The organism is Streptomyces rubellomurinus (assembly GCF_000961885.1).
Lineage (GTDB): Bacteria > Actinomycetota > Actinomycetes > Streptomycetales > Streptomycetaceae > Kitasatospora > Kitasatospora rubellomurina.
On record NZ_JZKH01000076.1, the window covers coordinates 1 to 41,995 of the forward strand.

Consider the following 41,995-nt stretch of genomic DNA (forward strand, 5'->3'; position numbering starts at 1 on the left):
GGGTGGGGGTGACGACCGGCGGGGGTGGGGCGGCGGCGGGCTTCTTGTCGTCCTGCGGCCACAGCAGCACGGTGGCCACCACCGCGAGCAGGGCGGCGAGGACGGCCGCGACGGTGAGGACCAGGCCCCGGGACGGGCGCGAGCCGGCGGGCGGCTGCGGCGGCTGCTGCTCGGTGGTCATGGCCACGAGGATGGCCCAACCGGGCCCCGCCCGGCAGGCGGTTGACGGAAATCGCCCCACCGCGGCCGCTCCCCGGACGCCCCGACGACGGCCGGGACCGGGCTGACACAATGGCGTCATGAGCACCACACCAGCCGTCCCCGGCAGCACCGCCCTGGACCCCGAGATCGCCGCCCGCCTCAAGCGCACCGAGGACGGCCTGCTCCCCGCCATCGCCCAGCAGTTCGACACCGGCGAGGTGCTGATGCTCGGCTGGATGGACGACGAGGCCCTGCACCGCACCCTCACCACCGGACGCTGCACCTACTGGAGCCGCAGCCGCCGCGAGTACTGGGTGAAGGGCGACACCTCCGGCCACGCCCAGGCGGTCAAGTCGGTGGCGCTGGACTGCGACGGCGACACCCTGCTGGTGAAGGTCGACCAGATCGGCGCGGCCTGCCACACCGGCGACCGCACCTGCTTCGACGCCGACGTGCTTCCGCTTTCCTGACAGCCAACAGTCAACAGCCCGACTCACAGAACTCCAGAAGGTGCCGCCCAGCATGGATCTCGAAGCCTTCCGCAAGCTCGCCGTCGACACCCGGGTCATCCCGGTCACCCGCAGGCTCCTCGCGGACGGCCTCACCCCGATCGGCCTCTACCGCAGTCTGGCCGCCGAGCGGCCCGGCACCTTCCTGCTGGAGTCCGCCGAGCAGGGCCGCAGCTGGTCCCGCTACTCCTTCGTCGGCGTCCGCAGCGCCGCGACGCTCACCGTCGACCCGGACGGCGGTGCCCGCTGGCTCGGCGCCCCGCCGGTCGGCATCCCCACCGAGGGCGACCCGCTGGAGGTGCTGCGCGCCGCCCTGGACGCCCTGCACACCCCGCGCCAGGTCGACGACGGCCTGCCCCCGCTCACCGGCGGCCTGGTCGGCTACCTCGGCTACGACGTCGTCCGCCGCCTGGAGAAGCTGCCCGACCTCAACCCGGACGACCTGCGGCTGCCCGAGCTGACCATGCTCCTCGCCACCGACCTGGCCGTCCTGGACCACGCGGACGGCACCGTCCTGCTGATCGCCAACGCCGTCAACCACAACGACCTGGCGACCGGCATCGAGGAGGCGCACGCCGACGCCGTCGCCCGCCTGGACGCCATGGAGGCCGACCTCTTCAAGCCGGTCGACCCGGGCCTGGCCACCTTCACCCCGGTCGGCCCCGGCGAGGTGCGCTCGCCGTTCGGCGGCGAGCCGTACCGCGCCGCCGTCGAGGAGATCAAGGAGCGGATCCGGGCCGGCGAGGCCTTCCAGGTCGTCCCCTCGCAGCGCTTCGAGGCGCCCTGCCCGGCCTCCGCGCTGGACGTCTACCGGGTGCTGCGCACCACCAACCCCAGCCCGTACATGTACCTGTTCCGCTTCCCCGGCCCGGACGGCGGCGCCGAGGGCGGCTTCGACGTGGTCGGCTCCAGCCCGGAGGCGCTGGTCAAGGTCACCGACGGCGAGGCGATGGTGCACCCGATCGCCGGCACCCGGCACCGCGGCGCCACCCCGCACGAGGACGCGGCGCTGGCCGCCGAGCTGCTCGCCGACCCCAAGGAGCGCGCCGAGCACCTGATGCTGGTCGACCTCGGCCGCAACGACCTGGGCCGGGTCTGCGAGCCGGGCAGCGTCGAGGTGGTCGACTTCATGCAGATCGAGCGCTACAGCCACGTGATGCACATCGTCTCGACGGTGACCGGCAAGGTCGCCCCCGGGCGGACGGCCTTCGACGTGCTCACCGCCTGCTTCCCGGCCGGCACCCTCTCCGGCGCGCCCAAGCCCCGGGCGATGCGGATCATCGAGGAGCTGGAGCCCACCCGCCGCGGCCTGTACGGCGGCTGCGTCGGCTACCTGGACTTCGCCGGGGACTCGGACACCGCGATCGCGATCCGCACCGCCGTGCTGCGCGACGGCACCGCGTACGTGCAGGCCGGCGCGGGCGTCGTCGCCGACTCCGACCCGCACGGCGAGGACACCGAGTGCCGCAACAAGGCGGCCGCCGTGCTGCGCGCCGTCGCCACCGCCAATACGCTGCGGACGCCGGAACTGTCCTAGTCGGAGCAGTCGGAGCAGTCGGAGCAGTCGGAGCAGTCGGAGCAGTCGGAGGAGGCGGCCGGGATGTCGCAGGTGCCGCACGACGAGCTGCGCTGGGCGTTCGTGCTCGGCGCGGCCGTCCAGATCAGGGACGAACTGGCGGGCCACGGCCTGGTGCTGTCCAGGGTGCTGATCGACTTCCCGGCCGAGCCCGGCCCGCTCGCCCCCGACCTGGCGGTGCTCGCCCCGGCGGCCGTCCGCGACGACCGGGGCCGCTACCGGGCCGGCGACGTCGAGGCGGCGCTGGAGCTGGCCCGGCCGGGCCTGGCCGAGGCCGGACGGGCGTACGCGCGCGCCGGCGTGCCGCTGTACGTGGTGGTCGACCCGGCGGCCGCCGCCTGCACCGTCCACACCGCGCCGGCCCCGACCGGGGTGTACCGGGAGGCCGAGCGGGTGCCGTACGGCAACGACCTGTTCCTGCCGCTCGGCGAGCGGACGCTGGTGCTGCGCAGCGACGACTTCCCGGTCGCGTCGCCCACCCCGGGTTCGGGCTGACGCGTGGGCCGGGGGATAGTGGACGGGTGACCGACCAGAGCCCCGCCCCCGCCGCCCCCGACCGCCGCACGCTCGGCGTGATGCTGCTGCTGACCGTGCTGAGCGCCGTCCTGGTGCTGACCGCGGTCGGCCGGGTCTGGGCCGAGGGCCGGGCCGGGAACCTCGAAGTGTCCGTGACCGGCAGCACCATCTCCGAACTGCCCGGCGGGCTGGCCCTGGTGGGCCTGGCCGCGGCCGTCGCCGTGTTCGCGGTGCGCGGCGCCGGACGGCTCGCGGTCGGCGCGCTCACCCTGCTGGCCGGCCTCGGCGCGGCCGCCGCCTCGGCCGCCGGCGCCGGCGACACCGCCGCCCTGGACACCGAGGCCGGCCGCAAGCTGGCCCTGGCCGGCTCCGCCGCCACCGAGGTCTCGCACAGCGCCTGGCCGTGGGTCGCGCTGGCCGGCGGGCTGCTGCTCGCCCTCGCCGGGCTGTTCACGCTGCGCTACGGCCGCGGCTGGCCGGCCATGGGCACCCGCTACGACGCGCCCACCCGCAAGGGCCCGGCGAAGGCCGACACGCCCACTGACCTGTGGAAGGCCCTCGACCGGGGCGAGGACCCGACCGCGGGCTGAGCCACCGCCGTGTGACGCGATAGACCCGCCACCCGCTTTGGGCCGCCGGTGTGTGGCCCGGCACAATGGATCCCGTCAACCCGCCGGCGGCCCCGCAGGCCCGGCCGGGCCCCGAGAGCCAAGGAGCACCACCGATGTCAGCAGCAGCACACGGCCACACCCCTGCCGCCTGGACCGGCGTCGTCATCGCCTTCATCGGCTTCGGCGTCGCGGGCGTCGCGATGATCCTCCCGTCGCCGCTGCTGGTCTGGGCCGGCATGGCGGTCGTCCTGGTCGGCGGCATCGTGGGCAAGGCCATGGCGATGGCCGGCATGGGCAAGCAGCCCAGCCCCCACGTGTACAAGTCGGTCGAGGAGCAGACCAAGGCCCGCGAGGCGGCCATCGCCGCTGCCTGACGGCCCGGCCGGTACGACGCCGTACCGCCGCACTTTCGCACTGCTGAACGGCGGGCGCGCCGCGCCCGCCGTTTCGTTCCGTCCGGACCCGGCGCGGGCACAATCGGGGCGTGAACGCCGCCCCCACCGCCTCCGTCCCGCCGCGCGTGCTGCGCCGGCTGGGCCCGCCGCTGGCCGCGCTGGCGGCGGTGGCCGGTCCCGCCGCGTACGTCGCGGCGGTGGACCCGAACGCCCCCGGGCACTATCCGGACTGCCCCTTCCTGGCCGCGACCGGCTGGTGGTGCCCCGGCTGCGGCGGCCTGCGCTGCGTGCACGCGCTGGCCCACGGGGACCTCACCTCCGCCCTGCACGACAACGCCGTGGCCGTCCTGCTGCTCGGCGTGCTGGCGGTGCTCTGGCTGCGCTGGGCCTGGGCGGCGCTGACCGGCGGCGCTCCGCCGGGGGTTTCGGTGGGGGCGCGGCGGTGGGCGCTGATCGGGTTGCTGGTGCTGGTGTTCGCGGTGGTGCGGAACCTGCCGGTGGGCGCCGGGCTGGCCCCGCCGCTGGTCTGATCACCCCCTGATCACCCCCTGATCCCACCCGCGATCCCAGCCCCGATCCCCGCCCTGATCGCACCCGATCCGGCCCCCGTTCGGCCCGGTCGCCTCGTCCGCTTGCTGCGAGTCCACTTGTTGCCAGCACGCCCCGATTCCGGTGGAAATTCGGTGAAGCCGCAGCTGGGGGCGGTCCGGACCGGCGTCCGTCCAGCGAGACGCGCGCCGGGTGGATGCCCCTCGCGCCCCCCGGTGCCGATACCATCGAAGAGCCGGCGGGCCCATGCCCGCGTCGGCTCCCGCTCGCGAACTGTGCAGAATATGGGGGCTCCCGAGTGAGTGTGCTCGACTCGATCATCGAAGGGGTCCGGGAGGACCTCGCCGAGCGGCAGTCCCGGGTCTCCCTGGACCAGCTCAAGGAGCTGGCCGCCAAGGCCCCGGACGCCAAGGACGGCGTCGCCGCGCTCAAGGGCGACGGTGTCCGGGTGATCTGCGAGGTGAAGCGGTCCAGCCCCTCCAAGGGCGCGCTCGCCGCGATCGCCGACCCGGCCTCCCTGGCCCGTGACTACGCGGCCGGCGGCGCCGCCGCGATCAGCGTGCTGACCGAGCAGCGCCGCTTCGGCGGTTCGCTCGCCGACCTGGACGCGGTGCGCGCCGCGGTCGACACCCCGGTGCTGCGCAAGGACTTCATCGTCACCGCCTACCAGCTGTGGGAGGCCCGCGCGCACGGCGCCGACCTCGCGCTGCTGATCGTCGCGGGCCTCGACCAGCCGGCCCTGGTGTCGCTGATCGAGCGCGCCGAGTCGATCGGCCTCACCCCGCTGGTGGAGGTGCACGACGAGGAGGAGATCAAGCGCGCGGTGGACGCCGGCGCGAGGATCATCGGCGTCAACGCCCGCAACCTCAAGACCCTCGAAGTGGACCGCAACACCTTCGGCAACGTCGTCGACGCCATCCCGGCCGGCATCGTCAAGGTCGCCGAGTCCGGCGTGCGCGGCCCGCTCGACGTGATCAACTACGCCAACCTGGGCGCCGACGCCGTCCTGGTCGGCGAGACCCTGGTGACCGGCAAGGACCCGCGCGCCGCGGTCGCCGACCTGGTCGCGGCCGGCGCCCACCCGGCCGTCCGGCACAAGGACTGACGCACACCGATGAAGATCGCCACCCGACTCGCCCCCGGCTGCCGCCCGCGCGGCTGCCGCGCGCCCGCACGCCGGGTGCTGGGGCGTCGGGTGCGGTACGTCATCGGCTGCGAGCCCGGGCAGGTGCCGGGGCGGCGATGGCGCGGGACGCACGGCTGATCCACCGGATCGGCCGATCAGACGTCACCGTCGTCCATCTCCCACCAAGGGGAACCACCATGTCCGAGAAGGACTACCTGCCCGGCGCCCAGGTGCCGGACGCCCGCGGCTACTTCGGCGCGTACGGCGGCCGCTTCATCCCGGAGGCGCTGGTCGCCGCCGTGGAACAGGTCGCCGAGGAGTACGAGAAGGCCAAGACCGACCCGGCCTTCCTCGCCGAGCTCGACGGGCTGCTCAAGGACTACACCGGCCGCCCGAGCCCGCTGACCGACGTCCACCGCTTCTCCGCCGAGGCGGGCGGCGCGCGCATCCTGCTCAAGCGCGAGGACCTCAACCACACCGGCTCGCACAAGATCAACAACGTGCTGGGCCAGGCGCTGCTCACCAAGCGGATGGGCAAGACCCGGATCATCGCCGAGACCGGCGCCGGCCAGCACGGCGTGGCCACCGCCACCGCCTGCGCCCTGTTCGGCTTCGACTGCACCATCTACATGGGCGAGGTCGACACCCAGCGCCAGGCGCTCAACGTCGCCCGGATGCGGATGCTCGGCGCCGAGGTGGTGGCCGTCAAGTCCGGCAGTCGGACCCTGAAGGACGCCATCAACGAGGCGTTCCGGGACTGGGTCGCCAACGTCGACTCCACCCACTACCTGTTCGGGACGGTCGCCGGGCCGCACCCCTTCCCGATGATGGTCCGCGACTTCCACCGGGTCATCGGCGTCGAGGCCCGCCAGCAGGTCCTCGACCGCACCGGCCGGCTGCCCGACGCGGTGGTCGCGTGCGTCGGCGGCGGGTCGAACGCGATGGGCATCTTCCACGAGTTCATCCCGGACGCCGGCGTGCGGCTGATCGGCTGCGAGGCCGCCGGCGAGGGCGCCGACACCCCCAAGCACGCCGCCACCCTCACCAAGGGCGACCCGGGCGTGCTGCACGGCTCCCGGACGTACGTCCTGCAGGACGAGGACGGGCAGACCATCGAGTCGCACTCCATCTCGGCCGGCCTGGACTACCCGGGCGTCGGGCCGGAGCACGCCTGGCTGAAGGACACCGGGCGGGCCGAGTACCGGCCGGTGACGGACGACGCCGCGATGCAGGCGCTGCGGCTGCTGTCCCGCACCGAGGGCATCATCCCGGCCATCGAGAGCGCCCACGCGCTCGCCGGGGCCCTGGAGCTGGGCCGCGAGCTCGGGCCGGAGGCCACCATCCTGGTGTCGCTGTCCGGGCGCGGCGACAAGGACATGCACACCGCGGCCGAGTACTTCGGCCTGTACGACGAGCCGGCCGGCGACGCGGCCGAGGGGGGTAAGTGACCATGGCTTCGAAGCTCACCGAGGCCCTGGCGGCCGCCAAGGCCGAGGACCGCGCCGCGCTCATCGGCTACCTGCCGGCCGGCTTCCCGACCGTCGACGGCGGCATCCGGGCGATCAACGCGCTGCTCGACGGCGGCTGCGACGTCGTCGAGGTCGGCCTGCCGCACTCCGACCCGGTCCTCGACGGCGCCGTCATCCAGACCGCCGACGACCTCGCGCTGCGCGGCGGCGTGCGGATCAAGGACGTGCTGCGCACCGTCCAGGAGGTCGCCGCGGCGCACCCCTCGGCGGCGGTGCTGGTGATGACGTACTGGAACCCGGTCGAACGCTACGGCGTGGCGCGCTTCGCCGCGGACCTGGCCGCGGCCGGCGGCGCCGGCTGCATCCTGCCGGACCTGCCGGTCGAGGAGTCCGGCGAGTGGCGCAAGGCGGCGGGCGAGCACGGGCTGGACACCGTGTTCGTGGTCGCCCCCAGCAGCAAGGACGCGCGGCTGGCCGAGGTCACCGCGGCCGGCAGCGGCTTCGTGTACGCGGCCGCGGTGATGGGGGTGACCGGTACGCGCTCGGCGGTCGGCTCGCTGGCCGAGGACCTGGTCGCCCGCACCCGGGCCACGACCGACCTGCCGGTCTGCGTCGGGCTCGGGGTCTCCAACGCCGAGCAGGCCGCGGAGGTCGCGCGGTTCGCGGACGGGGTGATCGTCGGCTCCGCGTTCGTGAAGCGGATCCTGGAGGCGGGCTCGGACGAGGAGGCGGCGCTGGCCGCGGTCCGCGAGCTCGCCGGTGACCTCGCCGCGGGGGTTCGCCGGGGCTGAGACGTTCCGCCTGACGGCCCGCCGCTCCTCGGGAGCGGCGGGCCGTCACCTTTTCCGGGGGCGGTCGTCAAGGCGGGAGCGGGCCCCGAACGGGTGAAGAGGGGTGGCGACACGCATCAGCTGGGGTTGACCGGCGTTGAGTGGAGGGACGAGTGCACGAACGACGTGCACGGGTCGGCCGAGCGAGCGAAGGGGTGAGCCGGTGCCTGGTCTCCATCGGGGTGTACTGCTGCGGGCGGCCGCTGCCGCGCTGGCGCTCGGCGCCGCGGTCGGGGCGCACACCGAGGTCGGGCACGCGTTGGCCAGGCGGGGGGCGGAACGGGCCGAGCGGGATGCCGTCGCGTGTGCGCACGCGGCGCGCTGGGACGCGGCGGAGCGGGCCGCGCACCCCGGGCGCGAGGGGCGGCCGGAGGTGGCGGATCCGGGGCGGGTACCGGGCTGCCGGTAGCGTACGGGCGTTCGGAGGATTCGGACGGATCGTCATGTAACGTCACTCGTCCGGCTTAATTCCGGAAAACGGAGGAACCGCCCTTCATCCCTTACGGTTCAGCAAGGAGTGAACGAGTTTCCCAAGGGGGGTTCCCTGATGGCCGGCCCGGCAGCGAAGCCCGGCGATCCCACGCAGCCCGGTGACTCCGCGCCAGGGCCGGCGGCCCGGCGGTCCGCCCCGGTCCGGACCGAGTGGCTCGGCCTCGCCGTACGGCTCGGCCTCGCGGTGGTGTGGGGGTGGGCCGGGCTGGCGAAGATCGCCGACCCGGCGGAGGCGGCCCAGGCCGTCCGGGCGTTCGAGATCCTGCCCGAGAGCCTGGTCAAGCCGGTCGGCTACGGCCTGCCGTTCCTGGAGCTGGCGCTCGCCCTGCTGCTGGTGACCGGGCTCGGCGTCCGCCTGGTCGCCGGGGTCTCGGCGCTGCTGCTGCTCACCTTCATCGCGGGGATCGCCTCCGCCTGGGCGCGCGGCATCTCGATCGACTGCGGCTGCTTCGGCGGCGGCGGGCACGTCGACGAGTCGCAGACCAAGTACCTGCAGGAGATCCTGCGCGACACCGGCTTCCTGCTGCTGGCGGGCTGGCTGCTGTGGCGGCCCCGCACGAAGTTCTCGGCGGACGGATGGCTGGCGAGCTGACCGGTCCCGTCCCCCGTCCGTCCCACCCGCCCCTCCCGACGAAGGCCCTCCCCGACCGTGGATGTCAAGGCAATGAGCGACAAGAACCGAGATGGCAAGCGCACCGCCCGTGAGCGGATGCTGGAGCAGCGGGCGGCCGACGAGGCCGCGTCCAAGCGCAGGAAGAAGCTGATCGTCGGCGGCGCCGTGCTCGCCGTGATCGCCGCCGCCGTCGTCACCGGCGTCGTGGTGCAGAACCAGCGCTCCAAGCCGGAGACCCCGACCGCGGCCCCGGCCGGGACGATCGGCGACAAGAACCTCGTCATCCCGGTCGGCGCCGCCAACGCACCGTCGGTCCTCACCGTGTACGAGGACCCGCGCTGCCCGGCCTGCGGCATCTTCGAGCGCGAGTTCGCGGCGACGATCGACCAGCTGGAGGACGCCGGGAAGATCTACACCAACGCGCACATCGTCTCGTTCATCGACCGGGCCGTGCCGGGGAAGGGCTCGAAGAACGGCGCCAACGCGCTGGCCTGCGCGCAGGACGCCGGGCACTTCCGCGACTTCCACGACGTGCTGTACCGCAACCAGCCGGACGAGACCAGCGACGCCTTCGGCGACAAGGCGGTGCTGCTGAACCTGGCCAAGCAGGTCAACGGGCTGGACACGCCGGAGTTCCAGGCGTGCGTCAACGACAACAAGTTCGGCGGGTGGGTGTCCGCGGTGCAGCAGGACTTCGACAAGTCCAGCTACAAGTCCACCCCGACCGTGCTGCTCAACGGGCAGCCGATCTACCCCAAGAACGGCAACGACGAGATCTCCCCGGCGAACCTGGTGAAGTGGGTGGACGCCGCGAACCAGGGCAAGCAGCTGGGGACGGCGGGCTCGCACGGGCAGAGCCCGGCGCCGACCAGCACCGCTTCGGAGGCCAACAACCCGTCGCCGAGCGCCGGCTGAGCAACCCGGCCCACCGCCGCCCCCTCCCCGTCCGGAGGGGGCGGCGGCGCGTTCCGGACAGTCTTGTTCGATTTCTGTGACCCGGGGGGTACCCGGCGGGGCCACGGAACCCTGTAGCGTCGGAACCGCCATGGATATCGCCTACATTCCCAGCCCGTCGCGGGGCGTCCTCTACCTCGGACCGATCCCGCTGCGCGCCTACGCCTTCTGCATCATCCTCGGTGTCGTCGTCGCCGTCTGGCTCGGCAGCAAGCGCTGGGTCGCCCGGGGCGGTGCCAAGCACACCGTCGGGGACATCGCCGTCTGGGCCGTGCCGTTCGGCCTCGTCGGCGGCCGGCTCTACCACGTGATCACCGACGGCGGCCGGCTGTACTTCGCCGAGGGGAAGAACCCCTGGGACGCCCTCAAGATCTGGGAGGGCGGCCTCGGCATCTGGGGCGCGATCGCGCTCGGCGCGGTCGGCGCCTGGATCGGCGCCCGCCGCCGGGGCGTCCCGCTGCCCGCCTACGCCGACGCCATCGCGCCGGGCATCGCGCTCGCGCAGGCGCTCGGCCGCTGGGGCAACTACTTCAACCAGGAGCTGTACGGGCGGCCGACCACCCTGCCGTGGGGCCTGGAGATCGACAAGACGCTGCCGAACGGCGAGGTCGTCAAGGGCGTGTACCACCCGACCTTCCTGTACGAGTCGATCTGGTGCGTCGGCGTGGCGCTGCTGGTGATCTGGGCGGACCGGCGCTGGAAGCTGGGCCACGGCCGGGCGTTCGCGCTGTACGTGGCCGCGTACACGGTCGGCCGGTTCTGGACGGAGTGGCTGCGGATCGACGAGGCGCACGTCTACTTCGGCCTGCGGCTGAACGACTGGACCTCGATCGCGGTGTTCCTGGGCGCGGTCGCGTACTTCGTGATCGTCGGCAGGACGCGGCCCGGTCGGGAGGACCCGGCGAGCATCGACCCGGCGGCGCACGAGGAGGCCGAGGCCGAGGCCGGCGGGAAGGGCGAGGCCGAGGGCAAGGCCGCGAAGCAGGCCGAGAAGAAGGCCGAGAAGCCGGGCGAGGAGAAGGCGGAGAAGAAGGCCGCCGAAAAGAATTCGTCTCGACCGGTGGACGCGGAGGCCGCCACGGCCGTCGAGGCGAAGACCGGCAAGGACGTCAAGGACCCGATCTGACCTGGGGTTTCCCCGCGTACTGAGGCCACCCTCCGCAAGCACGGCGAAGGGTGGCCTCACCGCTGTTCGGACAGCCTTACTTTGCTGGAAATGCCCAGGTCAGACGGCTACGTTCGAGGCGGACGAACGAAAGACGGAGGGGAACGACCGTGAGCGCGACCACCCTGGAACCCGAGGCCGGGCAGCACCCCCGGATACCCGCCGCCGACCACCACCGGGACGTGAACGGCGGCTGGCTGCGGCCGGCCGTGTTCGGCGCCGTGGACGGGCTGGTGTCCAACTTCGCGCTGATGACCGGCGTGGTCGGCGGGGCGGCCTCGAACGGCACCGTGATCCTCACCGGCCTGGCCGGGCTGGCCGCCGGCGCCTGCTCGATGGCGGCGGGGGAGTACACCTCGGTGGCCTCGCAGCGGGAGCTGGTGCAGGCCGAGATCGAGGCCGAGCGGCTGGAGCTGCGCCGCAACCCGCAGGGCGAGCTGGCCGAGCTGGCGCAGGTGTACGTCGAGCGGGGCGTCGACCCGGACCTCGCGCACGAGGTGGCGCGGCAGCTGTCCCGCGACCCGGAGCTGGCGCTGGAGGTGCACGCCCGCGAGGAACTGGGCATCGACCCGCACGACCTGCCCTCGCCGCTGGTCGCCGCCGGCTCCTCGTTCCTGTGCTTCGCGCTCGGCGCGCTGCTGCCGCTGCTGCCGTACCTGCTCGGTGCGAGCTCGCTGCTGCCGGCCCTGGCGCTGGCCGCGCTCGGCCTGTTCGGCTGCGGTGCGGTGGTGGCCCGGGTGACGGCGCGCAGCTGGTGGTTCAGCGGGACCCGGCAGCTGGTGCTCGGCGGGGCCGCGGCCGGGGTGACGTACCTGCTGGGGTGGCTGATCGGCGGGCACGTGGGGTGACCGCGGAATGACCCGGATCACTGCATGACTATGCCGGGCAGTGCGTGACGTTTCACACACGGACGTCGCGTGCTGCCCGGCTTCGTCTCATCATCCGGGCTCCGGAGCCGCGGATTCGCATCCGGGGGAGGGGGTGTCGGGATGGATTCGCAGGCGTCCATGATCGGCATGTGTGGCGATCCGGTTTCGCCCCTGTTTCAGGCCGTGGAGCGTTGGGCACAATCGTCGGGACGCGCACTGTGGCGCGTCCTTTCTTCCCAGCCCCCTGACCTGCGCGTCCGTCCGCCATGTGGACGGGATATTCCGCTTCTCGGGATCCTGGGCATCATGTAACTTGCACCGCACGCTTCACCGCATCAGGGCCAACGTCGTCCCTCCTTGCACCAACTTGCCGAAAGACGACGACGGGAGAGCCGATGCTGTCTGCATCCATGCACTCCGCCAACGAGCCCCAGGCCGGCGCCGCGCGCCAGCCGTACGCGCTCGTGCCGGATGCGCGACCTGCTGCTCAGGGCCTGTACGACCCGCGAAACGAGCACGACGCCTGTGGCGTCGGCTTCGTCGCCACGCTGACCGGCACCGCCGACCACACCGTCGTCGATCAGGCGCTGACCGTGCTGCGCAATCTGGAGCACCGCGGCGCCACCGGCGCCGAGCCGGACTCCGGCGACGGCGCCGGCATCCTCACCCAGATCCCCGACGCCTTCCTGCGCGGCGAGGCCGGCTTCGACCTCCCGGCGGCGGGCTCGTACGCGGTGGGCATCGCCTTCCTGCCGGACGAGGACGCGGCCGACGCGGCCGCCGTCGCGCGGATCGAGGCCATCGCGGCGGAGGAGGGGCTGACGGTCCTGGGCTGGCGCGACGTGCCGGTCGCCCCCGACCTGCTCGGTGCCACCGCGCGCAGCGTGATGCCGCGCTTCCGGCAGCTCTTCCTGAGCAAGGAGGGCCTGGCGGGCATCGCGCTGGACCGGGTCTCCTTCGTGGTCCGCAAGCGCGCCGAGCGCGAGGCCGGGGTGTACTTCCCCTCGCTGTCCGCGCGGACCCTCGTCTACAAGGGCATGCTCACCACCGGCCAGCTGGAGCCCTTCTTCCCCGACCTGTCGGACCGCCGCTACGCGTCCGCCATCGGCCTGGTGCACTCGCGGTTCTCCACCAACACCTTCCCGAGCTGGCCGCTCGCCCACCCGTACCGCTTCGTCGCGCACAACGGCGAGATCAACACGGTCAAGGGCAACCGGAACTGGATGCGCGCCCGGGAGTCGCAGCTCGCGACGGATCTGATCCCGGGCGACCTGAGCCGGATCTTCCCGATCTGTACGCCGGACCACTCGGACTCCGCCTCCTTCGACGAGGTCCTGGAGCTGCTCCACCTCGGCGGCCGCTCGCTGCCGCACTCGGTGCTGATGATGATCCCGGAGGCGTGGGAGAACCACGCCACCATGGACCCGGCCCGCCGCGCCTTCTACCGCTACCACTCCAACCTGATGGAGCCCTGGGACGGCCCGGCCTGCGTCACCTTCACCGACGGCACCCAGATCGGCGCCGTGCTCGACCGCAACGGCCTGCGCCCGGCCCGCTACTGGATCACCGAGGACGGCCTCGTCGTCCTGTCCTCCGAGGTCGGCGTGCTCGACATCGACCAGGAGAAGGTCGCCAAGAAGGGCCGGCTGCAGCCCGGCCGGATGTTCCTCGTCGACACCGCCGAGGGCCGCATCGTCGAGGACGAGGAGATCAAGTCCGCCCTCGCCGCCGAGCACCCCTACGAGGAGTGGGTCGCCGCCGGGCAGATCCAGCTCGCCAAGCTCCCCGAGCGCGAGCACATCGCCCACACCCACGCCTCCGTCACCCGCCGCCAGCAGACCTTCGGCTACACCGAGGAGGAACTGCGCGTCATCCTCGCGCCGATGGCCCGCACCGGCGCCGAGGCCCTGGGCTCGATGGGCACCGACTCGCCGATCGCCGCGCTCAGCGAGAAGCCCCGCCTGCTGTTCGACTACTTCGTGCAGCTCTTCGCGCAGGTCACCAACCCGCCGCTGGACGCCATCCGCGAGGAGCTCGTCACCTCGCTGCTGTCCAACCTCGGCCCCGAGGGCAACCTGCTCGCCGCCGAGGCCGCCGCCTGCCGCTCGGTCGGCATCACCTTCCCGGTGATCGACAACGACGAGCTGGCCAAGCTCGTCCACATCAACGCGGACGGCGACCAGCCCGGCCTCAAGGCCGTCACCCTCTCCGGCCTGTACAAGGTCGCCAGCGGTGGCGAGGGCCTGGCCTCGCGGCTCGCGCAGATCGCCGCCGAGGCGGACGCCGCCATCGCGGACGGCGCGCGGATCATCGTGCTCTCCGACCGGCACTCCGACGCCGAGCACGCCCCGATCCCCTCCCTGCTGCTCACCTCCGCCGTCCACCACCACCTGATCCGCACCAAGCAGCGCACCCAGGTGTCGCTGCTGGTCGAGGCCGGCGACGTCCGCGAGGTGCACCACGTCGCGCTGCTGATCGGCTACGGCGCCGGCGCGGTCAACCCGTACCTGGCGATGGAGTCCGTCGAGGACCTGGTCGCCCAGGGCGTGTTCATCCAGGGCGTGGAGCCCGAGAAGGCCATCAAGAACCTGATCAAGGCGCTCGGCAAGGGCGTGCTCAAGGTCATGTCCAAGATGGGCATCTCGACCGTCGCCTCCTACCGCGGCGCCCAGGTCTTCGAGGCGATCGGCCTCGCGCAGGAGCTGGTCGACGGCTACTTCGCCGGGACCACCACCAAGCTCGGCGGCATCGGGCTGGACGAGATCGCCCGCGAGACCGCCGCCCGGCACGCCAAGGCGTACCCGGCCTCCGGGATCCCCGCCGCGCACCGCGCGCTGGAGATCGGCGGCGAGTACCAGTGGCGCCGCGAGGGCGAGCCGCACCTGTTCGACCCGGACACCGTCTTCCGGCTGCAGCACTCCACCCGCAACCGCCGGTACGACATCTTCAAGCAGTACACGGACCGGGTGAACGAGCAGTCCCAGCGGCTGATGACGCTGCGCGGCCTGTTCCAGCTCGACGCGCTCGGCCGCGAGCCGATCCCCGTCGAGGAGGTCGAGCCGGTCTCCGAGATCGTCAAGCGCTTCTCGACCGGCGCCATGTCGTACGGCTCCATCTCCATGGAGGCGCACGAGACCCTCGCCATCGCGATGAACCGCCTCGGCGGCAAGTCCAACACCGGTGAGGGCGGCGAGGACCCGGAGCGCCTGTACGACCCGGCACGCCGCTCGGCGATCAAGCAGGTCGCCTCCGGCCGCTTCGGCGTCACCTCCGAGTACCTGGTCAACGCCGACGACATCCAGATCAAGATGGCCCAGGGCGCCAAGCCCGGCGAGGGCGGCCAGCTGCCCGGCCACAAGGTCTACCCGTGGGTCGCCCGGACCCGGCACTCCACCCCGGGCGTCGGCCTGATCTCCCCGCCGCCGCACCACGACATCTACTCGATCGAGGACCTGGCGCAGCTGATCCACGACCTCAAGAACGCCAACCCGGCCGCCCGCATCCACGTGAAGCTGGTGTCCGAGGTCGGCGTGGGCACGGTCGCCGCGGGCGTCTCGAAGGCGCACGCGGACGTGGTCCTCGTGTCGGGCCACGACGGCGGCACCGGCGCCTCGCCGCTCACCTCGCTGAAGCACGCCGGCGGGCCGTGGGAGCTGGGGCTCGCCGAGACCCAGCAGACGCTGCTGCTCAACGGCCTGCGCGACCGCATCGTCGTCCAGACCGACGGGCAGCTGAAGACCGGGCGGGACGTGGTGATCGCCGCGCTGCTCGGCGCCGAGGAGTTCGGCTTCGCGACCGCGCCGCTGGTCGTCTCCGGCTGCATCATGATGCGCGTCTGCCACCTGGACACCTGCCCGGTCGGCGTCGCCACCCAGAACCCGGTGCTGCGCGAGCGCTTCACCGGCAAGCCCGAATTCGTCGTCAACTTCTTCGAGTTCATCGCCGAGGAGGTCCGCGAGATCCTGGCCTCGCTGGGCTTCCGCTCGATCGAGGAAGCGGTCGGCCACGCCGAGCACATCGACGCCCGGGCCGCGATCGACCACTGGAAGGCCGCCGGGCTCGACCTGGCCCCGCTCTTCCACGTGCCGGAGCTGCCCGAGGGCGCCGCCCGGCACCGCACCACGGCCCAGGACCACGCGCTCGACAAGGCCCTGGACAACCAGCTGATCGAACTGGCCGAGGACGCGCTGGAGCGCGGCGAGTCGGTGCGGGTGCAGCTGCCGATCCGCAACGTCAACCGCACGGTCGGCACCATGCTCGGCCACGAGGTGACCAAGCGGTACCGCGGCGAGGGCCTGCCGGAGGGGACCATCGACGTCACCTTCACCGGCTCCGCCGGGCAGTCCTTCGGCGCGTTCCTGCCCCGCGGCATCACCCTGCGGCTGGAGGGCGACGCCAACGACTACGTCGGCAAGGGCCTCTCCGGCGGCGTCGTGATCGTGCGCCCGGCCCGCGAGGCCGCCGCCATCGGCAACGACGCGCAGAACCACGTCATCGCGGGCAACACCATCGGCTACGGCGCCACCGGCGGCCGGATCCACCTGCGCGGCAAGGCCGGCGAGCGCTTCGCCGTCCGCAACTCCGGCGCGACCCTGGTCGTCGAGGGCGTGGGCGACCACGGCCTGGAGTACATGACCGGCGGCCGGGTCGTCGTCCTCGGCGAGACCGGGCGCAACCTCGCGGCCGGCATGTCCGGCGGCATCGCGTACGTCCTGGACCTGCGCCCCGCCAACGTCAACGACGGCATGGTGGGCATCGAGGCCCCCACCGCCGACGACCGCGAATGGCTGCGCGAGACCGTCCAGCAGCACTACGAGGAGACCGGCTCCAGCGTGGCCGCCGAACTCCTCGCCGACTGGGGCAGCGGCGTCTCCCGCTTCTCCAAGATCATGCCGACCGACTACAAGGCCGTGCTCGCCGCCAAGGACGCCGCCGAGCGTGACGGCCTCTCCGAGGCCGAGACCACCCGCAAGATGATGGAGGCGGCTAATGGCTGACCCCAAGGGCTTCCTGACCACGCCCAAGCAGCTGGCGGAGCGCCGCCCCGTCGACGTCCGGATCAAGGACTGGAACGAGGTCTACGTCGAGCGCAGCCTCCTGCCGATCATCACCAAGCAGGCCGGCCGCTGCATGGACTGCGGCATCCCGTTCTGCCACAACGGCTGCCCCCTCGGGAACCTCATCCCCGAGTGGAACGACCTCGCCTACCGGGACGACTTCGCCGGCGCCATCGAGCGCCTGCACGCCACCAACAACTTCCCGGAGTTCACCGGCCGGCTGTGCCCGGCCCCGTGCGAGTCCGCGTGCGTCCTCGGCATCAACCAGGACGCGGTGACCATCAAGAACGTCGAGGTCACCATCATCGACAAGGCCTGGGACCGCGGCGGGGTCACCCCGCAGGTCCCGGAGCGGCTGTCCGGCAAGACCGTCGCGGTGGTCGGCTCCGGCCCCGCCGGCCTGGCCGCCGCCCAGCAGCTCACCCGGGCCGGGCACACCGTCGTCGTCTACGAGCGCGCCGACCGGGTCGGCGGGCTGCTGCGCTACGGCATCCCCGAGTTCAAGATGGAGAAGCGGCACATCAACCGCCGCATCGAGCAGATGCGCGCCGAGGGCACCCGCTTCCGCACCGGCGTCCACGTCGGCGAGGACATCACCGGGCAGCAGCTGCGCGAGCGCTTCGACGCCGTCGTCGTCGCCGCCGGCGCCACCACCGCCCGCGACCTGCCGGTGCCCGGGCGCGAGCTCAAGGGCGTCCACCAGGCCATGGAGTACCTGCCGCTGGCCAACAAGGTGCAGGAGGGCGACTTCGTCGAGTCCCCGATCAGCGCCAAGGGCAAGCACGTGGTCGTGATCGGCGGCGGGGACACCGGCGCCGACTGCGTCGGCACCGCCCACCGGCAGGGGGCGGCCTCCGTCACCCAGCTGGAGATCATGCCGCGGCCCGGCGAGGACCGCCCCGGGCACCAGCCCTGGCCCACCATGCCGATGACCTACAAGGTCACCTCCGCGCACGAGGAGGGCGGCGAGCGGGTCTACTCCGTCAACACCACCCGATTCGTGGGCGACGAGGACGGCAACGTCCAGGAACTGCACCTCGTCGAGGTCGAGTTCAAGGACGGCCGGTTCGAGGCCGTGCCCGGCACCGAGCGGGCCATCCCCGCCCAGCTGGTCACCCTGGCCATGGGCTTCACCGGGACGGACGTGAAGAACGGCCTCGTCGAGCAGCTGGGAGTGGACCTCGACGCGCGCGGTAACATTGGCCGCGACGGCCGGTTCGCCACCAATGTCGATGGCGTGTACGTCTGCGGAGACGCCGGCCGCGGCCAGTCGCTGATCGTCTGGGCCATCGCGGAAGGCCGCTCGGCCGCCGCTGCGGTGGACAGGTACCTCGGTGGCAAGACCCCGCTTCCCGCCCCGATCCGCCCCACCGACCGACCCCTGGTGGTCTGACCGGACCGGACGAGACGACCGGCCGCACCCCCGAACCCCCGGCGCCGCATCGCCGGGAGCTCAACCCGCTGCCCCCGTCAGCGTCGCCGGGCCAACGCGGTCTCCTGGCGCCTGCCCTCTTCCCCGACCAGTTGGAGGGCGGGCGCCGTCGCGTTTCCGGCCAGTTTCGACCGGGCCAACTCACAGGGAAATCTCAGGAGTTGGGTCTACCCTGGACGCTTTCCCGGCGTGGTCAGGACAACCGGGCGGGAAGGGCTGTTGTTCGTCGGTGCCAGGTGGCAGACTGCCGCCGACGGCCGGGGGGCTGCGCGACTGCGGAGGGTGACTTCGATGGGCACGACGACTCAGACAAGCGGAGGCGCCACCGTGCGGCGGCTCCTGCTCGGCACCCAGCTGCGCAGACTCCGCGAGGCCAGAGGCGTCAGCCGCGAGGAGGCCGGCTACTCCATCCGCGCCTCCGAATCCAAGATCAGCCGGATGGAACTCGGCCGCGTCGGCTTCAAGGAACGCGACGTCGCCGACCTCCTCACCCTCTACGGCGTCGACGCCGAACAGGAACGCGCCACCGTCCTCGGCCTCGTCCGCGCCGCCAACAGCAGCTCCTGGTGGCACGAGTACGGCGACATCCTGCCCACCTGGTTCCAGAACTACGTCGGCCTCGAAGAAGCCGTCGCCCGGATCCACAGCTACGAGGTCCAGTTCGTCCACGGCCTCCTCCAGACCGCCGACTACGCCCGCGCCGTCATCACCGCCGGCGGCCACGTCACCCGACCCGACGAGATCGACCGCCGCGTCGAACTGCGCCTGCGCCGCCAGCGCCTGCTCACCGGCGACCGGGCGCCCAGCCTCGTCGCCGTCCTCGACGAAGCCGCGCTGCGCCGCCCCTGGGGCGGCCCCGAGCTGATGCGCGGCCAGATCGACCGGCTGCTCGAACTCGCCGAACTGCCCAACGTCCGGCTCCAGGTGATGCCCTTCGGCGCCGCCGGCCTCAGCGCCGAGGTCGGCGCCTTCAGCCTCCTCGGCTTCGCCGAGCCCGAACTCGCCGACGTCGTCTACCTCGAACAGTTCACCACCGCGCTCTACCTCGACCGCCCCGCCGAGGTCGCCGAGTACCACCACGCCATGGACGGCCTCCTCGCCGACAGCCTCAGCCCCGCCCTCACCCGCGACCTCCTGCACACCGTCCGCGGCGAACTGTAGGGGCGTTCAGGCCTGGTAGCGGATGAGACCGTCGGTGGCGAGCTCGAAGTCGAACGGGGCGGGAATCGGCACGCGGTCGCCGAACGTGCCGTCCCAGCGCTGGTGGTAGCCGTTGCCGGAGGGCTCGGAGTAGAGCGTGATCGCGCCCTCGCGCGGATCGATCAGCAGGTACAGCGGGATGCCCATCAGCGGGTAGTCGCGGACCTTGCCGACCAGGTCGTTCTCGGGGTTCGACGGGGAGACGATCTCCACCGCGATCGCGGCCTGATCGGCGGGGACCTGGCTGCCGCCCGACTCGACCGCCGAGAGCGGGATGTAGGTGAGGTCGGGGTTGCGCAGCTTGCCGACGTTCGGCGAGGCGAGGTCGGTGTTCTCGCTCGGCATCGTGTCGGCGGGCCGGTGCGCGTCGAACTGCTCGCGGATCAGCAGGAGGTTGCGCTGGTGGATGACGGACGGGCCGGCCATCATGATGATCTCGTCGCCGGAGATCTCGATCTTCCACCCGGCCGGGGGCGTCAGGCTCTGCGCGTACGCCAGCAGCCGCGCGTGGCGCTCGGGGATCTGGAACTCGCTCATGGCGCCATTCTTCCACCCCGAATGCCGCGAAGGCCGTCCGTGCGGGACGAGGTGTCCCGCGCGGACGGCCTTCGCGCGCGGCCTTAGAACACCGGCTGGCCGGCGCGGACGAGGCGCCAGGAGTTGGTGAAGAAGTCGGCCGGGTCGATGACGCCCTTGGCCTTCACCCAGGCGATCATCGTGTTGCGGATCTCGTCGGAGTTCGCCCAGACCGACTTGGCCGTCGCCACGTGCGGGAAGTTGCCGCCGCCGTTGGCGCGGTAGTTGTTCACCGCCAGGACGAACTGCGCGGCCGGGTCGATCGGCTTGCCCTGGAAGCTGAGGTTCACGATCCGCTGGCCCTTGGGCTGGGCGATGTCGATGTCGTAGCTCAGGCCGTAGAGCGAGTCGTAGTTGTAGTCCGGGGTGGTCTCGGCGCCGGTCATCGCGTCCTTGTCGACCGGGGCGCCCGGAGCCAGCTGGTAGTAGTACTTCGCCGAGAACTCCAGGTAGTCCTTGAGCTGGGCGCCCGTCAGGATGCGGGCCTCCAGGGTGTTCTCGTAGATGTACAGGCCGGCCGCGTCGCGCAGCTTGACCTGGCCGGACGGGATCAGCGCGGTGCGGTTGAACGGGGCCGCCTGCGCCACGACCGGGAGGTTGGCGTACTGCCCGCCCGCCAACGCGGCCTTGACGGCGTCGGCCTGGACCTTGCCGATGAGGTCGATGATCGGGGTCGCCTTGAACCGGGCCTCGGCGATCGACAGCTCGATCTTGCTGGTGCCGATGTTCTGGTTGACGTACGCCACGACCTTCTTGTGCTGGCCGAGGATCGCGTTGCTGATCTCCGGGTTCTCCGGCACGGTGTTGGAGTTCAGCACCCGCGAGGACACCGAGAGGACCTTCCAGCCGTCCTCGGTGAACTCGACCTCGAAGTCGAAGCAGCTCAGGCGCTGGCCCCAGCACAGCGGCTCGGACAGCACGACCGTCTTGCCGGTCTTCTTGTTCGTGATCAGGCGCTGCGCCACCTCCTTGTGGGTGTGGCCCACCAGCACCGCGTCGATGCCCGGGACGGTCTCCGCCATCTCACCGGAGGCGTCCTCCGGCCAGGGCAGCTGGTCGCCGTAGGTGGTCTGCTCGTCGATGCCCGAGTGGGCGGAGACGACGATGACGTCCGCGCCGGCCGCCTTCATCCGCGGCACGTACTTGGCGGCGGTCTCCACGATGCCCGGGAAGACCATCTTGCCGCTGACGTTGGCCTTGTCCCAGATCGCGATGCCGGGGTTGGTGAGGCCGAGGATGCCGACCTTGAGCGGGGTGTCCTCGTCCAGCCACACCTCCTTGATCACGTACGGCTTGAAGGCCGGCTTCTCGTTCTTCGCGTGCAGCGCGTTGGCGCCCAGCAGCGGGAACTCCAGCTGGTCCTCGAAGGCCTTCACGGTCGGGATGCCGTAGTTGAACTCGTGGTTGCCGAGCGCGGCGGCGTCGTAGCCCATGAGGTTCATGGCGACGGCCATCGGGTGGTCCGGCACGTTGTCGCCGTCGGTGGCGATCGGCTCGACCCGGGCGTAGTAGTAGGTCAGCTGGGTGCCCTGGATGATGTCGCCGGAGTCGATCAGCAGACAGCGGTCCCAGCCCTTCTCCTCGCGCACCTGGTTGGCCAGGGTGGAGATCTTGGCGAGGCCGACCGCGTTGTGGGCCTTGTCGACGTACTCGGCGTCGGTGAAGTAGTCCCAGTTGAGCACCCGGCCGTGCAGGTCGGTGGTGCCCATGACGGTGAAGGCCTGCTTGCGGCCCTGCTGCTTCGGCTTCTTGCCCTTGGCGCCCGCCTTGTCCGGCTCGGCGGCCGCGGCGGCGGGGGCGGTGGCGATCGCGGCGCCGCCGACGAGAGCGGCACCGGCGGCGGTGGCGGCGGACCGGGTGACGAAGTCACGGCGGTTCAGGGACATGGAGAACTCTCCCGGGTGGGACTGACGGCGAACGAACCGTCAACTGATGTGCTGGGGGACGTACCCGAAATCGGTACGCGGGGTGGTACGGGTGGCGGCCCGGACGCGATGACGCGCGTAGAGGGACGCGCGTAGAAGTGTGCCGTGCCGCCCGGGCCGGTGAATAGCCCTCCGACGTTTCCAGCAGGTGAGATCTTGGCGACTCGTTCGTGACGGCGCTGGGCGGACCCGGGGCCGCCGCGTCAGCCCAGCTCGGCCGCCAGGACCGCCACCGCCGCCCTCAACTCGCGCTCCGGGTCCGGCGCGTCCGCCCCCGCCCACGGGCCCCAGGTCCGCGCCCGCAGATAGCCGTCCACCGCCACCGGCAGGCGGTGGCGGACGATCAGCCGCACCGCCGGGCCCGGCTCGGCCGCCCGCAGCGCCGCCACCAGCTCGGCCACGCCGGCCGCGGCCGGCAGCGGCACCGAGCCCAGGAAGTCGGCGAGGGCGTCCAGTTCGGGGTCGGCGGCGGGCTTCGGCGCGGCGGGCTCCGGTTGGGCGGGCTTCGGTTGGGCCGGTGGTGCGGTCGGCTCGGCGGGTGGCGTGGTCGGCGGCGCGGGCGCGGGCGTCGTGGTGGTGCACGTGCCGCGGCCGGCCGGATCGCCGTCCCGGCCGGGGGTCAGCAGCGCGCCCGCTCCGTACAGGCCCGCCACCACCCCCGGCCACCACGCACCGCCCAGCCCCGCGAAGTGCAGCCCCAGCCCGACCGCGCCGGCCCCGCAGCCCACCAGGTTCCGGGCCGACTCCAGGTACGCCAGCACCCACCGCCCGAGCCCGTCACTGGTAGCCACGGATCTCCTCGAACACGCCGTCCAGCGAACCCCCGCCGTCGAACAGCTTGCCGCCGCTCATGTCCGCGAGCCCCTGCAACTGACCCACCGCCGCCTCCCCGAACTTGATCGGGAACACCGGGATCGACTTCTCCCCGGCCGGCAGCCCGTCGTGGAACTTCCTGAAGTCCGCCTCCGCCGCGCCCTCGTTGCTCTCCCCGTCCGTCATCAGCACGATCGAGGTGAACCGGTCGTCCCCCGCCGCCGCCTGCTGCTGCTCGATCGCCCGGTACGCCTGCTCCAGCGAGTCGTACAGCGCCGTACCGCCGTCCGCCGCCAGCGACTGCACGTCCGCGTCGATCGCCTTCAGCTCCGCCTCCGGGCCCGGACCACTGCCCGACGCCGGCACCAGATGCGTCCTCGACCACTTCACCGAGGACGCGAACGAGATCAGCGTCACCTGCTCGCGGTTGCGGAATCGGCGCGCCCCCCGGGTGTCGTCCGAGCCCGTCAGCTTGGCCAGCGCGGCCTTCAGCGCGCCGATCCGCTGGCCCGCCATCGAGCCCGAGGTGTCCAGCACGTACACCGTCCGCGACGGGCGGCGCAGGTCGTTCTGGTACGAGGCCAGCAGGCCGTCCGCCACCGCCCGCGTCCCCGGGAACGGCAGCTCCTTGCGGCCGTCGGCCGGCAACCCCGCCGCCGGCGCCACCCCCGCCGTCACCGGGCGGCGCAGCGTCCGCTCCGAGAGCCGCTTCTGCGCGTCCGGCGTCAGCAGGTAGGCCGACAGCTTCTGGAACGCGTCCTTGCGGTTCGGCTGCGCCGAGGCCAGCAACGACAGCGGATAGTCCGCCGACACCACGCCGTCGACCGGGCGCACCACCGTCAACTGCTGGTCCGCCGGCAGCGTCCGGTTCATCGACAGCAGCACGGACTCGTAGTTCACCAGCGCGCCCACCTTGCCCGGCTCCGCCCGGGTGTAGGCCTGCGCCAGCCAGCCCGAGGAGCCCGACGTCAGCTTCTGGCCGGTGAAGAACTGCTTCAACTGCGGCGTCGCCTTCTGCACGTCCGCCTCGGTCAGCGCCGCCCCCGCCCCCGAGAACGCCGACGCCACCGCCACCAGCGCCGAGAAACCCGAGTTCGAACGCGTCGGGTCCGCCATGCCGTACGCCAGCTTGCCGGCCGCCGCCGCGTCCCCGATCTGCGCCCAGGTGACCTTCGAACCGTCCCCCCAGCCCAGACCCCCCAGCACCGAGGAGCGCACCCCCACCGCCACCGGGGACACCATCACCGGCGTCTGGGACAGCACCTTCGTCCGGCCCGTCGGGTCCAGCCGCAGGTACTGGTTCGACGGGAACCACACCGCGTCGAACCTGCCGTCCGCCCGGCCCGAGGACACCGTGTCCGCGCCGTCCAGACTGCCCGTCCAGGTGAACTCCACCGACACCCCGGTGGCCTTCGCCGCCTCCTCCAGGACCGGCTGCACGTCCTGCAACTCGCTGCCCGCCAGCACCCGCAGCGCCCCCGCCCCCGCGGTCGTCGGCGTCGGCGGCAGCGGCGGGCTCGGCGGGCTCGACGTACAGGCCGTCGCCGCCGCCAGCAGCGCCGCCAACGCGACCGCCAGTCCACCGCGCCGCGCGCGCCGACCCCTCGTCAGACCACTCACCCCTGCGCCCCCTTCGCCGCCTTCGTCAACTTCGTCAGGTAGTCCAGCGACGGCACGTCCGCCTGCCTCACGTTCGCCGACTTCAGGTCCGGCGCCAGCTTCGGCAGGTGGTCCTTCGTCTGCTCCGCGAACGCGGTCGGCCGGTCCGCCGTCCGGAAGCCGAACTTCGCCTCCAGCGTGTGCAGCGCGTCGTCGTCCCGCAGCACCGAGGCGAGCTTCTGGCCGTTCGGCGTCCGCGCCACCATCGTGTGGTCCGAGAACACCGTCGTGTCCGGGTACATCACCACGACCTTGTCCTCGCCGGACTGGCCCTGCAGCGGCAGCGTGGCCACCTGCGACTCGTACCCGAAGACCAGCGGCCTGCCCACCCCCGCCTCGAAGTCCCGGAACGGCTCGTCGCTGCTGCTCTTCTGCGCGCCCTGCAGCGACGTCGCCTTGTACAGCACGTCCCGGACCTTCGCCACCCCCGCGTCGTCCGACACCACCTGGTGGTTGTTCGCCACGTAGGACAGCAGCGCCAGGTACAGCGCGCCCGAGGACGAACTCTCCGGATCGGTCGTGGTCACCAGCAGCCGGCCGGACAGCGTCGCGTTGCCCTGCGCCGCCGGCAGGTCCTCCCACTTGCGCCCCGACTCCAGCGCCGCCAGGTAGGCGTCCATCTGGAAGGTCCACACGCCCGCCGGGTCCACGGCGGCCATGCCGCTCTGCCGCAGCACCTTCGCCACCGACTCGCGGGTCACGATCACCAGCGGCGAGTAGAACGGCACCGGCGGGGAGTCCTTCAGACCCCAGTTCCGCTGGATGTCCTGGGCCGGCGCACTGCTCGACGGGAACGCGAAGTCCAGCTTCGGATTCGACTTCGCCTGCTCCCTCATCGTCCACGAGCCGGTGGAGTCGACCTGCACCACCAGGCCCTGCTTCGCCAACTCGGCCTTCACATCGGCGTTCTCGAAGAACGTCCGCTTCTCCGAACCGATCAGCCCGGTCACCGTCACGGTCGCCATCGGCTTGAGATCGGGATCCTTCGAATCGTCCGGGATCAGCGCGATCGTCACCCCGCCCAGCAACGCCAGAGCGGCCAGCACCCCCAGCGCTCGCGATCGTTCCATCGTCGACGCATCCCCCTCGTCCACTACCCCGTACGGGTGCTCACCCCCGGGGGTGACGAGCGTCCCGCCGGGCGCCGAGCACGAGCCGAAGCGACGGTGAACCAGGGGTGAACACCCCTTCACGGAATCGCATCGGCCCGAGCCGACCGGACGAGCCGTCAGGAAACGCTCGCACATCGATCCGAGGATGTGTCAGATTGTTCAACTCGCCTTCCGGCAACGGCCATCCCGGCGTCCGGACCCGCCTCGTGGTTACGCGCCGGTAATGCCTAGTCTCAGCACTATGCGCCGAGCAAAAATCGTCTGTACCCTCGGGCCCGCCACCGACTCGTACGACCAGATCAAATCCCTGGTCGACGCCGGGATGGACATCGCCCGATTCAACCTCAGCCACGGCACCCACGCCGAACACGAGGAACGCTACCGCCGCGTCCGCAAGGCCGCCGACGAGACCGGCCGCAGCGTCGGCGTCCTCGCCGACCTTCAAGGCCCGAAGATCCGGCTCGAGACCTTCGCCCACGGGCCCGTACTCCTCGAACGCGGCGACGAGTTCACCATCTCCACCGACAACGGCGTCGTGGGGGACAAGGACATCTGCGGCACCACCTACGCCGGGCTCGCCGGCGACGTCTCGCGCGGCGAACGGATCCTCGTCGACGACGGGCGGGTGACGCTGGAGGTCGTCGAGGTCGACGGGCCACGGGTGCGCTGCCTCGTCATCGAAGGCGGCCTCGTCTCCGACCACAAGGGCCTCAACCTCCCCGGCGTCGCCGTCTCCGTCCCCGCACTCAGCGACAAGGACGTCGCCGACCTGCGGTGGGCGCTGCGCGCCGGAGTCGACCTCGTCGCGCTCTCCTTCGTGCGGAGCGGGCGCGACGTCGAGGACGTCCACCGGGTGATGGCGGAGGAGGGGCGCCGGGTGCCCGTCATCGCCAAGATCGAGAAGCCGCAGGCCGTCGAGAACCTGGACTCCATCGTCGACGCCTTCGACGGCGTCATGGTGGCCCGCGGGGACCTGGGCGTGGAGATGCCCCTCGAACAGGTCCCGCTCGTCCAGAAGCACGCCATCAAACTCGCCAAGCGCAACGCCAAGCCCGTCATCGTCGCCACCCAGATGCTCGACTCGATGATCAACGCCTCCCGGCCGACCCGCGCCGAGGCCTCCGACGTCGCCAACGCGGTGCTCGACGGCACGGACGCGGTGATGCTCTCCGGCGAGACCTCGGTCGGGAAGTACCCCGTCGAGACCGTCAAGACCATGGGCCGCATCATCGAGGCCGCCGAGGACGACATCCTCGCGGGCGGCCTGCCGCCGCTCTCCTCCGGGACCAAGCCGCGTACCCAGGGCGGCGCCGTCGCCCGCGCGGCCGCCGAGATCGGCGACTTCCTGCACGCGAAGTACCTCATCGCCTTCACCCAGTCCGGCGACACCGCCCGGCGGCTCACCCGCTACCGCTCACCGATCCCCGTGCTCGCCTTCACGTACGAACCGGCGGTGCGCAGCCAACTCGCCCTCACCTGGGGCGTGGAGACCTTCCTCGGGCCCTTCGCGCCGACCACCGACCAGATGGTCGAGCAGGTCGACGCGGCGCTGCTCTCGCTCGGCCGCTGCCAGAAGGGCGACATCGTGGTGATCACGGCCGGCTCCCCACCCGGCCTCGCCGGCTCCACCAACCTCGTCCGCGTCCACCACGTGGGGACCCTGGACGGCTGACCGGGGCTCGATTTCGGCGGCGCGGCCTTCGCGGAAGGCCGCGCCGCTGTCAGTACTTGGGGCCGATGTGGGCGTCCATGAGGGCGACGGAGTCCTTGCGGGCGATGGAGATGTTGAAGCCGCCGTTCGACCGGGAGGCCGGCTTCCACTGGACGCCGACTGCGTCGAGGGTGGCGGTGAAGAGCCCGATGATGTCGGTCGAGGTGTTGGTGAAGAAGTAGCGCGGGTACTCGTAGCGCTTTTTGACGCCTCCCACCGTGCGGGTCGTCCAGTTGGTGATCCGGCAGCCGTCCGAGTGGATCAGCCCGCGCAGGAACTCCCACGGGTGGGCGTCGACGATCTCCTGCTGCCACGGCGTGAGCCGGATCGGCCGCAGATGCTTCGGGCCAGGGCCGTGCTGGGGGAAGAGGCAGGGCCAGTGCTTGCTGGTACTGACGACACTGGTGCAGCCGGGTGCGTGGACACGGCTGACCCTGTTGTGCGGCATGACGGCGGAGATGGCGCGCTCGCACTCGAGGATGAGGCCCGGCCAGGCGTCGCAGCAGGCGATGCGGAGGGCGAAGACCCTGCGGCGGCCCTCGCTGATACAGCCGTCGCCGAGATAGAGGCCGAGTAGATAGGCGTAGTCGGCCTGTGGTCGCGAGGGATCGAGCCGGCTGTCGCGGGCCGGACATTCGATGGTCATGCGTGGGCTGGGCGCAGCACGGGATGCCCACTGGCGGATCGAGAAGCGGGATATCCCGGTTGCGCGACTGACCTGGCTGAAGGTCAGCCCCGACGCGTACAGGTCGAGCGCTCGCTGGCGCGCGGTCATGTCGTACATGCAGTCGAGCGTGTGCGAATCGCATGAACGGATCTGGTGAATGCCGCGATCTTCAGTCGAAGTGATGAAGATCGCCAACGATTAGGCTACCCTAAGCGACTTAAGAATCGAAGGAAAAGTGCCCCGGGTGGGATTCGAACCCACGCTGTATGGTGTTTGAGACCATCGCCTCTCCCGCTGGGCTACCGGGGCGCCCATGGATTCGAAGGTTGAACTCCGGACCCGTTGGTCTCAAACATACCGTGTCTAGGTACCCTCGTGCATGCAGTACCCCGCCGGAACGAGGAGCCCCGTGAGCACCGCCGACGAGCAGGCACAGCCGCTTGAGACCGAATCGCCCCAGATCACCCGGATTGTGATCGCCGAGGACGAGGCGTTGATCCGTCTCGATCTGAAGGAGATGCTCGAAGAGGAGGGGTACACCGTCGTCGGGGAGGCCGGGGACGGGGCGACGGCGGTGAAGCTCGTGGAGGAGCTGAAGCCGGACCTGGCGATCTTCGACGTGAAGATGCCGATCCTGGACGGGCTGTCCGCAGCCGAGCAGATCCACGAGAAGCACCTGGCTCCCGTCCTCATGCTGACCGCGTTCTCGCAGCGGGAGCTGGTGGACCGGGCCCGGGACGCGGGCGCGATGGCGTACATCGTGAAGCCGTTCTCGAAGTCGGACCTGGTGCCGGCGATCGAGATGGCGGTGTCGCGGTACACCGAGATGCGGGCGCTGGAGAAGGAGATCGGGGATCTCACCCAGCGGCTGGAGACCCGGAAGCTGGTCGACCGCGCCAAGGGTGTGCTGCAGACGAAGTTCGGGCTGAACGAGCCGGCCGCGTTCCGGTGGATCCAGAAGACCTCGATGGACCGGCGGATGACGATGGCGGCGGTGGCCGAGGCGGTCATCGAGGAGGGCGAGGCCCAGGACCGCAAGAAGGCCGAAGAGGGTAAGTCCGAGTAGTACGGACATGGGAAGGGCCCGGCAGATCGCCATCTGCCGGGCCCTTTCACGTGTTCAGTCCTCGCCGAGGTAGGCCTTGCGGACGGACTCGTCGTGGAGGAGGTCCGCGCCGGTGCCGTCGAGGACGATGCGGCCGGTCTCCATGACGTAGCCGCGGTCGGAGAGCGACAGCGCCGCCTGGGCGTTCTGTTCGACGAGCAGGATGGTCGTGCCGCCGGCCTTGAGCTCGACGATGGTGGCCATGATCTTCTGCATCATCAGCGGCGAGAGGCCCATGGACGGCTCGTCGAGCATGAGCAGCTTGGGCTGGGACATCAGCGCCCGGCCCATGGCGAGCATCTGCTGCTCGCCGCCCGACAGCGTTCCCGCGGCCTGCTTGCGGCGTTCGCCGAGGATGGGGAAGAGGCCGTAGGCGCGTTCGACGTCGGCGGTGATGCCGGCGGTGTCGGTGCGCAGGAAGGCGCCGAGGAGGAGGTTCTCCTCGATGGTCATGCGCGGGAAGATGTGCCGGCCTTCGGGGGAGTGGGCGAGGCCGAGGGCGACGATCTTGTGCGCGGGGACGGTGGCGAGGTCCTGGCCGTCGAAGGTGATGCGGCCGGCGGTGGGCTTGAGGAGGCCGGAGAGGGTGCGCAGGGTGGTGGTCTTGCCGGCGCCGTTGGTGCCGATGAGGGTGGTGACCTCGCCCTGGTTCGCGGTGAAGCTGATGCCCTTGACGGCCTCGATCTTGCCGTAGGCGACGCGGAGGTCCTGGACTTCGAGGAGTGCGGTCACGGGGTTTCCTCCGGTGCGGTGGTGCCTTCGAGCGGGGCGCCGAGGTAGGCGGTGATGACGCGTTCGTCGTTCTGGACGGTCTCGCGGTCGCCTTCGACGATCTTCTGGCCCTGGACGAGGACGGCGGTCCGGTCGCAGAGGTTGAAGATGAAGCGCATGTCGTGCTCGATGACGAGGACGGAGATGCCCTTGTCGCGGATGGCGAAGACGAGTTCCTCGGCGGCGCGGGTCTCCTGGGGGTTCATGCCGGCGGTGGGCTCGTCGAGGAGCAGGAGGCCGGGTTCGGAGGCGAGGGCGCGGGCGATCTCCAGCTTGCGCTGTTCGCCGTAGGGGAGGTTGCGGGCGAGGTGGTCGGCCTTGTCGGCGAGGCCGGTGAAGGCGAGGAGTTCCATGGCCTTGTCGCGGCTCTGGGTTTCGGCGCGGTGGTAGCCGGGGCCGCGGAGGATGGCGGAGAAGATGCCTTCCCTGGTGCGGGTGTGGCGGCCGACGAGGACGTTCTCCAGGACGGTCATGTTGGCGAAGAGCCGGATGTTCTGGAAGGTGCGGGCGATGCCGGCCTGGGTGACGAGGTGGGGCTTGGGGGGCAGGACGTTGCCGCGGTAGGTGACGCGGCCTTCGGTGGGGACGTAGAGGCCGGTGAGGCAGTTGAAGAAGGTGGTCTTGCCGGCGCCGTTGGGGCCGATGAGGCCGATGATCTCGCCTTCGCCGACGGTGAGGGAGACGTCGTTGACGGCGGTGAGGCCGCCGAAGCGCATGGTGACGCCGGTGACGTCGAGCAGGGGGGTGGCGGTGGTGGTCATGTGGCGGGTCACGCCCCTGCCTTGGTGAGTGCGGTGTCGTCGCCGGCGGGTTGGGCGGGGATGGCGGCTTCGTGGAATTCGAGTTGGGAGCGGCGGTTGGGGATGAGGCCTTCGGGGCGGACGCGCATCAGGATGATGAGGGCGGCGCCGAAGGCGAGGAGCTGGTAGTCGGCGAGGAATTCGAGCTTCTTCGGGATGAGGAAGAGGAGGGTGGCGCCGACGAGGGGGCCGCTGATGGTGCCCATGCCGCCGAGGATGACGGCGGCGAGGAGGAAGGCGGAGTTGGGCGGGAGGGCTTCGGCGAAGGTGTACTGGTCGGGGGTGACGGTGTAGCTGACGTGGGCCTGGACGGTGCCGGCGAGGCCGGCGAGGCAGGCGCCGAGGGCGAAGGCGAGGAGCTTGAGGCGGAAGCCGTTGATGCCCATGGCTTCGGCGGCGGTCTCGTCCTCGCGGATGGCGACCCAGGCGCGGCCGATGCGGGAGTTGCTGACCCGGGCGAAGACGAGCACGACCACGGCGGTGACGAGGAGCATCAGCAGGTAGTAGTTGGAGAAGCGGCCGAGTTCGACGCCGGCGACGGTGTGGGTCTTGCCGAGGTCGAAGCCGAAGATCTCCAGGTCCGGGATGCGCGGGATGCCGTTGGAGCCGTTGGTGACGTTGGGGCCGGTGGTGCCGTTGAGGTTGAGCATGGTGATGCGGAAGATCTCGCCGAACCCGAGGGTGACGATGGCGAGGTAGTCGCCGCGCAGTCGCAGGGTGGGGGCGCCGATGAGGACGCCGAAGACCATGGAGACGAGTGCGCCGGTGAGCATCGCGGCCCAGAACGGGAACTGGACGTGGATGGGCGAGGCGGGGGAGCCGGAGACCAGGGCGGCGGCGTAGGCGCCGACGCCGAGGAAGGCGACGTACCCGAGGTCGAGCAGGCCGGCGAGGCCGACGACGATGTTGAGGCCGAGGGCGACGGTGGCGAAGATCAGGATGTTGGTGGCGACGGAGGTGTACTGGTCGCTGGTCTGGGTGAAGGGGAAGCTGGCGGCGGCGGCGAAGGCGGCGCCGGTGGTGACCGGGCGGTGCTTGACGGTCAGCGCGCGCAGCCGGGTGACCAGGCCGGACTTGGCGAGGGCGGCGGCGACGAAGCCGGCGAGCAGCAGGTAGCCGGTGAAGAGTTCGCCGTACTCGGTGTCGATGCCGAAGGTGATCGCGAAGAGGCCGAGGCCGAAGGCGAGGACGATGAGCAGGACCTCGGCCCAGGAGGGCAGTTCGCGGGGCGCGGCGAGTCGGCGCTCGATGGTGCCCAGGCGCAGCCAGGTGTGGGCGGCGTGGCCGAGCTGGAGGAGGAGGACGGCGCCGGTGGCGATGGCGAGTCCGCCGGCGAGGGCGGTCATGACGGGGGCGACGGGTTTGTCGTCGGGGATGGCGTGGGCGCCGATCCAGACGAGCGGGGCGGCGGGGACGAGCAGGAAGAGCCGCTTGTCGAGGATGCGCAGGGGGACGGTGGTGCGGCGGTCGAGGGGGAGGCCGAGGGCGCCGACGATGCCGAGGAGGCCGCTGGCGGCGAGGACCCAGCCGCCGGGTTCGAGGTTGGCGAGGCCGCCGAGTTCGACGGAGATGGCGGTGACGGAGTAGGCGCTGACGGCGAGGGCGCCGGCGGCGGCGTACAGGACGGCGTTGTGGCTGCGGCCGGGGGCGGCCCAGCGCAGGCCGGGGGTGCCGTGGGTGGCGAGGAGGAGGACGAGGGTGAGCAGGCCGGCGACGACGGCGAGCCACTGGAGGCCGGCGGGGGAGCCGGTGTAGGTGAGGTCGCCGGGGAAGTCGCTGGTCCAGGTCCAGGACAGGGCGGCGGAGGCGGCGGTGGCGAGGGCGCCGAGGCCGGTGAGGGCGGCGGCGGCGCGGGCCGGGAGGGGGATGACCGGGCTGGTCTCGGTGTGGGTGGTGGTCATGGTGGTCACGCCCTGTCCGCGACGCGCTCGCCGAGCAGGCCCTGTGGCCTGACGAGGAGCACGAGGATGAGGAGTACGAAGGCCCAGACGTCCTTCCAGGCGCCGCCGCCGAAGAGGTGCATGCCGGGGATGTGCTCGACGTAGCCGGTGGCGAGGGCTTCGGCGAGGCCGAGGGCGACGCCGCCGAGCATGGCGCCGTAGATGTTGCCGATGCCGCCGAGGACGGCGGCGGTGAAGGCCTTGAGGCCGAGGATGAAGCCCATGCGGAAGTAGACCTGGCCGCTGCGCAGGCCGTAGGCGACGGCGGCGACGGCGGCGAAGGCGGCGCCGATGGCGAAGGCGAGGACGATGATCCGGTCGGTGTCGATGCCCATGAGCTTCGCCGTGTCGGGGTCCTGGCTGGTGGCCTGCATGGCGCGGCCGGAGCGGGTGCGGGTGACGAACCAGCTGAGGGCGAGCATGCACAGCGGGGCGGCGATGATGAGGAAGAGGTCGCTGCGCTGGATGGTGACGGAGCCGATGTTGAAGGGGTCGCCGGGGATCTTGGGGAAGACCCGGGCCTTCTTGGCGTCGGGGTAGAAGGAGAAGACGAGTTGCTGCAGGAAGATGGACAGCCCGATCGCGGTGATCAGCGGGGCGAGTCGGGGGGCGGTGCGCAGCGGCCGGTAGGCGAAGCGTTCGGCGGCGACGGCGGTGAGGGTGGAGACCAGGATGCCGGCGATGAGCATCAGCGGTAGGGCGAGCCACAGGGTGGTGCCGCCGGGGAGGGCGAGGTAGGCGGTCAGGGCGCCGAAGCCGCCGACCATGACGATCTCGCCGTGGGCGAAGTTGATGAGCTGGACGATGCCGTAGACCATCGTGTAGCCGATCGCGACGAGCCCGTAGAGGGCGCCGAGGATCAGGCCGTTGGCCAGCTGCTGCGGTAGGTCGTGCACCGCTGGGCCTCCGTAGTGCGTTCGGGGGTGTCCGCGTGGGTGGTGGGGATGTGGGGGCGCGCGGGGGCACTCGTGGCGCCCCCGCGCGCTGGGGTGCTTCGGTGGTGCGGCCGGATCAGCCGTTGAAGGTGCCGGACTTGTCGACGGCCCACTTGCCGTCCTTGACGGTGTAGACGGTGAGCTGCTTGTTGGTGGTGTCGCCGAACTCGTCGAAGGAGACCTTGCCGGTGACGCCGTCGAAGCTGACCTTCTGGACGGCGTCGCGGACGGCGACGCGGGCGTCGGCGCCGGTGGGGAGCTTGCCCTTGTCCTTCACGACGTTCTTGACGGCCTGGATGATGGCCCAGGCGCTGTCGTAGGAGTAGCCGCCGTAGGTCTCGTAGGCGTCCTTGTAGCCGGCGGCCTTGTAGTCGGCGATGAACTGCTTGGCGGTGGGGAGGGATTCGACGGGCAGGCCGACGGCGGTGGCGAGGTCGCCGGTGCTCTTCGGGTTGAGCTTGATGAAGTCGCCGCTCTGGATGCCGTCGCCGCCCATCAGGGGGACGGTGACGCCGGCGTCCTTGAGCTGGAGGGAGAGCGGGCCGGCGGCGGGGTACTCGCCGCCGTAGTAGACGGCGTCGGCGCCGGAGCTCTTGACCTGGGTGACGATGGCGGCGAAGTCGCGGTCGTCGGGGTTGACGTGCTGCTCGCCGGCGACGGTGCCGCCGAGCTTGGTGAACTCGCCCTTGAAGGTGGCGGCGAGGCCGGCGCCGTAGGTCTTCTGGTCGTCGATGATGAAGACCTTGGTCTTCTTGGCGTCGTTGTAGAGGTACTGGGCGGCGAAGGGGCCCTGGACGGCGTCGGTGGTGGCGGTGCGGAAGTAGGACTTGAAGGGGCGCTTCTTCTCGCCGGTGGCCCACTTCTCGCCCTGGCTGAGGGCGACGCCGGTGTTGGCGGGGGAGATCTCGACCAGGTTCTTGTCGTCGAAGATCTGCTGCATCGACTGGGCGACGCTGGAGTTGAGGGGGCCGACGACGCCGAGGACCTTGTCGTCGGAGGTGAGCTGGGTGGCGTTCTGCTGGCCGGGGGCGGGCTTGGCGGTGTCGTCGAGGGCCTTGATCTCGAACTTGACGCCCGGGACCTCGTTCGTGTCGTTGGCCTTCTTGGCGGCGAGCTCGACGGAGTTGCGGATGCCGAGGCCGAGGGCGGAGAGGTCGCCGGTGAGGGGGGCGTCGACGCCGATGACGACGGTGGTGGCGTTGTTGTCCTTGGCGCCGGCCGTGTCGCCGGACTTCTTCTCGCCGCGGGAGCCGCACGCGGTCAGGCTGAGGGCGCCGATGACGGCAATGCTCACGACAACTGCTGAACGATGACGCACGAGGGTCCCCTTCGGTTCAGGAGGCGCCGCGCCGAGGAGTGGCGGGTGCCGGGATGCGCGGAGGGCAGAGCCCAGATCGATTGGCGCGGTGACTGGCCGTGACTCTAGATGCCGCCAGGTGGCTCGGGGCAGTGCTCCGAGCAGGCTGTGATTCTCTTGTTATGAGCACACGGAGCATTTGTCTCAGCATGTGGTCGGGGTGGCTCGAACGGCCCGGAATCCCAGGGTGTTTACCCGCTGGTAGGGGGATGTAAGGGCCAGAAATGGGGGTTGCAGCTGGCAGCGCCGATAATCGGACAGCGCCGTCCGGTGTGCTGGTTTCGAACGTGCACGTCCGTATTCCGGACAGCGCGGGTGCTGGGAAGCGGTTCCGGGGCCGACCGGAGCCTCGGAACTGCGGGTTACTTGGACGTCCTGCTTGTTACGCAGCGTTACATGCGCGTGATGTGGGTCGGCTCCGGCGGCACGCCGGGGCCGGGCGGGAGCGTCCAGGATCCGGATACGCTTCCGCCCCCTTGTCCAGGCCAACGCCTGCCCAAGGGGGCGGAAGGTCAAACAAGGGGGCGGCCAAGGGTATTGACTGCTCTTCGGCTGAACTCGCGTCAGCCCGGCGGACGTTACAGGTCGCGCAGCATGCAGGTCAGCCGGCAGCTGGTGATCCGCTTGCCGGTGTCGTCGGTGATCGCGATCTCGTACGTGGCGGCCGTGCGGCCCTTGAACACCGCCGTCGCCACCCCGGTGACCAGGCCGGACGTCGCCGAGCGGTGGTGCGTCGCGTTCAGGTCCACGCCGACCGCGTACCGGCCCGGGCCGGCGTGCAGCATCGCCCCGATCGAGCCCAGCGTCTCCGCCAGCGCCGCCGAGGCGCCGCCGTGCAGCAGCCCGTACGGCTGCTGGTTGCCCTCCACCGGCATGGTGCCGACCACGCGGTCGCCGGACGCCTCGACGATCCGGATGCCGAGCTTCTCGCCGAGGGGGCCGCCGGAGAAGGTCGCCAGGTCCACGCCGAGCTTGGCGAAGTGGTCCAGCACCTCCTGCGGGACGTTCAGGACGGGGGTGCTGTCGGGCGTGGTGTCGGGCGTGCTGTCGGGGGCCGCGTCGGTCATCGGGGAACTCCTGCCGCTCGGGGGTCACGTCGTCGTGCTGCCTGTGATCGTACGACCGTCCTACTCGCTGGTAGCGGCCGTGGTCCGACCGGCACGGCGCCCCTTTTGTCGGTGCCGGGCCCTAGGATCGGTGGCCGGAAGTGGAATCGGCAGGAACGGACGTTGACGTGGCTACGCAGAGTACGGACAAGGGCGCGGCGGGTGGCGGCGGGGCCGGCCGGCGGCCCCGGCTGATGCTGCTCGACGGGCACTCGATGGCCTACCGGGCCTTCTACGCCCTGCCCGTGGAGAACTTCAACACCTCCACCGGCCAGCCCACCAACGCGGTCTACGGCTTCGCCTCGATGCTCGCCAACACCGTCCGGGACGAGCAGCCCACCCACCTCGCGGTCGCCTTCGACCTCTCCCGGCAGACCTTCCGCTCCGCCGAGTTCCCCGACTACAAGGCCAACCGGGCCAAGACCCCGGACGAGTTCCGCAGCCAGATCGGCCTGATCGGCGAACTCCTCGACGCCATGAACGTCCCGCGGATGACGGTCGAGGGCTTCGAGGCCGACGACATCATCGCCACCCTCGCCACCGCCGCCGAGGCGGCCGGCTTCGACGTCGACATCGTCACCGGCGACCGCGACTCGCTCCAGCTCGTCACCGAGCACGTCACCGTCCTCTACCCCACCAAGGGCGTCTCCGAGCTCACCCGCTACACCCCGGAGAAGGTCGCCGAGAAGTACGGCGTCACCCCCCGCCAGTACCCCGACCTCGCCGCGCTGCGCGGCGACCCGTCCGACAACCTGCCCGGCATCCCCGGCGTCGGCGAGAAGACCGCCGCCAAGTGGGTCAACCAGTTCGGCTCCTTCGACGAACTCGTCGCCCGCGCCGACGAGGTGAAGGGCAAGATCGGCGAGAAGCTGCGCGACAACCTCGACTCCGTCAAGCGCAACCGGGTGCTCACCGAGCTCGTCCGCGACGTCGAACTCCCGCTCGGCGTCGACGACCTGGACCGCAAGCCGTTCGACAAGGCGGCGGTCGGCACCCTGATGGAGTCGCTGGAGTTCCGCAACGCCAACTTCCGCGACCGCGTCTTCGGCATCGACCCGGCGGCCGGCTCCGACGCGGCCGAGGCCGAGCTCGCCCCCGGCGTCGAGGTCGACGGCGAACTGCTCACCGACCCCGGCACGCTCGCCGCCTGGCTGCGCGAGCACGCCTCGGACGGCAAGACCGCGGTCGCGCTGGCCGCCGTCTACCAGTGGGCCCTCGGCGCCGGCGAGGTCACCGAAGTCGCGCTCGCCGTGGGGGAGTCCGCCGCCTGGTTCGACCCGGCGCTGCTCGCCGAGGAGGACGAGCGGGCCTTCGCCGCCTGGCTCGCCGACCCGGCCGCCCCCAAGGCCCTGCACATCGCCAAGCAGGTCATGCGCGCCTTCGCCGAACGCGGCTGGACCATCGACGGCGTCGTCGCCGACACCGCCCTCGCCGCCTACCTGGAGAAGCCCGGCCGCCGCACCTTCACCCTCGAAGTCCTCGCCGAGGAGTACCTGGCCCGCTCCCTCACCCCGGCCCCCGCCGCCGAGAGCGGCCAACTCGCCTTCGACGCGCTGGAGGAGACCGACGACCTGGACGCCGGGGCCGCCGCCGCCCAGGCGCTCATGCTCCAGGCCCGCGCCGTCCTCGACCTCGCCGCGCTCTTCGACACCCGCCTCGCCGAGGTCGGCGCCGCCGGGCTGATGCACGACATGGAACTGCCCATCGCCGCCCTGCTCGCCCGCATGGAGCGCTACGGCATCGCCGCCGACCGCGACTGGCTCACCCGGCTCGAAGCGCAGTTCGCCGCCGAGATCCAGCGCTGCGTCGAAGAGGCGCACGCCGCCGCCGGCCACGAGTTCAACCTCGGCTCGCCCAAGCAGCTCCAGGAGATCCTCTTCGGTGAACTCGCCCTCCCCAAGACCAAGAAGATCAAGACCGGCTACACCACCGACGCCGACGCCCTCACCTGGCTCGCCACCCAGACCGACAACGAACTGCCGGTCATCCTGCTGCGCCACCGCGACCAGGCCAAGCTGCGCACCACCGTCGAGGGCCTGCTCAAGACCGTCTCGCCCAAGGGCCGCATCCACACCACCTTCAACCAGATGGTCGCCGCCACCGGCCGGCTCTCCTCGCAGGACCCGAACCTGCAGAACATCCCGGTGCGGACGGAGGAGGGCCGCGCCATCCGCCGGGCCTTCGTCGTCGGCGCGGGCTACGAGTCGCTGCTCACCGCCGACTACTCCCAGATCGAACTGCGGATCATGGCCCACCTCTCCGAGGACGAGGCCCTGATCGAGGCCTTCGCCACCGGCGAGGACCTGCACACCACCGTCGCCTCCCAGGTCTTCGAGGTGCCGGGCGCGGCCGTCGACGCCGAGATGCGCCGCAAGATCAAGGCCATGTCGTACGGCCTCGCGTACGGGCTGTCCGCCTACGGGCTCTCGCAGCAGCTCGGCATCAAGCCCGCCGAGGCGCAGGGCCTGATGGACACCTACTTCGAGCGCTTCGGCGGCGTCCGCGACTACCTGCACCGCGTCGTCGAGGAGGCCCGCGCCACCGGCTACACCGAGACCCTGCTCGGCCGCCGCCGCTACCTGCCCGACCTCAACAGCGACAACCGCCAGCGCCGCGAGATGGCCGAGCGGATGGCCCTCAACGCCCCCATCCAGGGCTCCGCCGCCGACATCGTCAAGATCGCCATGCTGCGGGTCGACGAGGCCCTGCGTGCCGCCGGGCTCACCTCCCGGATGCTGCTCCAGGTCCACGACGAAATCGTGCTGGAGCTGGCCCCGGGCGAGCGCGAGCCCGTCGAGGCGATCGTCCGCGAGCAGATGGCGGGCGCCTACCCGCTGCGCGCCCCGCTCGACGTCTCGGTCGGCGTCGGCCCGAACTGGGAGGCCGCCGCGCACTGACGCGGTACGCGCATGGACGACGAGCCCGGACGACGAGCCCGGACGCGCCCCGCGTCCGGGCTCGTCCCGCGCCCGGAGGGCCCGCGCATCCGGGCGAACGGTGCTCGATCGGGTGAAGTCGCCCGCAGTGCCGTACAGTTCGATGCCTTCCAGGTACGAACGAATGGGGAGTCCTGCTGTGACCAGCGATGCCGTCGACCGACTGCCGATGCGGCCCTTCCGGCTGATCGTCACAGGTGGGGGAACCGGCGGGCACACCTACCCGGCACTCACCGCGGTGCGCACCGCGCGGGCCCGACTCGCCGCGACCGGACGGGCGTTGGACGTCCTGTGGGTCGGCACGGCGGACAGCCTGGAGTCCCGCGTCGCGGCGAGCGAGGGGATCCCGTTCGCGGCCGTCGCCACCGGGAAGATCCGCCGCCACCGGAACCCGCTGAGGATGATCTCCCCGGCGAACGTGCGGGACATGGCGCGGGTGCCGCTCGGCATCCTGCAGGCCCGCAGGGTGGTCTCCCGGTTCCGCCCCGACGCGGTGCTGGCCACCGGCGGGTACGTCGCCGTGCCCGTGGGCATCGCCGCCTCGCTGAAGCGCCGCCCGCTCGTCGTCCACGAGCAGACGGTGCGCCTGGGCCTGGCCAACCGGACGCTCGCCGGACGGGCCGCGCGCATCGCCGTGTCCTCCGAGTCGACGCTGCCGCTGCTGCCCGAGGCGGCCCGCCCGATCGCCGTCGTCACCGGCAACCCGGTGCGGCCCGAGGTGCTGACCGGCGCCGCGGACAAGGCGATCCACGGGCTCGGGCTGCACGCCTTCCGCCGCGACCTGCCGACCGTCTACGTCACCGGCGGCGCCCAGGGATCGGAGCAGATCAACGGCCTGGTGGCCGAGGTGCTGCCGTGGCTGCTGACCGGCGCCAACGTCATCCACCAGTGCGGCCCGGCGAACGTCGACGCCCTGCGCCACCACGCCGCCGCCCTCCCCGCGGAGGCGGCGGCCCGCTACCACCTCACCGGCTTCGTCGGCCCCGAACTGCCGGACGTCCTCGCCCTCGCCGACGTGGTGATGTCCCGCAGCGGGGCCGGCACCATCGCGGAGCTGACCGCGCTCGGCAAGGCCGCCGTCCTGATCCCGCTCGCCTCCTCGGCGGGCAACGAGCAGGCCCACAACGCCCGCCACCTCCACGAGGCGGGCGCGGCGGTCGCCCTCCTCGGCGAGACGACCGGGCACACCCTCGGCTCGGCCCTGGACCCGCTGCTCCGCGACCCCGCCCTGCGCGCCGACGTCGCCGCCCGCGCCCGCTCCTACGGCCGCCCGGACGCCGGCGAGCGGCTGGTCGACGTCCTCCTGGCCGCCGCGGCGGGGGGCGCGTCGCAGGACTGACGCGGTGGCCGCTGCGCAGGAAGTCGGCGGGGCCGACTTCCTGTGCGGCGGCGGTGCGGAGGTCGTGCGGAGGTGGCCCAGCCGGTGTGCCGGTAATTGGCCCGTGTGACGGGTCAATTCCGCACTACGGTAGGCGCCATGACACCGAGATCCACTTCGACCGACCAGCCCGCCGCCTCCCTGGCCGAGGCGCCCATGCGCCAGGCCCGCAACTCCGCCGCCTTCTGGACCGCGACCGGCCGAAGCCGGGGCCACGAGGTGATCCGGCGCCGCGGATTCGTCGCGGTCGACGGCGACGAGCGGGCAGGCCTGCGGATCCTGATCCAGGAACCCGACCTCGACCCGGCCGAACTGGCCGAGGTGAACGAGCTGGTCCGCCGGGCCGTGGGCCCGGTGACCGCCGAGGACCCGTACAGCTCGACCGACCTCAACCACCTGGGCATGCGCAACTGGCAGATGCCGGTCATGCTGCGCCTGCCCGGTCCGGCCGGCGAACCGGCGTCGGACGTGATCCGGGTGCGGCGGCCCGAGGACCTCCAGGCGGCCGAGCGGGTCGTGATCGACGGCTTCGAGCTGGACACCTTCGAGCCCTACCGCCCCGGCGAGCTCTTCCCGCCGGCGCTGCTCGACCAGCCGGGCGTGGACGTGTTCGTCGCCTCGATCGACGGCGCGCCCGCGGGCGCCTGCGTCAGCGTGGTGGCGGACGGCTTCGGCAGCCACTACTGGGTCGGCACCTCGTCCGCGTTCCGCTCCCGCGGCGCGGGCCGGGCCGTCATGCTCGGCGCCCTCGCCCACCTGGCCGACCTGCCGGCCACCCTCACCTCGTCGAAGCTGGGCCGGCCGCTGTACGAGTCGCTGGGCTACGTGGTGGCGTCGCCCTCGACCTGGTGGTCCGCAGCGTCGTAGCGAAGCCCTTGGACTGCGCGGGAAGTCGGACGGGTCGACTTCCTGCGCTGAGGGGGTGGCGGGTCAGATCGGCAGGTCCCACCCGGGGCCGTCCTCGGCGCCGAGCCAGATCCGCTGGCCCGTCGCGGTGACCGTGATGCCGAAAGCCTCCTGGTGCGGCCGGGCTTCACCTGGTGGAGCCAGGCCATCGGGAGGTAGCGGACCGAGCAGGTCGCGATGAGCCGGTCGAAGGCGCCGCCGTCCGGGGCCCCGCCGAGACCGTCGCCGGTGAGGAGTCGGGGGGTGTGGCCGGCGGCCTTGAGCGCGGCGGCGGCGCGTTCGGCTACTTGGGGGTCGTACTCGATGCTGGTGAGGTTCGCGTCGCCGAGCAGGTGGGCGCCGAGGGCGGTCGAGTAGCCGGTCCCGGTGCCGACTTCGAGGACCTGGTTCCCGGCCTCGGCGCCGAGCTGCTGCCACATGGACATCACAAGGGAGGGCGGCGAGGAGGAGGACGAGGGCGGTCGGTGAGCGTGTCGCTGTCGGTGAGTTGATCGACCAGGGCGGCGCGCAGGGTTTCGGAGATGGTCACGTGTGGTGGCCTCTTTCCAGTTGGTCGGCGATCGCGGTGACCGGCGCAGGAAGTCGGCGGGGTTGACTTCCTGTGTTCAGGGGGTGGTGGTGCGGGTGAGGTGGTCGCGGCAGCGGGTGAGGGCGTTGCGGAGGCGGATGTCGGGGTTGGGGGTGGTGGTGAGGAGTTCGCCGGCCTGGATGAGGGTGGTCCAGTAGCGGGTGGG

35 protein-coding genes, 1 tRNA gene and 1 pseudogene are annotated in these 41,995 nt (G+C 71.7%); 22 read left to right on the forward strand and 15 right to left on the reverse strand.

Annotated elements, in window-relative coordinates:
* A pseudogene (locus VM95_RS28570) lies at window positions 1-181 on the reverse strand (Dyp-type peroxidase); the annotation flags it as partial.
* A gap of 118 nt (window positions 182-299) precedes the next feature.
* Between VM95_RS28570 and hisI the strand changes: the two are divergent.
* From hisI to VM95_RS28655, 17 genes are all read left to right on the forward strand, one after another.
* The gene (gene hisI / locus VM95_RS28575) at window positions 300-671 is read left to right on the forward strand and encodes a phosphoribosyl-AMP cyclohydrolase (protein ID WP_045702046.1); all 372 of its coding nucleotides are present in this window, start codon (window positions 300-302) and stop codon (window positions 669-671) included.
* Window positions 672-723: 52 nt separating this feature from the next.
* Complete coding sequence (locus tag VM95_RS28580) at window positions 724-2,247, forward strand: anthranilate synthase component I (protein ID WP_045702048.1); 1,524 nt, start codon at window positions 724-726, stop codon at window positions 2,245-2,247.
* A gap of 63 nt (window positions 2,248-2,310) precedes the next feature.
* Window positions 2,311-2,781: a Uma2 family endonuclease gene (locus VM95_RS44745; RefSeq protein ID WP_052707633.1), complete on the forward strand. Its 471-nt coding sequence runs from the start codon at window positions 2,311-2,313 to the stop codon at window positions 2,779-2,781.
* Window positions 2,782-2,807: 26 nt separating this feature from the next.
* Entirely contained in the window at window positions 2,808-3,392 is a 585-nt protein-coding gene (locus VM95_RS28590) for a TIGR02234 family membrane protein (RefSeq protein ID WP_045702050.1), read from the forward strand.
* A 134-nt stretch (window positions 3,393-3,526) separates the two neighbouring features.
* Complete coding sequence (locus VM95_RS28595) at window positions 3,527-3,787, forward strand: HGxxPAAW family protein (protein ID WP_045702053.1); 261 nt, start codon at window positions 3,527-3,529, stop codon at window positions 3,785-3,787.
* Window positions 3,788-3,897: 110 nt separating this feature from the next.
* The gene (locus VM95_RS28600) at window positions 3,898-4,338 is read left to right on the forward strand and encodes a DUF2752 domain-containing protein (RefSeq protein ID WP_045702055.1); all 441 of its coding nucleotides are present in this window, start codon (window positions 3,898-3,900) and stop codon (window positions 4,336-4,338) included.
* Window positions 4,339-4,655: 317 nt separating this feature from the next.
* A complete protein-coding gene (trpC, locus tag VM95_RS28605) occupies window positions 4,656-5,462 on the forward strand; it encodes an indole-3-glycerol phosphate synthase TrpC (RefSeq protein ID WP_045702057.1) in 807 nt (268 codons plus the stop codon).
* 9 nt (window positions 5,463-5,471) lie between these two features.
* Entirely contained in the window at window positions 5,472-5,621 is a 150-nt protein-coding gene (gene trpM / locus VM95_RS43400) for a tryptophan biosynthesis modulator TrpM (protein WP_167352964.1), read from the forward strand.
* 59 nt (window positions 5,622-5,680) lie between these two features.
* Window positions 5,681-6,931 (forward strand): tryptophan synthase subunit beta, encoded by a 1,251-nt coding sequence (trpB, locus tag VM95_RS28610; RefSeq protein ID WP_045702059.1) that lies wholly within the window; start codon window positions 5,681-5,683, stop codon window positions 6,929-6,931.
* A gap of 2 nt (window positions 6,932-6,933) precedes the next feature.
* On the forward strand, window positions 6,934-7,743 hold the full coding sequence (trpA, locus tag VM95_RS28615; protein WP_045702061.1) for a tryptophan synthase subunit alpha: 810 nt from the start codon (window positions 6,934-6,936) through the stop codon (window positions 7,741-7,743).
* Window positions 7,744-8,329: 586 nt separating this feature from the next.
* Window positions 8,330-8,866, forward strand: coding sequence for a MauE/DoxX family redox-associated membrane protein (locus VM95_RS28625; protein WP_045702065.1), 537 nt, complete (start codon window positions 8,330-8,332; stop codon window positions 8,864-8,866).
* Between the two features lie 72 nt (window positions 8,867-8,938).
* On the forward strand, window positions 8,939-9,802 hold the full coding sequence (locus tag VM95_RS28630) for a DsbA family protein (protein ID WP_045702068.1): 864 nt from the start codon (window positions 8,939-8,941) through the stop codon (window positions 9,800-9,802).
* A gap of 130 nt (window positions 9,803-9,932) precedes the next feature.
* Window positions 9,933-10,967 (forward strand): prolipoprotein diacylglyceryl transferase, encoded by a 1,035-nt coding sequence (gene lgt / locus VM95_RS28635; protein ID WP_045702070.1) that lies wholly within the window; start codon window positions 9,933-9,935, stop codon window positions 10,965-10,967.
* A 164-nt stretch (window positions 10,968-11,131) separates the two neighbouring features.
* Window positions 11,132-11,854: a VIT1/CCC1 transporter family protein gene (locus VM95_RS28640; RefSeq protein WP_045702102.1), complete on the forward strand. Its 723-nt coding sequence runs from the start codon at window positions 11,132-11,134 to the stop codon at window positions 11,852-11,854.
* Between the two features lie 431 nt (window positions 11,855-12,285).
* Complete coding sequence (gene gltB / locus VM95_RS28645; protein ID WP_208615548.1) at window positions 12,286-16,872, forward strand: glutamate synthase large subunit; 4,587 nt, start codon at window positions 12,286-12,288, stop codon at window positions 16,870-16,872.
* Window positions 16,865-18,325 carry a glutamate synthase subunit beta gene (locus VM95_RS28650; protein ID WP_045702074.1) on the forward strand — a complete coding sequence of 487 codons (1,461 nt, stop codon included), beginning with the start codon at window positions 16,865-16,867 and terminating at the stop codon, window positions 18,323-18,325. The genes gltB and VM95_RS28650 overlap by 8 nt, the downstream gene beginning before the upstream one ends.
* Before the next feature lie 330 nt (window positions 18,326-18,655).
* Window positions 18,656-19,525: a helix-turn-helix domain-containing protein gene (locus VM95_RS28655; protein WP_045702076.1), complete on the forward strand. Its 870-nt coding sequence runs from the start codon at window positions 18,656-18,658 to the stop codon at window positions 19,523-19,525.
* 6 nt (window positions 19,526-19,531) lie between these two features.
* Here the strand turns inward: VM95_RS28655 and VM95_RS28660 are convergent, their stop codons facing one another.
* The 5 genes from VM95_RS28660 to VM95_RS28680 all read right to left on the reverse strand — a co-directional run bounded on the left by VM95_RS28660 (window position 19,532) and on the right by VM95_RS28680 (window position 25,607).
* Window positions 19,532-20,101: a Uma2 family endonuclease gene (locus tag VM95_RS28660; RefSeq protein WP_045702078.1), complete on the reverse strand. Its 570-nt coding sequence runs from the start codon at window positions 20,099-20,101 to the stop codon at window positions 19,532-19,534.
* Between the two features lie 83 nt (window positions 20,102-20,184).
* A complete protein-coding gene (locus tag VM95_RS28665) occupies window positions 20,185-22,026 on the reverse strand; it encodes a bifunctional metallophosphatase/5'-nucleotidase (protein WP_045702080.1) in 1,842 nt (613 codons plus the stop codon).
* A 242-nt stretch (window positions 22,027-22,268) separates the two neighbouring features.
* A complete protein-coding gene (locus VM95_RS28670) occupies window positions 22,269-22,856 on the reverse strand; it encodes a hypothetical protein (RefSeq protein WP_157882231.1) in 588 nt (195 codons plus the stop codon).
* A complete protein-coding gene (locus tag VM95_RS28675; protein WP_045702082.1) occupies window positions 22,843-24,498 on the reverse strand; it encodes an extracellular solute-binding protein in 1,656 nt (551 codons plus the stop codon). The genes VM95_RS28670 and VM95_RS28675 overlap by 14 nt, the downstream gene beginning before the upstream one ends.
* Window positions 24,495-25,607, reverse strand: a complete 1,113-nt coding sequence (locus tag VM95_RS28680; RefSeq protein WP_045702084.1) for a substrate-binding domain-containing protein — start codon at window positions 25,605-25,607, stop codon at window positions 24,495-24,497. The genes VM95_RS28675 and VM95_RS28680 overlap by 4 nt, the downstream gene beginning before the upstream one ends.
* Before the next feature lie 283 nt (window positions 25,608-25,890).
* Between VM95_RS28680 and pyk the strand changes: the two genes are divergently transcribed.
* The gene (pyk, locus tag VM95_RS28685) at window positions 25,891-27,321 is read left to right on the forward strand and encodes a pyruvate kinase (protein ID WP_045702086.1); all 1,431 of its coding nucleotides are present in this window, start codon (window positions 25,891-25,893) and stop codon (window positions 27,319-27,321) included.
* A gap of 49 nt (window positions 27,322-27,370) precedes the next feature.
* Here pyk and VM95_RS28690 read toward each other — a convergent pair whose 3' ends face one another.
* On the reverse strand, window positions 27,371-28,144 hold the full coding sequence (locus VM95_RS28690; RefSeq protein WP_045702106.1) for a helix-turn-helix domain-containing protein: 774 nt from the start codon (window positions 28,142-28,144) through the stop codon (window positions 27,371-27,373).
* A gap of 119 nt (window positions 28,145-28,263) precedes the next feature.
* Window positions 28,264-28,336, reverse strand: a tRNA-Leu gene (locus VM95_RS28695).
* Window positions 28,337-28,436: 100 nt separating this feature from the next.
* Between VM95_RS28695 and VM95_RS28700 the strand changes: the two genes are divergently transcribed.
* Entirely contained in the window at window positions 28,437-29,093 is a 657-nt protein-coding gene (locus VM95_RS28700; RefSeq protein ID WP_045702088.1) for an ANTAR domain-containing response regulator, read from the forward strand.
* 54 nt (window positions 29,094-29,147) lie between these two features.
* Here the strand turns inward: VM95_RS28700 and VM95_RS28705 are convergent, their stop codons facing one another.
* The 6 genes from VM95_RS28705 to VM95_RS28730 all read right to left on the reverse strand — a co-directional run bounded on the left by VM95_RS28705 (window position 29,148) and on the right by VM95_RS28730 (window position 36,002).
* A complete protein-coding gene (locus tag VM95_RS28705; protein ID WP_045702090.1) occupies window positions 29,148-29,864 on the reverse strand; it encodes an ABC transporter ATP-binding protein in 717 nt (238 codons plus the stop codon).
* Window positions 29,861-30,664 carry an ABC transporter ATP-binding protein gene (locus VM95_RS28710; protein WP_045702092.1) on the reverse strand — a complete coding sequence of 268 codons (804 nt, stop codon included), beginning with the start codon at window positions 30,662-30,664 and terminating at the stop codon, window positions 29,861-29,863. The genes VM95_RS28705 and VM95_RS28710 overlap by 4 nt, the downstream gene beginning before the upstream one ends.
* A gap of 8 nt (window positions 30,665-30,672) precedes the next feature.
* Window positions 30,673-32,604, reverse strand: a complete 1,932-nt coding sequence (locus tag VM95_RS28715) for a branched-chain amino acid ABC transporter permease (RefSeq protein WP_078860697.1) — start codon at window positions 32,602-32,604, stop codon at window positions 30,673-30,675.
* A gap of 5 nt (window positions 32,605-32,609) precedes the next feature.
* On the reverse strand, window positions 32,610-33,539 hold the full coding sequence (locus tag VM95_RS28720) for a branched-chain amino acid ABC transporter permease (protein ID WP_045702095.1): 930 nt from the start codon (window positions 33,537-33,539) through the stop codon (window positions 32,610-32,612).
* A 115-nt stretch (window positions 33,540-33,654) separates the two neighbouring features.
* Entirely contained in the window at window positions 33,655-34,896 is a 1,242-nt protein-coding gene (locus tag VM95_RS28725) for a branched-chain amino acid ABC transporter substrate-binding protein (RefSeq protein WP_045702097.1), read from the reverse strand.
* A 617-nt stretch (window positions 34,897-35,513) separates the two neighbouring features.
* On the reverse strand, window positions 35,514-36,002 hold the full coding sequence (locus tag VM95_RS28730; RefSeq protein WP_244178982.1) for a PaaI family thioesterase: 489 nt from the start codon (window positions 36,000-36,002) through the stop codon (window positions 35,514-35,516).
* A gap of 233 nt (window positions 36,003-36,235) precedes the next feature.
* Here VM95_RS28730 and polA point away from each other — a divergent pair, with 233 nt between their 5' ends.
* From polA to VM95_RS28745, 3 genes are all read left to right on the forward strand, one after another.
* Window positions 36,236-38,938 (forward strand): DNA polymerase I, encoded by a 2,703-nt coding sequence (gene polA / locus VM95_RS28735; protein ID WP_078860699.1) that lies wholly within the window; start codon window positions 36,236-36,238, stop codon window positions 38,936-38,938.
* Window positions 38,939-39,146: 208 nt separating this feature from the next.
* Window positions 39,147-40,316 (forward strand): UDP-N-acetylglucosamine--N-acetylmuramyl-(pentapeptide) pyrophosphoryl-undecaprenol N-acetylglucosamine transferase, encoded by a 1,170-nt coding sequence (locus VM95_RS28740; RefSeq protein WP_045702112.1) that lies wholly within the window; start codon window positions 39,147-39,149, stop codon window positions 40,314-40,316.
* A 138-nt stretch (window positions 40,317-40,454) separates the two neighbouring features.
* A complete protein-coding gene (locus tag VM95_RS28745; protein WP_045702100.1) occupies window positions 40,455-41,222 on the forward strand; it encodes a GNAT family N-acetyltransferase in 768 nt (255 codons plus the stop codon).
* Here VM95_RS28745 and VM95_RS40735 read toward each other — a convergent pair.
* Window positions 41,177-41,686, reverse strand: a complete 510-nt coding sequence (locus VM95_RS40735) for a methyltransferase domain-containing protein (RefSeq protein WP_244178983.1) — start codon at window positions 41,684-41,686, stop codon at window positions 41,177-41,179. The genes VM95_RS28745 and VM95_RS40735 overlap by 46 nt on opposite strands.
* Window positions 41,687-41,995: the final 309 nt, after the last annotated feature.

Bases quoted from the DNA above. Each gene is read 5' to 3' on its own strand.
- hisI (WP_045702046.1), top strand. From the start codon at position 300: ATGAGCACCACACCAGCCGTCCCCGGCAGCACCGCCCTGGACCCCGAG.
- VM95_RS28580 (WP_045702048.1), top strand. From the start codon at position 724: ATGGATCTCGAAGCCTTCCGCAAGCTCGCCGTCGACACCCGGGTCATC.
- VM95_RS44745 (WP_052707633.1), top strand. From the start codon at position 2,311: ATGTCGCAGGTGCCGCACGACGAGCTGCGCTGGGCGTTCGTGCTCGGC.
- VM95_RS28595 (WP_045702053.1), top strand. From the start codon at position 3,527: ATGTCAGCAGCAGCACACGGCCACACCCCTGCCGCCTGGACCGGCGTC.
- trpM (WP_167352964.1), top strand. From the start codon at position 5,472: ATGAAGATCGCCACCCGACTCGCCCCCGGCTGCCGCCCGCGCGGCTGC.
- trpB (WP_045702059.1), top strand. From the start codon at position 5,681: ATGTCCGAGAAGGACTACCTGCCCGGCGCCCAGGTGCCGGACGCCCGC.
- trpA (WP_045702061.1), top strand. From the start codon at position 6,934: ATGGCTTCGAAGCTCACCGAGGCCCTGGCGGCCGCCAAGGCCGAGGAC.
- VM95_RS28625 (WP_045702065.1), top strand. From the start codon at position 8,330: ATGGCCGGCCCGGCAGCGAAGCCCGGCGATCCCACGCAGCCCGGTGAC.
- VM95_RS28630 (WP_045702068.1), top strand. From the start codon at position 8,939: ATGAGCGACAAGAACCGAGATGGCAAGCGCACCGCCCGTGAGCGGATG.
- lgt (WP_045702070.1), top strand. From the start codon at position 9,933: ATGGATATCGCCTACATTCCCAGCCCGTCGCGGGGCGTCCTCTACCTC.
- gltB (WP_208615548.1), top strand. From the start codon at position 12,286: ATGCACTCCGCCAACGAGCCCCAGGCCGGCGCCGCGCGCCAGCCGTAC.
- VM95_RS28650 (WP_045702074.1), top strand. From the start codon at position 16,865: ATGGCTGACCCCAAGGGCTTCCTGACCACGCCCAAGCAGCTGGCGGAG.
- VM95_RS28655 (WP_045702076.1), top strand. From the start codon at position 18,656: ATGGGCACGACGACTCAGACAAGCGGAGGCGCCACCGTGCGGCGGCTC.
- VM95_RS28660 (WP_045702078.1), bottom strand. From the start codon at position 20,101: ATGAGCGAGTTCCAGATCCCCGAGCGCCACGCGCGGCTGCTGGCGTAC.
- VM95_RS28665 (WP_045702080.1), bottom strand. From the start codon at position 22,026: ATGTCCCTGAACCGCCGTGACTTCGTCACCCGGTCCGCCGCCACCGCC.
- VM95_RS28680 (WP_045702084.1), bottom strand. From the start codon at position 25,607: ATGGAACGATCGCGAGCGCTGGGGGTGCTGGCCGCTCTGGCGTTGCTG.
- pyk (WP_045702086.1), top strand. From the start codon at position 25,891: ATGCGCCGAGCAAAAATCGTCTGTACCCTCGGGCCCGCCACCGACTCG.
- VM95_RS28690 (WP_045702106.1), bottom strand. From the start codon at position 28,144: ATGTACGACATGACCGCGCGCCAGCGAGCGCTCGACCTGTACGCGTCG.
- VM95_RS28710 (WP_045702092.1), bottom strand. From the start codon at position 30,664: ATGACCACCACCGCCACCCCCCTGCTCGACGTCACCGGCGTCACCATG.
- VM95_RS28715 (WP_078860697.1), bottom strand. From the start codon at position 32,604: ATGACCACCACCCACACCGAGACCAGCCCGGTCATCCCCCTCCCGGCC.
- VM95_RS28730 (WP_244178982.1), bottom strand. From the start codon at position 36,002: ATGACCGACGCGGCCCCCGACAGCACGCCCGACACCACGCCCGACAGC.
- polA (WP_078860699.1), top strand. From the start codon at position 36,236: ATGCTGCTCGACGGGCACTCGATGGCCTACCGGGCCTTCTACGCCCTG.
- VM95_RS28740 (WP_045702112.1), top strand. From the start codon at position 39,147: ATGCGGCCCTTCCGGCTGATCGTCACAGGTGGGGGAACCGGCGGGCAC.
- VM95_RS28745 (WP_045702100.1), top strand. From the start codon at position 40,455: ATGACACCGAGATCCACTTCGACCGACCAGCCCGCCGCCTCCCTGGCC.
- VM95_RS40735 (WP_244178983.1), bottom strand. From the start codon at position 41,686: ATGTCCATGTGGCAGCAGCTCGGCGCCGAGGCCGGGAACCAGGTCCTC.